At 28.3% G+C, this 43117-nt stretch carries 40 protein-coding genes, 2 pseudogenes and 2 riboswitches (1 of these 44 cut by a window edge); of the genes and pseudogenes, 11 read left to right on the forward strand and 31 right to left on the reverse strand.

Annotated elements, in window-relative coordinates; genetic code table 11:
* Both Q5O29_RS06895 and Q5O29_RS06900 read right to left on the reverse strand, forming a co-directional pair.
* Positions 1-884, reverse strand: the 5' portion of a protein-coding gene (locus tag Q5O29_RS06895; RefSeq protein ID WP_022212233.1) for a CPBP family intramembrane glutamic endopeptidase. It extends 37 nt beyond the left edge of the window; 884 of the gene's 921 nt are visible here — the first part of the coding sequence; the start codon lies at positions 882-884; its stop codon lies beyond the left edge, outside the window.
* Positions 885-1085: 201 nt separating this feature from the next.
* Entirely contained in the window at positions 1086-2024 is a 939-nt protein-coding gene (locus Q5O29_RS06900; RefSeq protein ID WP_022212234.1) for a type I phosphomannose isomerase catalytic subunit, read from the reverse strand.
* Positions 2025-2161: 137 nt separating this feature from the next.
* On the opposite strand from Q5O29_RS06900, the gene Q5O29_RS06905 reads away from it, so the two are divergent.
* Both Q5O29_RS06905 and Q5O29_RS06910 read left to right on the forward strand, forming a co-directional pair.
* Positions 2162-2371: a hypothetical protein gene (locus Q5O29_RS06905; RefSeq protein ID WP_022212235.1), complete on the forward strand. Its 210-nt coding sequence runs from the start codon at positions 2162-2164 to the stop codon at positions 2369-2371.
* Positions 2372-2394: 23 nt separating this feature from the next.
* The gene (locus Q5O29_RS06910) at positions 2395-2559 is read left to right on the forward strand and encodes a hypothetical protein (RefSeq protein WP_022212236.1); all 165 of its coding nucleotides are present in this window, start codon (positions 2395-2397) and stop codon (positions 2557-2559) included.
* Between the two features lie 168 nt (positions 2560-2727).
* Here Q5O29_RS06910 and Q5O29_RS06915 read toward each other — a convergent pair.
* Positions 2728-3483 (reverse strand): annotated as a pseudogene (locus Q5O29_RS06915) (hypothetical protein).
* A gap of 260 nt (positions 3484-3743) precedes the next feature.
* Between Q5O29_RS06915 and Q5O29_RS06920 the strand changes: the two are divergent.
* Positions 3744-4172: a prepilin-type N-terminal cleavage/methylation domain-containing protein gene (locus Q5O29_RS06920; protein WP_022212238.1), complete on the forward strand. Its 429-nt coding sequence runs from the start codon at positions 3744-3746 to the stop codon at positions 4170-4172.
* 53 nt (positions 4173-4225) lie between these two features.
* Here the strand turns inward: Q5O29_RS06920 and Q5O29_RS06925 are convergent, their stop codons facing one another.
* Positions 4226-5521: a M18 family aminopeptidase gene (locus Q5O29_RS06925; RefSeq protein WP_022212239.1), complete on the reverse strand. Its 1296-nt coding sequence runs from the start codon at positions 5519-5521 to the stop codon at positions 4226-4228.
* 163 nt (positions 5522-5684) lie between these two features.
* On the opposite strand from Q5O29_RS06925, the gene Q5O29_RS06930 reads away from it, so the two are divergent.
* Positions 5685-6863, forward strand: coding sequence for a cation diffusion facilitator family transporter (locus Q5O29_RS06930; protein ID WP_022212240.1), 1179 nt, complete (start codon positions 5685-5687; stop codon positions 6861-6863).
* Positions 6864-6978: 115 nt separating this feature from the next.
* On the opposite strand, the pseudogene Q5O29_RS06935 reads toward Q5O29_RS06930, so the two are convergent.
* The 5 genes and pseudogenes from Q5O29_RS06935 to Q5O29_RS06955 all read right to left on the reverse strand — a co-directional run.
* Positions 6979-7382 (reverse strand): annotated as a pseudogene (locus Q5O29_RS06935) (Fic family protein); the annotation flags it as partial.
* The gene (locus tag Q5O29_RS06940) at positions 7375-9981 is read right to left on the reverse strand and encodes a tetratricopeptide repeat protein (protein WP_022212241.1); all 2607 of its coding nucleotides are present in this window, start codon (positions 9979-9981) and stop codon (positions 7375-7377) included. The gene Q5O29_RS06940 and the pseudogene Q5O29_RS06935, both read right to left, overlap by 8 nt.
* Before the next feature lie 118 nt (positions 9982-10099).
* On the reverse strand, positions 10100-10822 hold the full coding sequence (locus Q5O29_RS06945; protein WP_022212242.1) for an amino acid ABC transporter ATP-binding protein: 723 nt from the start codon (positions 10820-10822) through the stop codon (positions 10100-10102).
* Entirely contained in the window at positions 10809-11489 is a 681-nt protein-coding gene (locus Q5O29_RS06950) for an amino acid ABC transporter permease (RefSeq protein WP_022212243.1), read from the reverse strand. Before Q5O29_RS06950 ends, Q5O29_RS06945 begins: the two co-directional genes overlap by 14 nt.
* Positions 11490-11505: 16 nt before the next feature.
* Positions 11506-12339, reverse strand: a complete 834-nt coding sequence (locus Q5O29_RS06955) for a transporter substrate-binding domain-containing protein (RefSeq protein ID WP_022168690.1) — start codon at positions 12337-12339, stop codon at positions 11506-11508.
* A gap of 183 nt (positions 12340-12522) precedes the next feature.
* Here Q5O29_RS06955 and Q5O29_RS06960 point away from each other — a divergent pair, with 183 nt between their 5' ends.
* Together Q5O29_RS06960 and Q5O29_RS06965 are read left to right on the forward strand one after the other, a co-directional pair.
* A complete protein-coding gene (locus Q5O29_RS06960) occupies positions 12523-13608 on the forward strand; it encodes a PRK06851 family protein (protein WP_022212244.1) in 1086 nt (361 codons plus the stop codon).
* Positions 13609-13693: 85 nt separating this feature from the next.
* Entirely contained in the window at positions 13694-13846 is a 153-nt protein-coding gene (locus Q5O29_RS06965) for a hypothetical protein (RefSeq protein ID WP_022168688.1), read from the forward strand.
* 129 nt (positions 13847-13975) lie between these two features.
* Here Q5O29_RS06965 and Q5O29_RS06970 read toward each other — a convergent pair whose 3' ends face one another.
* The 7 genes from Q5O29_RS06970 to Q5O29_RS07000 all read right to left on the reverse strand — a co-directional run bounded on the left by Q5O29_RS06970 (position 13976) and on the right by Q5O29_RS07000 (position 18951).
* Positions 13976-14779 carry an ABC transporter permease gene (locus Q5O29_RS06970; RefSeq protein ID WP_022212245.1) on the reverse strand — a complete coding sequence of 268 codons (804 nt, stop codon included), beginning with the start codon at positions 14777-14779 and terminating at the stop codon, positions 13976-13978.
* Between the two features lie 16 nt (positions 14780-14795).
* On the reverse strand, positions 14796-15548 hold the full coding sequence (locus tag Q5O29_RS06975) for an ABC transporter permease subunit (protein WP_022212246.1): 753 nt from the start codon (positions 15546-15548) through the stop codon (positions 14796-14798).
* A complete protein-coding gene (locus Q5O29_RS06980) occupies positions 15541-16272 on the reverse strand; it encodes an ABC transporter ATP-binding protein (protein ID WP_022212247.1) in 732 nt (243 codons plus the stop codon). Before Q5O29_RS06980 ends, Q5O29_RS06975 begins: the two co-directional genes overlap by 8 nt.
* A 191-nt stretch (positions 16273-16463) precedes the next feature.
* Positions 16464-17636 carry a metalloprotease gene (locus Q5O29_RS06985; protein ID WP_022212248.1) on the reverse strand — a complete coding sequence of 391 codons (1173 nt, stop codon included), beginning with the start codon at positions 17634-17636 and terminating at the stop codon, positions 16464-16466.
* A 14-nt stretch (positions 17637-17650) separates the two neighbouring features.
* Positions 17651-18523 (reverse strand): radical SAM protein, encoded by an 873-nt coding sequence (locus Q5O29_RS06990; protein ID WP_022212249.1) that lies wholly within the window; start codon positions 18521-18523, stop codon positions 17651-17653.
* A 14-nt stretch (positions 18524-18537) separates the two neighbouring features.
* Positions 18538-18717: a hypothetical protein gene (locus Q5O29_RS06995; protein ID WP_022212250.1), complete on the reverse strand. Its 180-nt coding sequence runs from the start codon at positions 18715-18717 to the stop codon at positions 18538-18540.
* A gap of 81 nt (positions 18718-18798) precedes the next feature.
* Positions 18799-18951, reverse strand: coding sequence for a hypothetical protein (locus Q5O29_RS07000; RefSeq protein ID WP_022212251.1), 153 nt, complete (start codon positions 18949-18951; stop codon positions 18799-18801).
* A 232-nt stretch (positions 18952-19183) separates the two neighbouring features.
* Between Q5O29_RS07000 and Q5O29_RS07005 the strand changes: the two genes are divergently transcribed.
* Both Q5O29_RS07005 and Q5O29_RS07010 read left to right on the forward strand, forming a co-directional pair.
* The gene (locus tag Q5O29_RS07005) at positions 19184-19897 is read left to right on the forward strand and encodes a LytTR family DNA-binding domain-containing protein (protein WP_022212252.1); all 714 of its coding nucleotides are present in this window, start codon (positions 19184-19186) and stop codon (positions 19895-19897) included.
* The gene (locus Q5O29_RS07010) at positions 19890-21212 is read left to right on the forward strand and encodes a GHKL domain-containing protein (protein WP_022212253.1); all 1323 of its coding nucleotides are present in this window, start codon (positions 19890-19892) and stop codon (positions 21210-21212) included. The genes Q5O29_RS07005 and Q5O29_RS07010 overlap by 8 nt, the downstream gene beginning before the upstream one ends.
* A 58-nt stretch (positions 21213-21270) precedes the next feature.
* Here Q5O29_RS07010 and Q5O29_RS07015 read toward each other — a convergent pair whose 3' ends face one another.
* The 8 genes from Q5O29_RS07015 to Q5O29_RS07050 all read right to left on the reverse strand — a co-directional run bounded on the left by Q5O29_RS07015 (position 21271) and on the right by Q5O29_RS07050 (position 32098).
* The gene (locus Q5O29_RS07015) at positions 21271-22404 is read right to left on the reverse strand and encodes a M20 family metallopeptidase (protein WP_022212254.1); all 1134 of its coding nucleotides are present in this window, start codon (positions 22402-22404) and stop codon (positions 21271-21273) included.
* A gap of 135 nt (positions 22405-22539) precedes the next feature.
* Complete coding sequence (locus Q5O29_RS07020; protein WP_022212255.1) at positions 22540-23982, reverse strand: YfcC family protein; 1443 nt, start codon at positions 23980-23982, stop codon at positions 22540-22542.
* A gap of 202 nt (positions 23983-24184) precedes the next feature.
* Positions 24185-24360, reverse strand: a riboswitch (Lysine riboswitch).
* A 159-nt stretch (positions 24361-24519) separates the two neighbouring features.
* Positions 24520-26622: a UvrD-helicase domain-containing protein gene (locus Q5O29_RS07025; protein ID WP_022212256.1), complete on the reverse strand. Its 2103-nt coding sequence runs from the start codon at positions 26620-26622 to the stop codon at positions 24520-24522.
* A 70-nt stretch (positions 26623-26692) separates the two neighbouring features.
* Positions 26693-28633, reverse strand: a complete 1941-nt coding sequence (gene ftsH, locus Q5O29_RS07030; protein ID WP_022212257.1) for an ATP-dependent zinc metalloprotease FtsH — start codon at positions 28631-28633, stop codon at positions 26693-26695.
* A gap of 28 nt (positions 28634-28661) precedes the next feature.
* Positions 28662-29207: a signal peptidase I gene (gene lepB / locus Q5O29_RS07035; protein WP_022212258.1), complete on the reverse strand. Its 546-nt coding sequence runs from the start codon at positions 29205-29207 to the stop codon at positions 28662-28664.
* A complete protein-coding gene (locus Q5O29_RS07040) occupies positions 29204-29431 on the reverse strand; it encodes a DUF3006 domain-containing protein (protein WP_022212259.1) in 228 nt (75 codons plus the stop codon). Before Q5O29_RS07040 ends, lepB begins: the two co-directional genes overlap by 4 nt.
* Before the next feature lie 224 nt (positions 29432-29655).
* Positions 29656-30945 carry a diaminopimelate decarboxylase gene (gene lysA, locus Q5O29_RS07045; RefSeq protein WP_022212260.1) on the reverse strand — a complete coding sequence of 430 codons (1290 nt, stop codon included), beginning with the start codon at positions 30943-30945 and terminating at the stop codon, positions 29656-29658.
* A 133-nt stretch (positions 30946-31078) separates the two neighbouring features.
* A riboswitch (Lysine riboswitch) is annotated at positions 31079-31251 on the reverse strand.
* 172 nt (positions 31252-31423) lie between these two features.
* Complete coding sequence (locus Q5O29_RS07050; RefSeq protein ID WP_022212261.1) at positions 31424-32098, reverse strand: enzyme with TIM-barrel fold; 675 nt, start codon at positions 32096-32098, stop codon at positions 31424-31426.
* 953 nt (positions 32099-33051) lie between these two features.
* On the opposite strand from Q5O29_RS07050, the gene Q5O29_RS07055 reads away from it, so the two are divergent.
* Complete coding sequence (locus Q5O29_RS07055) at positions 33052-34737, forward strand: PTS transporter subunit EIIC (protein WP_022212262.1); 1686 nt, start codon at positions 33052-33054, stop codon at positions 34735-34737.
* Between the two features lie 111 nt (positions 34738-34848).
* Here the strand turns inward: Q5O29_RS07055 and Q5O29_RS07060 are convergent, their stop codons facing one another.
* From Q5O29_RS07060 to Q5O29_RS07085, 6 genes are all read right to left on the reverse strand, one after another.
* A complete protein-coding gene (locus Q5O29_RS07060; protein ID WP_022212263.1) occupies positions 34849-35007 on the reverse strand; it encodes a hypothetical protein in 159 nt (52 codons plus the stop codon).
* 79 nt (positions 35008-35086) lie between these two features.
* Positions 35087-35923: a mechanosensitive ion channel family protein gene (locus tag Q5O29_RS07065; protein ID WP_022212264.1), complete on the reverse strand. Its 837-nt coding sequence runs from the start codon at positions 35921-35923 to the stop codon at positions 35087-35089.
* A 54-nt stretch (positions 35924-35977) separates the two neighbouring features.
* Complete coding sequence (locus tag Q5O29_RS07070; RefSeq protein ID WP_022212265.1) at positions 35978-38596, reverse strand: calcium-translocating P-type ATPase, PMCA-type; 2619 nt, start codon at positions 38594-38596, stop codon at positions 35978-35980.
* Between the two features lie 127 nt (positions 38597-38723).
* A complete protein-coding gene (locus tag Q5O29_RS07075) occupies positions 38724-39044 on the reverse strand; it encodes a hypothetical protein (RefSeq protein ID WP_022212266.1) in 321 nt (106 codons plus the stop codon).
* A gap of 24 nt (positions 39045-39068) precedes the next feature.
* On the reverse strand, positions 39069-39488 hold the full coding sequence (locus Q5O29_RS07080; protein ID WP_022168673.1) for a YbaN family protein: 420 nt from the start codon (positions 39486-39488) through the stop codon (positions 39069-39071).
* A 13-nt stretch (positions 39489-39501) separates the two neighbouring features.
* Positions 39502-39798, reverse strand: a complete 297-nt coding sequence (locus tag Q5O29_RS07085; protein WP_022212267.1) for a nitrous oxide-stimulated promoter family protein — start codon at positions 39796-39798, stop codon at positions 39502-39504.
* Between the two features lie 271 nt (positions 39799-40069).
* Between Q5O29_RS07085 and Q5O29_RS07090 the strand changes: the two genes are divergently transcribed.
* Together Q5O29_RS07090 and Q5O29_RS07095 are read left to right on the forward strand one after the other, a co-directional pair.
* Positions 40070-40471, forward strand: a complete 402-nt coding sequence (locus Q5O29_RS07090) for a YtxH domain-containing protein (RefSeq protein ID WP_022212268.1) — start codon at positions 40070-40072, stop codon at positions 40469-40471.
* 12 nt (positions 40472-40483) lie between these two features.
* Complete coding sequence (locus Q5O29_RS07095) at positions 40484-40819, forward strand: hypothetical protein (protein WP_022168670.1); 336 nt, start codon at positions 40484-40486, stop codon at positions 40817-40819.
* Between the two features lie 308 nt (positions 40820-41127).
* On the opposite strand, the gene Q5O29_RS07100 is transcribed toward Q5O29_RS07095, so the two are convergent.
* Entirely contained in the window at positions 41128-43053 is a 1926-nt protein-coding gene (locus Q5O29_RS07100) for an FUSC family protein (protein ID WP_022212269.1), read from the reverse strand.
* Positions 43054-43117: the final 64 nt, after the last annotated feature.

Raw genomic sequence — 43117 nt, forward strand, 5'->3', positions numbered from 1 at the left:
ATTATAAGATTTATCATCATCCCCATATTTAACCATGTTTCACTTACTACATACCCCTTTTCAATGGTCACTTCACCAGGCAATAATGACATCTTCTTAAAATCTTTAATAAATAAAATTAATCCAGCTATTACAAATACCCATACTACAATACCAAAAATCATTGTAGCAGTATTACTGCTAAGTACTTTTGTGCCTATAACACTTCCCATCATATTTATCATAATATGAAGTCCAATGGAGTATTTAATTGTTCCTGTCTTTAAAGTAACATACGCAAATACTACTCCAAGACCTACTGCATAGAAAAATTGAGAAAAATTCTCATGAAATAAACCAAATAACAAAGCTGTAGTTATTATTGCTATCTTATCTCCATAAGTTCTAAGCTTATTAAGCATTACTCCTCTAAATAAAATTTCTTCAATTATTGGTGATAATATTCCTGCAAAAATTATAGTAGCCCAAATACTACTATTAGAAATAACTCCTTCCAATGGATTTACTACATCTGCTCCTTTTACTTTTCCTACTACCAATATAAATCCCATAGTAAATAAATTTAATAATACCATTACAAAATAGGAAATTAAAAAGAACTTAATGAAACCACCAAAGGTTAAACTTTCTTCTTCTCTTTTGTGTCCATCTGGAATGCGTTTAAGTATCAAACAACATAGAGGAAATCCTATTAAATAAAAGCTTACTGCTATAAGTAAATATCTAAACCAACCATTGCTTTCAAAAGCAGGATTAACGATATTAAATATTGTGATTATTAGCATTTGTACCAAATTAACAACAACCCCCAGCACCGCTGCTGCTAGTCCAACTCTACTAAATACGCTTTTTACATTTACATTTGTCTTTAACTCAGAATTCATTTTATTCACCCCTTATTTCTTTATAAATATATTTCTATTACATTTTAATTATTACCATTTACTGTATACTATACACATTAAAGAATAGCTTTAACTTAAATAAAAAAGTACTACAGATATTTTTCCAAATATCTTTTCAATTAAAGAAATACTAAAAATAATAGTTTCTTTTCTGTAATTATTGCTATTGAAATTTAAATTTTATATAGTAACATAACTTCTTAAAACTGAAATATTGCCCACAATTTCATACTGACCTAAATTTGCTGGAATAAGTATACTATCTCCTATTCTTATTTCTTCTGAAATACTACCTCCACTTATACTACCTTCTCCATCTACGCAAGTAATTATATGAAATCTTTCTTTTTCACTACTGCTAATATATTTATTTTGAATATTAATTTTCTCCATTGCAAAATATTTATTTTTACATAATTTCACTTTATCAAATATTTCAAAATTTTCAATTTTACTATTAGATAAATTTTCTGCTTTTAAATTAAAATCAATTACATCTAATGATTTTTTTACATGAAGCTCCCTCTGTCTTCCATAATCATATACCCTATAAGTAACATCACTATTTTGTTGAATTTCTGCTATAATCAACCCCTCACATATAGCATGTACCATTCCACTATTTATTAAAAATGCATCACCTTTTTTTACATCTATTACATTTAAATAATCCTCTGTTCGATTTTCTTCTATAGCTTTTTCAAACTCTTTCTTAGTGCAATTTTTAGTTCCAACAATTAATTTTGCATTTGGTTTTGCATCTATAACATACCACGCTTCCGTCTTTCCTAACTCATTTTCATTCTTCATAGCATATTCATCTCCTGGATGAACTTGAACAGATAATTTTTCTCTTGAATTAATTAACTTAACTAACAATGGAAACTTTTCAACCCCTACTTTACTTCCCACTAAATCATGTCCATATTCTTCTATTATTTCTTGTAAAGTTTGTCCTTTTAGATATCCATTAATAACAATACTCACACCATGTCTATGACACGCTATATCCCAACTTTCCCCAATATTTCCTTCTGGTAAATTATCTCTTATTGCTTTAAAATCTCTTCCTCCCCATATTTTTTCAAAGTATAGATTTTCAAATCTTATTGGATACATATTTTCACCTCATAATTAACAAAATCTTTTAATTGAGCTTGAAATAAAATTTATTGCAATAAACCCCAGGTATATATTTTTTTAATGCTTCAAATACTATTAATATTATTAAAGAAAAGAAAGGGTGATTAATTTTTATGACAAAAAAAAACAAACCTTATTTACCTAATTTACGAAGTTGGTATGAACCTTCTGAGGAAAGCTTAATAAGTAAATCTCCTGAAGGAATAGACACTATTTTACCTAATCCTGCGGAGGATCCTATCGTAGTAAATAATATTTCATATATGGAATTTGATTATACTAATAGCCCTATGTTAGATGACCCTGATGACGAATTAGAATAAGTAATACTTGAAAGGAGATTATTATGACCAAAACAATAAAAAAACAACATAGAACTGATGGTGTATTTAATTCTAATAATGAAGCTTATGCTGTACCTCAAACCAGCAGAAATACACCCTTAAGTGATTATAAATTTACTGATTTAGAAAAAATAGAAAGAGAATCTAAACAAAATAATAAATATTAAACATTAAATATTATTTTAGCTTCCATAAGAAAAAGGGGCTGTCCCACTAAATAATTAGTGTACAACTCCTTTTTTAAAAGAAAACATTTATTTCATTTTTACCAGGACTTTTTGGGATTATATCATCATCTAATTAAAACGGAATAATCACCAGTAGATTTTATATACTCAATAGTCACATAAGGAAGCCATAGAATCTAAAATTCCTAATGACATAGAATCTTGTAACTGCTCTCTAAAACCATATGCTTCACCACCTAAAATAGTTAGATAGGTTTTATTTTTATAAAAATACTTATTAAAAGGATTTTGGGCATAAATGAAGTTTTCTTCTATATTGGTGCTAATATATTTAGCACTTTTATAGCTATAAACTCCAAGCACCATTGAACTGTAGTAAAATAGAGTCAGTCCTTTACCCTCCAATGATTTGTTCTCAAGAAGCACTTTACATAGCTTTAATTTCTTATCTTTAGGGCAAAACATTGTAAGTTCACCACTAATATTATTTGCAGTATGTTTAAAAATAGAATATCCGAAACCATGCTCAATATCGTATACATCTTCATCTCTAACAGGCTCTGGTGTGATACTGAAATACTTTCTTGCACCATCATCTCTTATATATAAAGCTTAACTCAAAGGATCTACAATCCAATCATTGCTCCAAGAGGTCAACTTGTTTTCTCTGCTGTTTTGACACCAAGTATAAGCTGAACCACTCTCGGAAACATGAAACCCAAAATCCTCGTTGGAAATGACATTAATCCATGGAGATGGAGTTGTAATAAAATCCCTTAGCTTAATTTTATAGCTCATAGAGTAATTATCAAAAACTCCATATCCATTAAAGAAATATAAATCTTCTTTAATAACATCATCTCCTATTAATGTTTTTCCCATTTTATAATTAAAATTATTCATGATATTTAAATTTTTTATACTTTTTTAGATTTCTTTTTAAGAATTGTTCTATTCTACAAATTCTATGGAAAAAAGCCCATCATGTAATGAAATATCATCACCACTAAATTTTTCATCTATTTTCTTATATATTCTTTTAACTATTAAATAAAACTTTGTCGAAAACTTTTATCTTGTCCTCAGGTATAATTTTAAAAATTTACGTAATACTTTGAGATATGTTGTGCAACAAATAAAAATTAAGAAAGGAGTGCATAACGATGATCAATATAAATAAAGACTTGGACTCAAAATTAAATACTATTATTAATAAACAAAAGAAATCTGCTTTTACTTTAATTGAGCTTATAGTTGTTATTGCTATAATTGCCATATTAGCTGCTGCTTTAACACCTTCCTTTACAGGATATATAAATGAATCAAAGAAAGTTGCTGTAATTAATCAAGCAAAAAATGTGGTTACTGCTTATGAAGCAACTAAAGTAAAATCAACTAACAGTTATACCCTTGAGACAACAGTAAATACTTTTGCTTCTGGTTCTGATTTATTAGAAGATAAAGATGTTAATAAACTAAGTAACACAAGTATTGAAAATTGTTATAGTATTGTTAATACTGAAGAAAATGATATTACTTTAAATGATAACGGTACATTTAAAGCAGTTTCTCCTATATCTACTGGTGAATAACTTCATAAAAAAGGAACCCCTAAAAAAACCAAGGGATTCCTTTTTACAAGTTATTATAATGAGAAAAACTCTGTAAATGCTTTTATTGTGTACGTATTGTCTTTTACTGTTGCCAGTTCTCTGATTGAGTGCATTCCAATAAGTGGTGCTCCCATATCTATTACTGGTATTGTTAAGTTTGCTGCTGTAACAGGACCAATGGTAGTTCCTCCTCTTAAGTCTGATCTATTAACAAACTTTTGGAATGGAACATTTGCTGCCTTACATACTTCAGCAAATACAGCTCCATTAAAGCTATCTGTACTATAGCTTCCTGCTGCTGCTATCTTTAAAACTGGACCACCTTCTAATACTGGTCTGTTAGTTGGATCTGCTTTATCACCAAGGTTTGGATGAACAGCATGGGCTAAATCTGCAGAAATCATTATTGAGTTTGATAGTGCTCTATAGTACTCTTCTCTATTCTTACCAAGTCCCATTGTAAGTCTTTCAAGTAAGTTATTTAATAATGTTGAATTAGCTCCTTGAGCACTTAAGCTTCCTATTTCTTCATTATCCACACATATTAATACTTTAGTTGCTGCATTATCTCTGCTATCTAGTAATGCTACTAAACCTGCATATACCATCCATAAATCATCAAGTCTTCCTGAAGAAATCATTTCTTCGTTCATTCCTATTAATGTTCCTTTTTCATATTCATATGGCATAAGCTCAAAATGTAATATATCTTCTTTGTTTACATTTAATTCTGCTGCTAATATATTCATTAAGTAATCTTTGTTTTCTAATTTCTCATTTATTAAACCTAATAAAGGTAAAGTATCAACTTGCTTGTTGTATTTATAACCATCATTTACTTCTCTATTCATATGAATAGCTATATTAGGTATTATCATCATTGGCTTATTTATATTAACTAATCTTGTTTCTGGCTTTAATGGAGATGCTCCTTTTATAGCAACCTTTCCAGCTAAAGCTAGAGGTCTATCATACCAAGTACTGATTATTGGTCCTCCGTACATTTCAGTATTAAGCTTAACGTATTTTCCTTCACAAATCATTTGAGGATTTGGTTTAACTCTAAAACCTGGTGCATCTGTATGTGCTCCTATTAATCTTAAACCTGTTTCTTCTATCTTTTCATCTCCTACTATAAAAGCCATGATAGAAGAATCATTTTTTATTACATAATATTTATCTCTACTTTTTAAATGCCACTTATCACTTTCTTTAATTTCTCTAAATCCATTTTCATCTAAAATCTTTTTAACAGTTTCTACAGCATGAAATGCTGTTGGACTGTTATATATAAAATCCAATAAATCTTTTGCTTGTTTTCTTTCCATATATTTCGAACCCCTTTTTTTATTAACTTGGATATACTCTATAATATAAACTATTTTAATTTATTCCACAATATAGGAAATTATAATAAAGCTTGTACTTTTTAACTATTTAATGTAGTTTATTATTATATTAAATAATAAATATAAAAGTGGAGTGTGATTTATGTTATCAAACTTTCTAATCAAAAAATTTATTAAGAACAATGATGATATTAATGATAACAAAGTTAGAATTGCCTACGGAAACTTAGGTGGAGCAGTAGGAATAATTATAAATACACTACTGTTCCTTATTAAATTATTCGTAGGATTATTTGCAGGATCTATTGCTATAATTGCTGATGCATTTAACAACTTGTCAGATGCAGCTTCATCTATAATAACTATTATAGGATTTAAAATGGCCAATAAACCTGCTGATGCCGAACATCCTTTTGGTCATGGAAGAATTGAGTATATTTCAGCTCTTGTAGTTTCCTTTATGGTTATGCTGGTTGGATTTCAATTTGTTAAAACTTCATTTTCTAAAATATTAAATCCAGAAGCAGTAACCTTTGAAATTATGCCTTTTTTACTTTTATTAATATCCATAGGATTTAAAATTTGGCTTTCAAAATTTAATAAAAATTTAGGCAACAAGATTAATTCATCAGCCCTTAAAGCTGCTGGAACCGATGCTTTAGGTGATGTATTTACTTCTACCACTGTTGTGATTTCCTTCTTTGCATCTAACTTTACTAGCCTCCCAATTGATGGCTATATTGGTGTTTTAGTTGCTCTTGTGATTATTTATTCAGGTTTCAGCTTAATAAAGGAAACTATCAGCCCTCTTCTAGGTGAAGCACCTGATGCTGAGTTAGTTCAGCAAATAAATGATATGGTTTTATCTTATGAACATATTTCCGGTGTCCATGATTTAGTGATTCATAATTATGGTCCTGGAAGGATTATGGCTTCAATTCATGCAGAAATCCCTGCTGACATCAATATTATGACTATCCATAATATTATTGATAGTGCTGAAAGGGAAATTTCTCAAAAGCTTGGTGTATATTTAGTAGTCCATATGGACCCCGTTTCTGTTGATACTGATGAAATATCATCCACAAGAAAATATATTGAAGAGGTTTTAAAATCATATTCAATAGTTAAATCTTATCATGACTTTAGAGTTATTGGTGATGAAAAACATAAAAATATTATCTTTGATGTAGTTGTTGATTCAAATGAATTTACTAATAACTTTCAATCAGAAAACTTAAAGGAATCTATAGAAAGCTCAGTAAAACTAGGTCATCCAACTTATAATTGTATAGTAACTATAGATCTTCAACTTCATTAAAATAATCATACAAAAAAACAGTAGATAGATTTGCATTTTACACAAATCTATCTACTGTTCCTTTTGGCTTTAAGGCCAACTTTCATTTTATGTTCAATAATTAATTTTGAACAATTTAAAACATATTACTATTTTCAGTTATAAAATCATTTTGGCTTTCTATATATTCAACTAAAGCTTTTATATTCTCTTTAGAACACTCACATAAAGCTTTTTTATACTCTTTAGCTGATTCTCCATTCATATATTTTAATGGTAATCTATTATCTAATAACTGCTTCAAGTAAATAAATCTACCTATTCGCCCATTTCCATCTTGGAAAGGGTTAATACGTTCAAATTCAAAATGAAATCTTGCTATATCTTCAATAGTAACATTTGTTGATCCACCACTATATCAAACGTATAAAATGAGTTTACTGTTTCCTGAACATCATCTAACGTATGTGTACCTTGTACTATATTTTTTTCGAATAACAATTGTAATGCATCTGTTGTAAAGGTACTTCCCTCAATTTTCTTTTAAATTATAGAAATATTGCTGCTCCTTTAATTTTAAATAAGCAATATTATCCTTCATATTTCTTTTTTCATACCAATTAATAACTGTTGGCAATGCTAAAACAAAACCACTATTAATCAATTCCTTTAATTTATTTATTAAAGCAATTTCCTCCAATGATATTACATTATTATTGATTACTTCATCTAATTTCTTTTTTAGATAAATATATTTACATTTAGTAACTCCAATCTTTCTACCTATAAGAGATGTTTCAAAGGCCTCTTGATAGGCTGGTTCCTTATATAAATTATTATTATAAAGATAGTATGCTAGGTTGCCATAGCATTCTGAATTACCACAGTCTATTCCATTTAAAAATAACTGCACTATTTCTTGCTGATTATAGTTTATAATCCTTTCACTACCTAATAATCCTTTTAAATTATAGGCAGTACCTTCATCTATTTCTTCTACTTCATTTAATATCTCATAAGCCCTTTTACTATCTTGCTCTATACCAATTCCTTTAAAGCAATAGTAAGCAAGCTTACACTTTCCTCTTAGAGCATCAACATCAATAAGCTTAAACACATAATAAAGAGCTCTTATCTCTTCATCTTTTCCACCAATAGCCTTTTCATAAATCTCTATGAGCTTTTCCAATGATTCTATATCATTTTTTTCAGCGCTCTTCTCATACCATTTAATGGCTAAATCTATATCTTGTTTCACAAAAAAACCCTTTAAATACCATTCTGCAATCTTATTCATAGCCTTTATATATTCACTTTCTGCTGATAAACCGTAATAATAGTACGCCTTTTCATTATCCTTTTTAACAGCTATGCCCTTTTCGTAAATATACCCATACTGAAAAACTGATTCTGTGAGCCCATGTTCTGCACCAAAGTTTATATATTCAAGTAACTTTTGCTCATCTATGACCTTTCCCTCATTAAATTCATTAAGACTAATAAAAGCTAAATATTCTGCTGCATATGGTGATTTTAACTCATATGCACTTAAAAACAGTTCCTTAGCTATTTCTTCTGTTTTTTCCTTAAATTTATTAAGTCTTAAATATGCTACTCCTAAAACATACATAGCATGTGGAGCATTGTTTTTAGCAGCAACTTCCATATACTTAATAGCTTTATTTAAGTCACGACTAACCCCTTCTCCATTATAATAAATCACACCTAACCTTTGAGTACATCTTAAATCGCCAAGTTCATGGCCTTGCTCATAAAAGTATATGGCTTGTTGCACTAAATTCTCTTCTTCATATATCTTTCCAACTTTAAAATATAGTTGAAAACTTCCATAATCAATACTTACGGAATACAGCTCCAATGCCTTCTTCCTGTCCTCTTCCACATATAATCCTTTTAAATACATATCTGCCAATGATTCAATACAATTTAAATCACAAGCTTCATATCCTTTCATCAGATACTTAAAAGCTTTTTCATAATTCATATCATAACATATGCCTTCTAAATATGATTTTCCTACTATATAATACGCATCTTCATAGCCATTTTCCGCTGCCCTCTCAATCCAATAATAAGCTTTAAAATTATCCTTTAGGCATCCTTCACCGTTTTTGTACATAAAGGAAATGGCATATTGCGCTGCCCCTAAATCCATTTCAGCACTCTTCTTATACCAATAAAAAGCCTTCTCATAACTTTTCTCTACACCTAAGCCTAGATAATATATCCTACCAAGCTGGTAAAAAGCTGGTAAATATTCGTTTTCTGCACTTTTTTGAAACCATATCATGGCAGCAGTATTATTCCTTTTAACACCTCTACCATTAATATATAGTAATCCTAAAGCATTTTGCGAAAAAGCATTACCTTTTAATGCAGCTTTATAGTACCAACTAAAAGCTGCTAAAAAATTTCTTTCTACAGAATAGCCCTTTTCATAAAATAATCCTAAATATGCTTCACCATATTCATCACCAAATTCTGCTGCCTTATAAAAATATTGCATAGCCTTTTTATAGTCTTGTGATACATCTTTTCCAAAATAATATTTTTCTCCTTCTTCTACTAAAGCAGCTGCCTTTACCTTTATGTCTTCATCTTCAAAGGTATTCATACTCTTTATTAAACTATCAAAATCATTTTTTTTATTACTAAACTTATCAAATATTTCTTTATATTCATCACTTAAATTTTCTCTTAAAAACTGATAATTTTCCTCTCCATAAGTTAAGACAAGCCAAATTATAAGTTCATATATTTCTCTAAAGTTTTCATCAGCTAATCTTTTTATCTCTATCTCATCATAAAAATAATCTTCTTTAGTGATAATTCTCTCTTCATATAGCTCAACATTTCTTAATGCCCCAAATAGCATTTCTTCTACATATTCGTCTACAAGTCTTGCTTCCTTTAAAAGCCTTACATTATCATAAAAGCTTAAGTTCTTTTCATAATAAACTTCATTATTAAAATAGATATAGTACACTATATCCTTTAGTAATTTTCTTTGATTGTTAAATATCTTCCTGGGTTCATTATCTTCAATAAAAATTTTCATATCATCATATAATCTTCTAAATTCTAACTCTAAAAAATTATATACAGTTTTCTTCGACATATTACCCTGCCTGCCATTAATCCTACTATTATTCTATTATAAAACGTATAAAAAAGAACACTTATAAAATATAAGTGTCCCTTTTATTACCACTATATACTCCCTCCCCATAGAAAGTTTATAGTACCTTTGATAGAAATTCTTTTGTTCTTTCATTTTTTGGATTTTCAAAAAACTCCTGTGGCTTTTCGCTTTCTAGTATATTTCCTCCATCCATGAATACAATTCTATCACCAACTTCTTTAGCAAAGCCCATTTCATGAGTTACTACCACCATTGTCATTCCTTCACTAGCCAGATTCTTCATTACATTTAAAACTTCCCCAACCATTTCCGGATCTAGTGCTGATGTTGGTTCATCAAATAACATCACATCTGGTTCCATAGCTAACGCTCTTGCTATAGCAATTCTTTGTTTTTGTCCACCTGAAAGTTGTGCTGGATATGCATCCTTTTTATTTTCAAGCCCTACCTTTTCTAATAACCTTATTGCTTTTGCTTCTGCATCACTTTTCTTCATTTTTTTCACCTTAATTGGTGCTATAGTTATATTTTCTAACACTGTTTTATGTGGAAATAAATTAAATTGCTGAAAAACCATCCCCATTTTTTCCCTTAATTTATTTATATTCACTTTCTTATCAGTTATGTTTTTACCTTCAAAAATTATTTCTCCACCTGTAGGTTCCTCCAGTAAATTTAAACATCTTAAAAATGTACTTTTTCCTGAACCAGATGGCCCTATTACCACTACAACTTCACCTTTTTTTATATGCTCATTAACACCTTTAAGGACCTTATTTTTGCCAAAGCTCTTTTCAAGATTATTAACGTATATCACTTACCTTCATCCTCCTTTCAATTAAAGAAATAACCCTACCTAAAGTAAAAGTTAATATAAAATAAAATCCAGCTGCTACTATTAATGGTTCTAAAGATCTATATGTAGAGCCTTGAACTATTTTTGCTGCATACATAAGCTCTCCAACACCAACAACTGAAGCCATTGATGATTCTTTAATTACTGTTACAAATTCATTTCCTATAGCAGGAAGTATATTTCTTATGGCTTGAGGTACTACAATAAGTATCATTGCTGTGCTCTTTTTCATTCCTAAACTTCTTGCAGCTTCCATCTGCCCCTTATCTACTGCATCAATACCAGCCCTTACAATTTCAGAAACATAAGCTGCCGAATTTAGTGCTATAGCTATAAATGCTGATTGTAATGCAGTTAAATCAATGCCTAAAAATGGTTCTGCTCCTGCATAAACAATAAATATTTGTAATATCATAGGTGTCCCTCTGATAATTTCTATATATGCTACTGCAAGTATCTTTAATGGTTTAATTTTCCATATATGAAAATTAGAGCTTTTCATATAAAATAGTATAGAACCAAAAATAGCACCAAATAATACTGCTACAAAAGAAATTAATAATGTATATTTAATGCCTTTAAAATAATATGGCATATATTCTGCTATAAAGCTAAAATCTAAATTCATATTTTAAACCACCTAACTATTCTTCTACTGCTTCCGATGATAATATAGTAGCTTCTTCTATATATTTATTCATAGTTCCATCTTCAGTAATTCTTGAAATAACTCCATTAACTATTTTAACTAAGTCTTCATTTCCTTTTGCTATAGCTATAGCATTACCACTATCTGTTTCTTCATAAACTGGCTTTCCTACTGCTAACTCAGGATTATTTTTAACAGCCATTTGTGCCACGCCTACTTCCATAACTACTGCATCTACTTTACCTGATTTTAATTCTAGAATTAAATTATTTACATTAGATAATAATTGAAGATTTGCATCTTTAATTAACGTAGATGCTAATTCTGCTTGAGTTGAACCAAGCTGAGCTCCAACTTTTAAACCATCTAAATCCGAGAAATTAGTATATTTATCTGCATCTTCAGCTCTTACTAAAATCCCATGGTTAGCTGTATAGTATATATCTGAAAAATCTACTGCTTTTTTTCTTTTCTCTGTAGGATTCATCCCTGAAATAACCATATCTACTTTTCCAGCTGGTAATGCAGTTATTAAAGCATCAAAATCCATTTCTTTAATTTCTAATTCTACATCAAGTTCATCAGCAATTTCTTTCGCTAAGCTCACATCAAAACCAACTATCTTATCTTGTCCATTTTCAATTATATGAAATTCATATGGTGCATAATCTGCACTTAAACCTACTACAAGCTTACCACTTTCTTTTATTGAGTCTAACACACCAGTGTCTTCTTTTTTCGTCGCACTATTTCCGCATCCTGCAAGGCCTACAGCCATAATTGAAATTAAACCTGTTACAATAACATTTTTAATTATACCTTTTTTCATATTAAATACCCCCATAAACTTATGCATATTTATCTTTTTCACACGCATAATTATACATCAAGTATTAATATTTATGCAATAGTTTTTTTTATATTTTCATAATAATTTTCCAATTGTTACTTTTTTATATATTTTTGAATACACTATAATGTATAACATTAACATTTTTATAGGAGTGATATAATGTCCAAACCTAAAGAAATAAATTTATTCCCAGGTTCAAACACCTCAAAAGGGTTTTATTCATTTTATAGGTATATACTTACTCAAGATAATGCCAATCGCATTCTTTGCTTAAAAGGAGGACCTGGCACTGGAAAATCATCACTTATGAAGAAAGTAGGAAAATATTTTTTTGATAAAGGCTACAATATAGAATATCACCATTGTTCATCTGACTCTAATTCATTGGATGGAATAGTTGTAAAAGAACTAAATGTAGCAATATTAGATGGTACCTCTCCCCATATTGTGGATCCCATAACTCCTGGCGCAGTAGATGAAATAATTAATTTAGGTGATGCATTAGATATAGATAAATTAACACCTCATAAAAAAGAAATCATTGCTCTCAATAGAGAAATAAGCAAAAACTTCAAGAGAGCTTATAGATTTCTAGGTTCTGCAAAATATATACATGATGATTGGAGCAACATCAATTATGAATCTCTTGATTCAACAAAAATATCTAATTTTATACAAAACTTAAAAAATAATATTTTTAAACGAGATAAAAGCGGATATGGAGATGAAAGACATCTATTTTCAACAGCCATAACTCCTAGTGGTATAATTACTTATACAGAAAACATAGTGGAAGATTATAAAACTAAGTATGTCTTAATGGGAGGACCAGGATATGGGAAAACTGAAATATTAAAATATATCGGTTCTTGTGGTCAAAAGAAAGGATATTATATTGAATATATGCATGACCCTTTCATTCCTGAAAGAATCGAACACTTACTTATTCCAGAGCTAAATACCTGCATATTAACCAATAATGAAATAAGTAAATGTAACTTTTCACAAATAGATTATAACTTATCAGATTACTCTAAATATGCCATAACTGGCGATAAATTAAGTGAAATAGAATATAACTCCAAACTATTTTATAACTTGATAGCTAAATCTGTAAAACTCATTGATAAGGCACATACTCTTCATGATGAACTGGAAACTTACTATATATCAGCAATGGATTTTTCAATTGTTGATAACATTTATGACAGTGTAATTAAAAAATTAGAAAAATATTACGTATAGTAAAATATTTGTAATCATTTACATCTACCCTTAATATATTATTATATAAGAAAATAAATTAAAGTTAATGAAGGGAAGCTTGTTTATGAAAAGCAAATATGCTTATGAAGCAAAAGATAAAAACATAACACCAGCTTCTTGGTTTATGTTTTTAGGAATATGTAATGACTGCCGCTATACAGCAGAAGAGTGTTCACTTTTAAGGAAAATAGAAAACCTTTTTAATTATTTATACTAATAAATTAGTATAAATAATTAATGATGAATTATGAATGATGAGTGATGAATTAAGGAACTTCCTAGAGAGTTTCTTAATTCATCATTTATTTAAGTATGAATATTTTAATTTTTCACATCTATCTAAAAGTTAGTAATCTACCTTATTTATTACCTTCACTATACCTATTGATAATAAAAGTATATATATTACTGCCATACCTAGACTAATTATCATCGAAATGTTAAATGATGGAATACCTTGTTCAAAAAATGATAGGATTCCTATTGGTGATATATATTTAAACTTTGTTAATGTATCTATGATTCCAAATAATATTATTACTCCAATAGATGCTCCAATAATAACATTTGGTGATAGTTTTGTTAGAGAAATTAAGCTTATTATTAATGAAAATGCCACTGCTGGAATGACAGATATAAAATATAATACTAAAACTTCTAGTAATTCAGCTACTGGTATTGATCCTCCAAATGCAATTTGTCCTAATATTAGTGATAATATAAAGTTTATACTTACTATTATTGTAGAAACTAACATCATAAATAATACTTTCCCTAAATATAGTTGTGTCACTGTTGTGTTTGTTAATAATGCAAATTTTAGATTTCCACTTTTATAATCATTTGAAAATACATTTACAGCTATTATTGAAATAAATATTAGATATATGGAAAAGTACGGTTTATATATAAAATCTAATAGAAACATTTTTGAAAATGTTACTCCATTAAAATTTTGAAGTATTGTTATAAATTCTTGTGAATATGTTTCTCTCCTGGCATCCCCTGTCATTACATTGTTTATCATATCCTTATATGCTATTACTCCTAAAATAACAAGTACAAAAATCACCCCTAACATTATATACAATTTTTTTTCATTTATAAATTTAATTGTTTCATTTTTTAAAACATTTAACATCTTAATCAATTTATTGTATCCTCCTTTATAACACCATATCTTTTTTCTTAAATATTTTTATACTACTTAAAACTAAAAGTAATATATAGGAACAACTTAAAACAACAGCTATTATCATCATCTTATTACTTATATCTCCTAATAATTTATACCCATAACTTATAAGTGATGTAGGTGTTATTCCTAATATTTTTGAATTAATTGAATCTATCATAAGTGATACTATTAATACTGATATGGATATTCCAATAGTTTGATTAAAATTATCTACCATTAATGATATTACTGATGTTACTAGTACAATAGGTAACATACCAAAGGCTGTTATTATATAGGCATTCATTACTTTAATATACTCACCTAAAAATATATTACTGAAGTCACCAGCCAAAATTCCTCCCACTATTGAAAATATAATGAACATAACTAATGTATTAATTAATGTTATAATGATTAAGTATAATATTTTTCCTAAAATCACATCTTTCTTATCTATTTTTGATATTAAGAAAAACTTCATTACTCCACTTGAATAATCATCCGCTATTACAGAAGCAGTTACTATAATTAAAAGTATAGGTGTTAGTATTTTCATAAGTATAAATGTCAAATTGTATTTTAAAAACTGTATTAATCCATCTTCAATTGTTAAATCTAATATATTAATTTTTATAATTACTCCTATAACAGATATTATTAATGTTAGAAAAATTAAATAAGCTAATATTTTTCCTTTAGTTAAACTTTTATATATCTCATTTTTAAAAACATTAAGCATATTTATCCTCCAAACCTAGTACTCGAAGATAATATTCTTCTAAGCATTTACAGTTACTTTTTTTAATAAGATCTTCTGTATTACCCTCTACCAATATTTCACCATTATTTATTATTGATATTCTATTACATAAATTTTGAACCTCACTTAAAATGTGAGAGCAAACTATAAAGGTTACATTCTCTGTCTTTGCAAGATACCTTATAATGTTTCTTATTTCTATTACACCTTGTGGATCTAATCCATTTGTTGGTTCATCTAAAATTACTATTTTAGGATTATTTAAAAATGCCCTTGCAATAGCTAAACGTTGTTTCATTCCTAGAGAATAATTTGATACCTTCTTATTTTTAGCATTGCTTAATCCTACTAACTCTAAAACTTCATTTATTCTATTATCATCTTTTTGATAAAGATTTGCATAAAGCTTTAAATTTTTATATCCTGATAAATATCCATAAAAGCTTGGTGCCTCAACCATAGCCCCTACAAATTCTATTGCATTTTTTCTTTGTGATACTATATCATATTTATTTATTAAAGCTGTCCCTTCAGTTGGTTTAACTAATCCTAAGATCATTTTTATTGTTGTACTCTTTCCAGCTCCATTTGGTCCTAAGAATCCATAAATATCTCCTTCTTTTACTGATATATTAACTTTATTTACAACTTTAGTATCCTTAAATACTTTAGTTAAATCCCTAGTTTCAATTATATTCCTCATATCCAAATTCCTCTTTTCTTTTCTATATCTAAATTTTAAACGTAATTTTAATACTAAAATATTTATTTACTTCAATTACAACTATACCTGCCTAAACGTTAAATTTTTACGATTATTTATATATTTTTTAATTATTATTTCTAAAAAAAAATGAGCATTACTCTCATAACTGCTCATTTTCAATCTCTATTCTATCCTATGATTATAAACCTCTTTATTTTACTTACTACAAATAACAAAATTATAATAATATAAAACTTTATGGCCCATAAAGATTCTATAAAATTATCAGATATCTTTAAATTTGTTATAAATATAGTATATGCGTTAAAAACCTGACTTCCAAATATATATACCATAATTCCTATTGATAAAAGGAAATAAATGAAATATACTGCTTTAAACTTTACTTTTTTTCCCAATACCATATTTTTAAAATCTACAAAAGATTGTTTTCTTAAATTAGGCTTTTTCATTAAAGTTGATAATATAAAATATCCATCTAAAGGTAGTAAAGGAAATAAATTTGATATTATTAATACAAAATTTACATAAAAACTTAGTAAAAATAATTTACTTATTATTTCTGAAGCCCCAAATTGCCCCATAATATTGTATATTATAATACTTAAACTTGCTAAAAATAGATTTGAAACTATTCCCGCTGACCATATTTTTATCCTTGTTTTAGGATTTACAGTATATATTCCAGGTATTTTTAAATATACAATTGGAGTTATACATAAATATAATGATATTACTAACTGCTTTGGTATAAGACCATATTTATAAGCTACTACCCCATGTGATATTTCATGTATAAACATGCTTATTCCCATAATTATAAGCGTTGCAACAAAAATAAAAATATGATTATTACTAAGCTCAAATATATTTAAGTTTTTTATATGTGATAAAATATTTCCATACAATAATGCTATTGCTGACAGTATTATAACTATAACTTTAAATGGATTAACTAATACTTTTAGCCTCTTAAATATATTTTCATATCTCAATAATTCATACTTTACTAAGTTTAAAGAAAGTATGTCAAATTCTCCTCTTTCAACTTTTTTTTCATCTATTTCTTCTAATAATGCTGCTTTTTCAAGTATTTTGACTAATTCTTGAACATTTATTTTACATTTTATCTTTTCTCTAACTAATTGCTCTACTTCATCTATTGTATTTTTTCCATTAAGCTGCTTTATTGTATAAAGAATTGCATCCTTATTACTCTCTTTTACTTCTATATATTTGTCTTTTTCAATATTTCCTATAGAATACACATCATCTTTATCATCATAATGATATAATAAAGAACAACTAATATTATTTAATGCAATTGGCTTATAACTCATACTACCATCTCCCTTTAATTAGCTGAAGCCAATTCTAATATTACTTTTTCTGTAATACTTCTATACATAATGCAATCCTCTTCTTTTGTATCATGTATATTTCCTGTTTTAAAATAATTTGATCCTATGCAACCTGTACATATTTTATTATTAAAGCAATTTTCACACTTAGAGTCTTTAAATTTACTAAATGACTCTAACTTATTTATAATATTTTTATACTGTACTCCATCAAAAACCTCTGAATCATATACATTTCCAATTTTAAATTTTTCAATATCTGTTAACATAAAACAAGGATATATATCTCCTAATACTGAAAATGAATAATTTGATATTCCGGCTTCACATATATATTTATTTGTCTTTCTTAAATTTAAAGCTTGTATTACTCTTGTTATTAATGAGTATGTATAATCCTTATTGTTATTTACTTTTTCTTCAAATATATCTTTAACAGACTCTTTGAATGCATCTGTATTTTTCAACGTAAAATTACTATCTTCATCTCCACTAACAGGTACAAGATGAATATTGTCCACCTTTATATCATCTTTAATATATTTAACTACATCTTTAACTGATAAATTTTCCTCAACATGTGCACTATTATAAGTAACTTCAATTCCTTGTGGCTCATTTGTTTTGGATTGAAGCTTTTTAATATTATTTAATATAGTACTTGTAGTTCCCTTACCGCTTTTAAATATTCTCATCTTATCATTTACTTGCTCGGGCCCATCAAAACTTACTGTAACTTGTATTTTATTATCATTAATTAACTTAATAAATCTATCACTGACATTTGTTCCATTTGTGACAGTTCCGTAAGTTGGTATATAATCAATTTCTTTCTTTTCAAATTTTTCTTTAAAATATTTACACACAAACTCTATTACATCTAAATTAAACGTTGGTTCCCCACCAAAAAATTAAATTTTTCTACTATTTCGCTTTCACTTTTACCTTCTATGATGCTTTCTACTATTTCTTTACTTATATCATTAATCTTATAAAATCTTAAGGAATCAGGAAAAAACATTACTTTTTTATTATCGTCCTCTATAAAATGAATTCTCATACTTCCCCCTCTAAAATATTTTTCTTTTTTATATCACTAATCTTTGCTAATGATATACAAAAGAATTTTTATTGATTCAAATTACCAGCAAACTATTCCCCAGCATCCACTTCCACAAACTATACCAATTCCTGGTGTAACTGTCTCTTCTAATGTTGTAACCTCTTCTAGTAAAATTTCTTTTACTTCTACCTCATTCACATTTAATTCCTTTACATCATTGTTTAATTTCATTTTTTATTCCTCCTAATTTTTACTTTTTTATTTCTGTAATAAACTTACAAACTTAGTATAAATCTTTTTCGCATATTATTACCATTTATTTCCCCATCTATGCTTTTATTATGTTTCTCGTGTTATTTTTTACGTTTGGGAACTAAATTTAAACAAATACTCACTATTTGTATTTTTAATTTATTCCATTTTTTTAAATAAAATGATATAATTCTTAACAAGGAGGTAAATTATGTTAAATATAGTAATTTGTGAAGATGATAATATTCAACGTTCTACCATTGAAAAATTTATTAAAAATTCCATTGCTAAAAATGATTATTCATTTAGAATTAAACTATCTACTGCTAATCCTGAAGATGTATTGAAAAATATAGGAAGTGGTGATATATACTTTTTAGATGTTGATCTTAATAATAAAATTAATGGATTTAAGCTTGCAGAAAAGATTAGAGATATTGACTCTTTAGGATACATAATATTTATAACAACCCATTCTGAACTTACTTATCTTACTTTTAAATATCGAGTAGAAGCAATGGACTTTATATTGAAAGATAATGTTAATGAAATAGACTTTCGTATTAATGAATGTTTATCTCATATACATAAACATATTAATAAGGAAAAATCAGATGTTAAAACTTTAACTCTTACTTTAGATGATAGAATTATAAAAATACTGTTAAAGGATATTGTATTTATTGAAACATCTACTAATTCTCATAAAATAATTATTCATGAGTCTAATAGAAAAACTGAAATATTTACTACCTTAAAGGAGATTTCTAAAAATCTTGATGATAGATTTTATAGATGCCATAGAGCTTATATAGTAAATAAAAATAGAATTAAAGAAATTAATAAAATTAATAGAATAGTCTATATGGATAATGGTGCTGAATGTTTAGCTTCATTTAGGTTAATTAAGGGGTTATATGAATAGCGATGTTATGAGTGAATTAATTAGACAAGCATTGTTTTTCTTCTTTAGTATTATACTTTTAATTTCATATATGATATTTAGAAAGATACATTACAATACTAAAACATTTTTTACTTATTTATTTTTTTCACTAATCATATCATTAGCTTTATTTAGAGTTAGTGGTGGAATATCTATATTGTTATTATTATTTATTTTAATCAAACTTGATATATACTTTAATAAAATTAGCAAGGTTCTTGCAATATTAACTTCAATCTTAGTTTTGATAAATTATTTTATATCTGATGCTATAGTGAACTTATTTTTAAAAGCATTCATAAATACATCATTGAATAGTACATTATTTATTAGTTATATTATTTTATCTAGTATTTTAGCAATGATTTTATCCATTATATTAAGTAAATTATTAAATATAAATTGCTTTAATTATATTTTAAATTATAAAAACTTTAAATTTAATAAACAGATGTTTTTAATATTAACTATATTATTTTCTTTATTTTCCATTGCTATAACATTTATAACTTATAATATCTTAAATATAAATGACATAAGAATATATGCAATAAACTTTATTTTGTTTGTTTCATATTTAACTTGCAATATACTAATGAGCTATTTTTATAATCAGTATTTAATTAAACAAACAGAACTATTTAATAATAAAATGGATATGGAAAGATTGCAGGAATATACAACTAATGTAGAAAATCTTTATAATAACTTACGTACTTTTAAACATGATTATAAAAATATTTTATTAACACTAAATCATTATATAGAAAATAAAGATATTGATTCTCTAGAAAAATATTATAAAGAAAATATTCTTGAGACAGGACTACTTGTTGATACTAAGGACTATAAGGTTAAACTAAAAAATCTTAAAAACATTCCTATTAAATCCTTGGTTCTTGCTAATATTGCAAAAGCTGAAAGTCAAAATATAAATATTGATATTGAGGTTATGGAACCAATTCTTCACTTTAATATTAATACTGTAGATTTAAGTAGATTACTTGGAATATATATTGATAATGCCATTGAAGAGTGCGAATTTACTAAGGAAAAAAAGCTAAGCATAGCCTTTATTTTAAGAGGACTTAGTACAGTTATTGTAATTCAAAATAGCTGTAGAGATAATATTCCTCTATTTAAAATAAATGAAAAAGGTTTTTCTACTAAAGGTGAAAATCGTGGTTTAGGTTTATATAATGCAAAAAAAATCGTCGATAAATATGAAAACTGCTTAGTTAATACTAATATAGAAAATAATATTTTCACTTTAGAACTTTGGATAAGAAATTAAATTAACCGTGGTTTATTTAAAAAGAAAACCACGGTTAATTTATTTTCCACCAATTATTTTATTTTCTTAAGCTTTCATTTCTAACTATTACATCATAACCTGTATATGCCATTGCTAAAGCAGCTATTAATAATCTATCATGTGCTTTTTTTGTTGTAGTAGCCTTTGCCATTTCAACACTATGACCTATCATAGGACAATCTGTTATTCCTATATATGGGTGTATAGTTGGTGCAACATGACTTACATTTCCTATATCACTTGAGCCACCTGTAGCTTTACCTGGATTTATATCTGTAATACCTAATGCTCTTAAGTTCTCATTAAACATCTCTGATAATTTTTCATTAGTCTTTAAATCATCATAAGGTAATTCATATCTTTCCATTTCAAGAGTTGCCCCAGTCATTAAAGCTGCACCTTCTGCAATCTTCTTAACTTTTTCTATAACTTCAGTTACTCTTTCCTTAGTAGAAGCTCTAAAATAAAAATCAGCAACTGCTTCATCTGGAACTATATTAGCTGCAACTCCACCTTTTGTTATTATTCCATGCATTTTAACATCTGGTGTTACATGTTGACGAAGTGCATCTATTCCATTAAATAATTGAATAACGCTATTTAATGCATTGATTCCTTTCTCTGGACAAGATGCTGCATGAGCTGTTTTACCTTTATATATAAATCTTATTGGATATAAAGCACTGCTTGATCCACTTGCTCTAGTTTCTCCATCTGGATGAACTATCATTGCTGCATCTAATTCATCAAATACACCAGCTTCTGCTAAAATAACTTTTCCCCCATTAGTTTCTTCTGCTGGAGTTCCGTATACTATAATCTTTCCACCAATTTCATCTAAAACTTTACTTAAAGCTACTGCTGCACCTGATGATATAGCACCTATCATGTTATGTCCACATCCGTGTCCTATTTTAGGTAATGCATCATATTCACATAAATACCCTATAGTCATTCCTGGTTTTCCACTATCAAAAGTTGCTTTAAATGCTGTATCCATATCTGCTATTGGACACTCTACTTGGAAATTATGCTCTTTTAAAAATGTAGTTAATGCTTCAACTGCCTTGTATTCTTTATTTCCTAATTCCGGATTATTGTATATATAATCACTAATTTTAGCTAATCTTTCTTTAATTAATTGACCTTCGTTATATATTATAGTCTTCATTTCTTTTTTCCTCCTATATTTAAATTAATTGTAAGGCAATTTATTTAAGTAAAAGCTAAAAGTGAAAAGATAAAAGTTACTGAATTTATTCCTTAACTCCTACCCCTTCACTCTTAACCGTTAACTTTTAACTTCTTAAGCCCAACCCATCAACATAGCACAAGTTATAAATATTATAGCTAGTGCAAATAATATAATTTGTAATGGCATTATCCACTTAAACCATTTAGAATATGGTACTCCAGCCATTCCTAAACATGCCATTAATACTCCTGATGTTGGGAAAATAGCATTTGAGAAACCATCTCCTAATTGGAATATTAATACTGTTGTTTGTCTTGATATTTCAAGCAAATCACCTAATGGTGCTAATATTGGCATAGTTAATGCTGCTTGTCCTGACCCTGAAATAACGAAGAAGTTTATAAACATTTGAACTGGTAACATTACACATGCAGCTAGTAATGATGGTAATTTACCTATAAATGATGATAAACCAAATAATATTGTATCTATGATTTGAGAATTTTCTGCTATTATTACTATAGCTCTTGCAAACCCTATTACCATTGCAGCTCCAATCATATCTTTGGCTCCATCTATAAATGCTTCTGCCATTTCATCAGCTTTTAATCCACCAACTATTCCTGCAAATATTCCAGTTATTAAGAATACTGCAGCTATTTCTGGAATCCAGAATCCTTCTTTTAATACTCCCCATATGATAACTGCTAAACAAACACCAATTGAAGCAATTATTATTTTATGTGCAAATGTAAATTTAATTTCTTCATTTTTATTTTCTTTTAATTTTTCACGTTTTTCTTCATCTAATTTATACACTGGGCTAAGCTCAGGATTCTTCTTAATTTTTTTTGCATAAACCATTAAGAATATAACTGCTACTGTTGTAGTTATAACCCATGTAATAGTACGATATACTACTCCTGAGAATAAAGGTATTTCAGCTATAGATTGCGCTATTCCTACTGTAAATGGATTAAGCATAGCTGTTGCAAACCCTATAATACACCCTAAATAACTTATTCCCACTGATAATATACTATCAAACCCTAAAGCAAGCATTAACGGAAGTAATATTGTTATAAATGGTATAGCTTCTTCAGTCATACCAAATGTTGCTCCTCCAAGAGAAAATAAAGTAAATATAATAGGAATTATTAATAACTCATTTCCCTTAAAAATATTAACAACCTTAGCTATAGCTGAGTCTATTGCCTTTGTTCTAGTTATTAAACTAAATGCACCCCCAACTATAAATAAGAATGCTATAATTTCTGCTGATTGTTGAATTCCTTCTACTGGTGCTTGCATCACTTGGAACAACCCTTGTGCTTCATTTTCAACATACTGAAATGAACCATTTAAAACTACAGTTCTAATTTGTCCATTAACTTCAGTAGCTACTCTTTCATATGTACCACCTGGCACTATATATGTTGCTATTGCCATTAAAATTATTATTGAAAAAATAATAACTAATGTATGTGGAACTTTTATTCCACCATTAAATCTTTTCCAGAAACCTTGTCTTTCTTTACCTGATACATTTTGCATTATTTTAAAATCCCCCTATTTATAATATTTTGTCACAATAGTTTGAAAAAAATAATTTTTTAAAAAATTTTAACTAATAAGTAATAGCTATTCACATTTAATTTTAAAATAATAAAAAAGCCTTGAGCTTCTCACTCAAGACTATATAATCACTAAAATACCAAATATTATAATAAAAGTATTATTATCAATAATATAATCGTTAAGTAATAGCTCTTCACAAATTAATTTGTGACAGTTTTATGTATATTTTACATAACCCCAACACTACAGTTTCAAAGCATCAACTATATGTTTCGGCGAAATTTCCTTTCAATTTACATCTTTGTGCTTACCTCCGTAAATCTACTCTTAAATATCGCAACCTCTATCAACTTCATAATATAATTCTCTCTTAACAATATACAACTTTTTTTCTTAAATGTAAAGTATATTTTCTGCATAATTATAAATTTTTCGTGCTTTTATATTATATTTCATCAATATTTTTTTAATTTATACTACTTTTATAATACATAAAACTATATTAAGTATAAATTATTTTTCCCTATAATTTATAATTTTAAGTTGATGTAAAGCTCTAGTTGCCATAATATATTTTACTAAATCATCAGTGTTATCATCAAAATTTACAACTACAACTCCATCAAACTCAAGACCTTTAGCATAATAAGAAGGTACTATAACTTTTCCCCCTCTATAAATTATATCTGCTTTATCAAAAGCCATTATTTTAGTGAACTTTTTAAGTTCTGGTGCTATTATTTGAAGTTCATTTTTATCTTTTGTTATAACAGCTATATTTTCATAGTTTTCATCATCATATTCTTCTAAGGTTTCTAGAATAGTATCAATTAAATCTTCTTTATCATTAATTTCAATTTCTTCCACATCATATTTACCTTTTCTTACAAATGGAACTATAGCATTTTCATCTAATAATTTACTTGCATATTCCATAATTTGTTGTGTTGACCTGTAACTCTTATTTAAATCAAATCTCTTAACAAATTTTCCATAAATATCTTCTAATCTTAACATGGCAGGTACTTCATCAATCTTTACAAGTCTTTGGTTAACATCACCTACAATAGTATAGCTTCTACAACCAGTTAATCCTTGCAGCACTAAGAATTGAAGCATGCTATAATCTTGAGCTTCATCAATAACTATATGTCTGATTTCTGCCTTAGATTTCTTTCCATCAAGCTTAATCATTAAGTATAGTATTGCTGGAAGATCTAAGTATGATAACATATCTATGTTCATAAACTTCTTATAAATATCAACTATACTTTCATTATCTATCCAATTCTCTAGATCTGCTTTTACATTCATCACTTCTCTTACAACATCTCTGATGTCATTACGTCTTTTAAATTCTAAATTATTTTGCTCAATATTCTTTTCATCATCTGACATTACTTCAAGCTTAGCTTTAAATTCAGCATTTATTTCTCTTACCTTTTCATCTCTCTTATCTTTTAATTTTGATATAAGAACTCTCTTAACTTTTTGACTTCTTCTAAATAAAGGCATATATTTATAGTGTTTTTCAAATAATTCTTCTACTTCATTTAATGATACTATTTCTTCATCAAAGGCATTAAGTGCTTGTAGGTTAAAGTATTCATTTTCAAACTCCATACATTTTTTATCAAGGAACTTAATGAATTCTTCACTTGATTTATACCTGATTTCTTTTACTACTTCTTCATTTCCTTTTAATACTTCTTCTAAATAAGCTGTAAAATCAAGGACATTTTCAGTTAAGCCTATTTCTTTCATGGCAAAACCAGCAAAAGTCTCTTCAGTCACATCACTTTCACCTAAAGTAGGAAGTATTTCACTAATATAATCAACAAATATATCATTAGGACCTAAAACTAATACCTTATTACCTAATTGTTGTCTGTAGTTATATAGAAGATACGCAACTCTATGAAGGGCTATGGTAGTTTTTCCTGAACCAGCAACTCCATTTACCACTACAACCTTCATTCTCTCTTCTCTAATGATATCATCTTGTTCTTGTTGGATTGTCATTACTATATCTTTTAACTTTTCTCCTGAGTTAGAAGAAAGAATCATTTGAAGAATTTCATCTTTAACATCAACTTCTGAATCAAAATATCCCTGTAGAGACCCCTTTTTAATAACAAACTGTCTTCTAGCTAATATGTCAGCTGATAGTTCTCCATCTGGTGTCTTATATGTGGCTGGCCCTAATGACCCTTTATAAAATAATGAAGCTATTGGAGCTCTCCAATCTATTATTATACTTTCAAAAGTAGCGTCTTTAGTAAGCCCATATCTTCCTACATATATTTCTTCTTGACAATCATCTTCATCACTGAAAATTACCTTTCCAAAGTATGGAGTTTCCTTAAGCTTAGTAAGCTCCATTAGCTTTTTATCAATTTGCTTATAATATTCTTCCTTAACATATCTTTCATGATCAAAATACTCCATCAAAGCATCTTCATCATCTTTATGTTCCTCTATAAAGTTTTTTCTATAATCTAATATGTAATTAGCTATCTCTTTTCTTTTTTCTATGTAGTTTAAAACTTCCTCATTTAACGTTTGTAAAGTATAATCTAATCTTTCTTCTTCCTTTAGAAATTGATATTTATCCAAAGTAATACCTCCTTACAATAGTAACTTAAGGAGTTAAGATATACTTATCCTAACTCCTTAAATATATATGCTATTCAATTATCATATCAATTGTACTAGCTACTTCATTTTCTTCTTTTTCTAAATCTAATTTATTTTCTTCTTTTTCCTTTTCTTTAATCTTCTTAAGTTCAGGATACTTTTTATAAATAAATTTTTCAAAATCTGTACCAAAAATAGTTTCTTTTTCTAAAAGATATTCTGATATTTCATCTAAAAGATCTCTATTTTCAGTTAATAATTCAATAGCCTTATTATGACATTGTCTTATTATCTTTAAGATTTCTTCATCAACTAAAGTTGAAGTTGCTTCACTACAGTTTCTTACTGCTCTACCATCTAAATATCTATTTTGAATAGATTCTAAAGCCATCATATCAAATCTTTCTGTCATACCATATACAGTTACCATACTTCTTGCTGATTGAGTCGCTCTTTCAATATCATTTGAAGCTCCTGTAGATACCATGTTAAAAACAACTTCTTCTGCAGCTCTTCCACCAAGCATTACAGTAATTTGATTTAACATTTCTTCTTTAGAAACAAGATATTTTTCTTCTTCTGGTAGTTGCATTGTATATCCTAAAGCTCCCATAGTTCTTGGAACTATCGTAATCTTATGCACTGGATCAGTACCTTCTAATAATCCTGCTACAAGAGCATGACCAACTTCATGGAATGCAACAATTTTTCTTTCTTGTTTAGAAAGGATTCTATCTTTCTTTTCTTTACCAGCTATAATTACTTCCACAGCTTCTTCTAAGTCCTCTTGAACTACTTCATCTCTACCATGTTTAACTGCTCTAATGGCTGCTTCATTTATCATATTAGCAAGATCTGCCCCTACTGCACCTGGTGTACCTTTAGCAATTGAATCTAAATCAACATCATCAGCTAATTTAACATCCTTACTATGAACTTTTAAAATAGCTTTTCTACCAATAAGGTCAGGTCTATCTACAATAACTCTTCTATCAAATCGACCAGGTCTAAGTAATGCCTTATCTAGTATTTCAGGTCTATTTGTTGCTCCTAGGATTACTATTCCTTTTGTTGCATCAAATCCATCCATTTCAGTTAATAACTGATTTAAAGTCTGCTCTCTTTCATCGTTAGATTGCATTTGGTTATCTCTACTTTTACCTATTGAGTCTATTTCATCTATGAAAATAATACATGGAGCATTCTTTTCTGCTTCTTTAAATAAATCTCTAACCTTAGCAGCACCCATACCTACAAACATTTCAACAAAATTTGAACCTGACATTGAGAAGAATGGCACCTTTGCTTCTCCAGCAACAGCTTTAGCTATAAGAGTTTTACCTGTACCTGGAGGCCCAACTAATAATGCACCTTTAGGTAATTTAGCACCTATGCTTGCATATTTTTCTGGATTATTTAAGAAATCTATTATTTCTGTTAAACTTTCTTTTGCTTCATCTTGCCCTGCAACATCATCAAAAGTAACTTTTACATCTGTTTCAACATACATCTTTGCATTGCTTTTTCCCATGTTTATTGGGCCAGCACCGAATTTTCCACCCATTTTTTTAAATAATAATTTAAATAGTAAGAATGTTAACAATATTGGTCCTATATAATAAAGTAATAGCTCCATTATCATTGATTGTTGTTCTGTTATTCTTCCATAATATTGAACATTATTATTTTTTAATGTTTCAACTAAAGAAGGGTCATTAACTTCACCTGTATAAAGCATTTTTCCACTTTCTGAGCTTCCTTCTTTAGGTGTTATTACAAGTGAATCACCTTTAGTTCTAACTTCTGAAATTTCACCATTTTCTACAAGTTGCATAAACTTATTATATGATATTTCTTGTGTTGTCAACATATTCTTTGCATAGTTAAAAGAGTATATAAACATAAATGCCACAATTACGTATATAATTAAATATTTTTTATTATTATTCTTTTTTTGTGGTCCATTAAGATTATTTTTGTTTTCTTCCATTTAAATCATCTCCTATCTGTCTATATCCTTATTCAATTAATCCAAAATCACTAAATGGATAAACTTTTATTACTGCTTTTCCTTCTATATCATTTGCATCAACAAAAGGTGTTACAGGCCAATATCTTGAATCTTTAGACCATTTCCTATTATCTCCTAAGAAGAAGTATTTCCCTTCTGGCACGGTATATGTACCATTAAAAGTATCTTCAGCTCCAATATAGTCTTCTTCAAGTACCTCTCCATTAACAGATACTACTCCATTTACTATTTGCACAACATCTCCTGGTAATCCTATAAGCCTCTTTATCATCTTGATTTCTTCGCCTTCTTGATCATAACTAAATACAATAATGTCGCCTCTCTTAAGCTTTTCTGGATTATATACTCTTGTAACAAATAGCCTATCATTAACATTCAATGTTGGAACCATTGATTCTGAAGGTATCTTTACCTTATAAATAACAAATTTATTTATTAAAAAAGCCAATATAATCGCAATTACAATTGGTACTACCCATTCGTAAAAGAATCCTGTCTTTTGATTTTTAACTTCTTTATTACTTTCCTTCAATCTTCCCACATGCCTTTCATCAAATTATCAATTTTAGTCTTTCTCTTATCGGTCTCTTCTCTATTTACAATATATCTGTTCTTACTAATTTTAACTAATATATCTCCTTCACTTACCTCATCCTCAACATTTGTCTTATCTATTATTATTATTTCTGCATTACGATTTTGTAATACTAACGACCTACCTTCTATTCTATCGACTATAAAATGACTTTCCTTCATAACTTAATGTTTTTAGCAAAATTTTGCCAGAACTTCCTCCCTCTCAATCTACTTGAAACATAAGTATATCATATTTCTATTATTTAATCTAATTTTACCATTACATTATACTACAGCAATATGTCAATTTTATTACAATATATAAAACATTCATTAAAAATTTATATATTAAAAGGCGAGAAGAATTTATGATAATTCATCTCACCTTAATTTTTACCATTATTCTATATTTCTAACCCTAGTAAATCTTTATAGTCTTGTCTTTTAGATACTACTTTCTCCTTACCATCACCAACAAATACCACTGCCGGTCTTACATTTTTGTTATAATTACTAAACATTGAGAAGCCATATGCACCAGTGGTAAAGACAGCTAATATATCTCCTCTTTCAGGTTTTTGAATGTATATATCCTTCATTAATATATCACCTGATTCACAGCATTTGCCTGCTATAGTTACTTTTTCATCAGATGGCTCATTTAATTTATCAACTATAGACATATCATATTTTGCTTCATATAAAGCTGGTCTTATATTATCAGTCATTCCACCATCTACAGAAACATATTTCCTTACATTTTTTATTTCTTTTATAGCTCCAATGGTGTATAAAGTGGTACCTGCATTCCCCACAATAGATCTACCTGGTTCAATGGTAAGTATTGGCTTAACTAATCCTAATCTTTCACAAATTTCATTAACCTTATTCAAGATAGCACTACAATATTCTTCTATACTTCTTGGTTTATCAGTTTCTGTATAATATACACCAAAGCCACCACCTAAATCTAACTCTCTAATTTCATGACCTGTTTCTCTTTTAATTTTATCAATATAATTTAACATAATTTCAGCTGCATCTTCATATGGCTTTATCTCAAATATTTGTGAACCTATATGACAATGAAGTCCTGTTAATCTTAAATTATCTAAAGATAAAGCATGTTTTACCGCTTCCATTATAGTATTTCCCACAGGAGCAAATCCAAATTTTGAATCTATTTGACCTGTCTGTATATACTGGTGAGTATGAGCTTCAATCCCTGGCGTAAGCCTTAAATAAATATCTTGTATCACTCCATACTTTGCTGCTATTTCATTTATCATTTCCATTTCTTCTAGATTATCAACAATAAATCTACCAACTCTTTTTTCTACTCCTAACTTAATTTCATCTAATGTTTTATTATTTCCATGAAAATATACCTTTTCCATTGGAAAACCTGCCATATAAGCTGTATATAGTTCTCCGCCTGAAACTACATCCAAATTAAGCCCCTCTTCATGAATAAGCCTACACATTTCTAAGGTTAAGAATGCTTTTCCTGCAAAGGCTACCCTATTATCTTCATTACATTTAAAACATTTATAATAATTTCTGCATATATCTCTTAATAGCTGCTCATCCATAACATATAACGGTGATTTATATTTTTTTACTAGATTTGTAGTGCTAACTCCACCTATAAATAATTCATTTTCCCTTATTTCCATTGTTCCAAATAACTTCATATCCCCAACTCCTAATATCCTCTAATAAATTATAAAAAAACCATCATAGAAATTCTATGATGGTAGTTCACTTTTTTAAGATTATATATGATATATGAAATTTTCTTTTAAAACTTATTTCATAATTTCATTTAAACCCTGTAGCGCTCCACTACTGTGACAGTTATGCATATATTTTATGCATACCCAGAAATAAGTCTTTGCGTCCCTTATTCCTTCGGCTATCATACCTTTCAGAAAAAATCCATGCCATGCAAAAAAAGCTCCCTTTTCTTACTTATTATAAACAGCACCTCTACCAGGTAATATTTTATTCAATTTAGCTTTATTTTATTCTTAATTTATTTTTTTATATAAATTAATATATTACAACTTTTAATAAATGATACCATTATACCAATATTTTGTAAATAAGGATGTTAGGAATGAAATTTAATGTTGAAACTCCTATGGAGTTCTATCCACAATTTTTCATTTTTTATTTATCTCTATATCTGTCCATAAGTGCACTCATTATTTCTCCATTGTATGGTGGTGTATAAGTTATAGCATTTGCTCCTGCTTCTATGGTTGCCCTTATTGTCTCTTCTGTAGGCCCACCTGTTGCTAATACAGGAAAAGCTGGATATTCAGATTTAATCTTTCTTACAATATCTGCCGTATCCTTACCACCAGAAACATTTAATATAGTTGCTCCTGATTCAATTCTAGCCTTTATGTCCTCATCTTTTGACACCACTGTAACTATTATTGGTATATCTATAGTCTCTCTAAGGTTTTCAACTATTTCATTACTTGTTGGGGCATTAACTACAACTCCCATTGCACCTTTAAACTCTGCATCTAATCCAAGATTAACTACTCTCTTACCTTGAGTAATTCCACCTCCAACTCCACAAAATATAGGTACATCTGCAGCCATTACTAACGCTTCTGTTATTAAAGGCTGTGGAGTAAACGGATATACTGCTATTATTGCATCAGCATTAGTATTTCTTATCAAGGCTACATCTGTTGTGAATAAAAATGACTTTAATCTCTTACCAAATATCTTTATTCCAGAGCAATCTCTAATACATGATGGTACTTCAATAACATTACTTCTTAATATACCTTTTATTTCTGGTACATTCTTCTTTCTTTTAATTTCCATAAGCATACTCCTATTATAAATTTATATATATATATTCTTATAAAAAATCTTTGCTATAAAAATATTATTACATTTATTATTAAGTAAAAATTATATCATAAAGAAAATAAATTTCTATAGTATTATTTCAACTTCTTGATTAATTTCAATACTTTCTTCTGTAACTAGACAATTATAAATTTAACATTTGAATAAAATCTATTGGGCCTATTAATAAATTGTGCTTTTACTATTCTTTTCTCATATATCATTTTTTTATCCTCTTTTCTTTTATTCTATATTTTATAATTCATATCTTAACTTTTTTTATACTATTTCAAAAGTTATCCACAGTATATATTTGTTTCAGCTCATTTTCACTTAAATAATTCACATTTTTCACAGTTATCCACAGAATTTATCCACAGGCATGTTAATTTTGTTGATAACTTTGTTATTAACTATTTTTGGGATTTTTTTACTGGATAAATTATTTACTTTTTTATCCAACCCCCATTATATTGTTTAATCTATTTTGCAACACCTAATATATTGTGTCAACTTTTTTTCTTTACACTTATAATCCAATTTAACTTATCCACATTCTGTGGATAAGTTAAATTGTTATTTTTTACTTTTTCATATTATTATATACAACTAATATTGTCACAATTTTTAAAATATAAAAATTTTTCTATAATTTTAAAAACAAAACTTTACATGTAAACATTTTTATGATACTATTTAAAAGTAAATTAAATACTTTAGCGTGTTACTGGTTATGCAGGCAAGGCTTAAATATGTGTGAATTGTAATAATTCCTTTACCTTGGTGGAATTATATAATTTATAGATATTTAAGCCTTTTTTGTTTAACTTTCTTTATGAAAGCTGGCCAGCTTCAGAGAAATTTTACGCTATGTAAATATAACTTATAACTTAAGAATTAAAAATAGGTTTAGGAGGATTAATATTATGCTACAATTTTTACAAAGAATTGGTAAGGCTGTAATGCTTCCAATAGCTGCTCTTCCAATTGCAGGTATATTACTTGGTGTTGGTGGTGCATTATTAGGAATTGCAGGGTTAGAAAACGCTCCTGCTATTTATCAGCCATTACTTACTTTTATATCTATTCCTGCTGTTAATGCTGTATTAACAGTAATGAATGATATTGGAAATATTATTTTTGGTAACTTACCAATACTATTTGCAGTTGGAGTTGCTGTAGGTCTTGCAAAAAAAGATAAAGGTACTGCTGCTTTAGCTGCTGTATTTGGATTCCTAGTAATGAATCAAACAATTTCTTCATTACTTGCTTTAGGTGTTACTCAACTTGGAGTATTAACACCTGATAACGTTAGAGAATATGGTACTTATATCACAACTAACTTAGGAATATTCACATTAAATATGTCAGTGTTTGGTGGTATTATTACTGGTTTGGTTACAGCTGCATTACACAATAGATTCCATACAATTCAAATGCCTCCAGTACTTGGGTTCTTCTCTGGATCTAGATTTGTTCCAATCATAACATCTTTAGTTATGGCACTTGTAGGAGCAGTACTTGCCTTTGCTTGGCCTTTAGTACAAGACGGTATTGGAGTAATTGCTAACTTAGTTAGAACATCTGGTTCTATCGGAGTATTCTTCTATGGATTAATTGAAAGAGCTTTAATTCCATTTGGATTACACCACGTATTCTATACACCATTCTGGTATAGTTCATTTGTTGAAGGTCAAGTTCTTCTAAATGGTTCTGTTGGAACATTTACTACAATTGCTGGTGCTAACACTGCATACTTTGTACAATTATCTAATATGGGAGCATTAGTTGGAGCTTCTGCATCAACTATGGGTACTATCGTAAACAGTACAACTGCTTTCATGGCTGGTAAATTCCCATTCATGATGTTTGGTTTACCTGCTGCTGCATTTGCAATGTATAGAGCTGCTGCTCCAAGCAAAAAGAAGATTGTAGGTTCATTATTAGTTTCAGCTGCTGTTACTTCATTCTTAACTGGTATAACTGAACCATTAGAATTTACATTCTTATTCGTAGCACCTGCTTTATATGCAGTTCACTGTGTACTTGCTGGTTTATCTTATATGATTATGGGAATGCTTAAAGTATTCATTGGTATGACATTCTCTGGTGGTGTAATTGACTTTGCTTTATTTGGTTTATTACCTGCTGGTGCTGGTGTTAAAACTAACTGGTTATTCGTTATATTAGTAGGTTTAGCTTATGCAGTAGTTTACTACTTCTTATTCTACTTCTTAATTACTAAGTTTAACTTAAAGACACCAGGTAGAGATGAAAATGAAGGTGAAACTAAGTTATTCACAAAGGCTGATTTCCAAGCTAAAAATGGAAATGCCAATGAACAACCTGCTGCCACTTCTGGAAAAGGTGAAATAACTGAAAAAGCACCTGCTGTATTAGCTGCTTTAGGTGGAGCTGAAAACATAGTAAGTGTTGATGCTTGTATCACTAGATTAAGAGTAGAAGTAAAAGATAAAGCTAAAGTTCAAAAAGATGAACTTAAAACATTAGGTGCTGCTGGCGTTGTAGAAGTAGGGAACGGAATTCAAGCTATTTTCGGAGCAAAAGCAGACGGATACAAGAACGAAATAAACTCAATCCTTGGAGAGTAATCCAAGATATTTTACCAAAACAAAATTGTCAACAACTCATGTAAATAACAAACTCACTCAACAATATAAGGCTGTCATTTAATGTGACAGCCTCTTTTTTATACCTTTTATTTATACCATATATTCATCTTTAAATTTATTGATTATTTCTTTACATATATCTGGTCTCTTTTTTAACTTCTCAATATCGTATTTAGTTCCTAAGTAGTCTAATATTTTAACAGCTTTTTTCACCAATAGTACACTACGAATATTAATTCCCTTATCCATATTAAATCACCTTATATCCTTTCCTATATTATTAATTTATTCTCAGTTACTTAGGAAAGTTACTTAAGGCTCATACATATTAATCTATAATTATATTTTTCTTTACATGCAGATCCATTTGAGGATATGGTATTGATATTCCCTCTTCATCAAACTTAATTTTTACTGTTTCAAGAAGATCATAATATACAGTCCAATAATCTTCTGTTTTACACCATGCTTTAACAATAAAGTTTATAGCACTATCACCATGCATTGATATTCCAACAAAAAATTCTGGTTCTTCCAGTACTAATTCATTATTTTTCAATATATTTATAAGTACATTTTTTACTCTAATTACATCTTCTTCATAAGATACACTAAAAGTAAGATCTACTCTTCTTATTTCTTTTGAAGAATAGTTTACTATACTACTATCTGTTAAAATTCCATTAGGAATTAATATTTGCTTATTATCAAAGGTAACTAAATATGTATAAAATATGCTTATTTTTTCAACAACACCTGAATGCTCTGTTGTCTCTATAAAATCTCCTACATTAAAAGGTCTAGCTACAAGAATAATAACTCCTCCAGCCAAATTTGCTAAACTTCCTTTTAAAGCAAGACTGAGAGCTACTCCTGCTGATGCTACTATAGTAGTAAGCCCAGTTAAGTTCACTCCAATGTATTGAAGTATTATTATAATAAGCACTGTTTTTAAGGTAACATTCATTACATTATCAAGGAATCTAGTAATTGTTGGATCTGCATTTTTACTTTCCAGTATCCTTCTAATTCTTTTTAATGTTTTATTAATAACCTTCCATCCTATGGAGAGAAATATAACTCCAAAAAACACATTTACCCCTCTAGTAATTACCCATTCATATAGTTTTTCTAACATCCTTTCTAACGATACAATATCTTTCATTTTTGCCCTCCATCCTTATTCTATAAGACATTTTATATTATATCATCTTAAATATTATTTTTTAAATATTTTTACCAACTCCATCAATACTGTTGATATTAAAGCAAGTAATATACATATAGCAAATTCCATAACCCCAAAGTAATTTGGTATTGAAAATATTGCTCTTAATCCTGGAAGCAGTACTATTAAATATAATAAAAGACATATACCTATTGCTCCTAAAACATATTTATTCTTTGCTACACCAATATTAAAAACAGAAATATTATCTGATCTTGCTGGTAAAGTTTGAAATATTCTACTTAATGTAATAGTTGAAAATGCCATAGCTGCACCTAGTATAGGTGAAGTTTTATTACCTAAGTATTGTGCAATAATAACAACAATACTTATTATTATTCCTCTTATTAAAATAACACTACTAGTACCTCCTTGTAATATCCCTTCATTAATATCTCTAGGTGGTTTATTCATAGTATTAGGCTCAGCAACTTCAAAAGCTAAAGCAATAGCAGGTAAAGAGTCATTAATAAGATTAATGAATAGCAACTGTAAAGTAGTAAAAGGATTTTCCCAATTTATCACTACTGCAAATACTATTGCTATAATAGCTGCAAGGTTTCCTGCTAAAAGATAAGTAATAGATTTTTTTATATTGCTATATACTGTCCTTCCTATTTCTATAGCATTGACTATAGTTGCAAAATTATCATCAGTTAAAACCATTGCTGCTGCATCCTTAGCAACATCAGTTCCACTCCCCATACCAATGCCTATATTAGCTTGCTTAAGTGCTGGAGCATCATTAACTCCATCACCAGTCATGGCTGTAACTTTTCCTTTTTCTTGCCATGCTTTTACTATTCTTATTTTATTTTCTGGCGAAACTCTCGCATAAACAGTGATATGTTCCAATTGTTCGCTTAATTCTCCCTCACTTAATGCATCTAATTCTTTACCAGTTAATGCCTTATCATCTTTAGACATTATTCCAAGCTCTTTGGCAATGGCTGCTGCTGTAGTCTTATGGTCACCTGTTATCATAATTGTTTTTATACCAGCACTAATGGCTTCTTTAACTGCTCCAAACACTTCCTTTCTTGGTGGATCAATCATTGCCATAAGCCCTACAAAGGTAAGATCAACTTCGTCTTCTATAGCTGGCACAAAGTTCTCATCAGGAACATCTTTAATGGAAAATGCCAACACCCTAAGTGCTCTATCAGAAAACTCTTCATTGATTTGCTTATATTTATTTAATATTTCTTCTGTCATAGGTACTTCATCACCATCATTTAGTGCCTTTATTGATCTTTGTAATACTATATCTGGTGCTCCTTTAACAAACATAATTGCATTGCCACCAATAGAATTTACAGTAGACATCAATTTTCTATCAGAATCAAAAGGAATTTCATTTAACCTATCATATTTATCTCTTATTTCCTTATAATCAAGACCTCGTTTTTCTGCATATCTTAAAAAAGCTACTTCTGTTGGATCTCCTATTTCTACTCCACCTTCAGCAATTTCTGAATCATTACATAATGTTGAACTTAAATTCATTGCTCCATCTTGGCTTTCTAAAGTTGTATCTTTATCTATCTGCTCCTTCTTTACGCCATACATAAAGAAATCTACCACCGTCATTTTATTTTGTGTAAGGGTTCCTGTCTTATCAGTACATATAATACTTGTAGAACCTAAAGTTTCCACAGCTGGAAGCTTTCTTATGATAGCTTGCTTTTGTGCCATTTCCTTTGTTCCTACAGAAAGAACTATGGTTACTATTGATGATAAAGCCTCTGGAATAGCTGCCACTGCCACTGCAATTGCAAACATAAATGAACTAAATATTAAGTCTTTTAAGTTTCCACCAGCTCTATACCCTCTAAAAACCTCTACACCAAAAATAATAGCAGCAATTATCATTATAATAAGCCCTAGCTTTTTACCGAAACTATCTAATTTAACCTGTAAAGGCGTTTGCTTAGTACCTGCACTTTCAAGAAGTGTTGCAACCTTACCAACTTCCGTATTCATCCCTGTGGCTGTCACTGCCATTATTCCTCTACCATAAACTACAGTTGCACCACTAAAAACTGAATTTCTTCTATCTCCTACAACAACTTCATCTTCAATTCTCTCTGTATGCTTAAGCACTGGTTCTGATTCACCTGTAAGCATTCCTTCCACAACCTTAAGACTCTCAGCTTCAATAAGCCTACCATCTGCTGGTACATAATCACCAGCTTCTAAAAGAACTATATCTCCTGCCACAAGTTCTCTTACCTGAATAGTAACCTTTTTACCATCTCTTATGACCTTAGCATTAGGAGCTGATAACTTCTTTAAACTATCCAATGAGCTTTCTGCTTTTCTAGATTGAGTTACTCCTAAAATTGCATTTAAAATAACAACAATCAATATTATTATTGATTCTACTAATTCACCTAAAAAGATTTGTACCACTGCTGCCACTATAAGAATTATCACTAGTGGATCTGCCAAATTTTCAAAAAACATCTTCCACAAAGGTGTCTTTTTACCTTCAGTAAGTTCATTATATCCATCAGCCTTTAGCCTTGAAGCTGCATCACTGCTACTAAGTCCATTCTTGCTAGTGTCCAACTCCTTAAAAACCTGTTCTATTTCTTTTCTATAAGCCATAAAAAAATCTCCTTCCTTAATTTTTCATGACTTTAGTATTTGTATTTTTTCAAATATTATAAAAAGACTGCAAATTTCATAACTTGCAGTCTTTTTATAATATCTATTTCTTTTTTAAATTAATTTATTACATGAATTTAATTGCTAAAGGAAGATATACAAAAAATGAAATAGTAAATACTATATGAAGTACTCTGTACAGTTTATAATTTTTCTTCATAATAGTTCCTGTTATACCTATTGCTATCATTATGCTGGCAAATCCAATGTACTTAATAAAATCAGCCTGTCCAAATTTTAAGACTACTGCTGCTATCATTGCAAGAACTGATATTGCACCTAAAAACATATGAGCTTTAACATAAACTTTTTTCTTAACCTTAAATAATTTTGGTATATAATAAACTAATAATGATAAGCAAAATAATGATGATGATATTCTTTCCATTTTTTATTTCCTCCTTAGCTATATTTAACTAGTAGCTGTTGCTCTTGCAGCATCTCTAGCAGCCTTCTCTTCTGGTGTGATAGTTTTGATTTTAAATATAAAATAGTATAGCTTAAATAATATTAATGCTATTAAGGTTATTCTCATAGGCAATACATCTACAGTTATTAGTGGAATTGCTATCATGGTATCTGCAAATGCTAATAAAATCACCTTTTGCTTTAATGTCATTGCTCTTTCCTTAACAAATGATTCTAAGTGCTTTTTATATACTTTAGTGTTTATAAACCAAGTATTAAATCTTTCTGATCCCTTAGCAAAACAAAATGATGCTAATAATAGAAATGGCGTTGTTGGTAGAATTGGTAAAATTACACCTATTGCACCTAAAGCAAACGCTACCAAACCAATGCATATATAAATACCTTTTTTAACCTTACTCATATCTCAAATCTCCTTATTTATTTAATGCATGTCTTACTACTTCTGAAGGTTTGTATAATAACATTCTTGGTCCTGAAAATTTCATTACCTCTTTTGCTTTTTCTTTCATATCCTTCTTGTAACAGTGAATTGGACATCTTGAACAGGTTGATTTTTCTTCTCCAAATTTGCAAAAACTTAATCTCTTATGAGCATATTCTAAGAACTCCCGACATTCCGCACAAAGTTCACCTTTAGTGCCATGTTTCTTTTTACAATATATTTCTACCATAAGCTTTATGGTTTGTTTTTCTCTTTCTATTCTTGTCATAATTTTCTCCCTTTTAAATGATAATTATTTTCATTTATATATTTTAAGATATCATAGTAATTTTCTATACATTTTAAGTATTTTTAGTTTTTTTTTATTGTATTTTTAGAATTAATCATCAGTAAAATTTTAATTATTTTACTATAAAGAAAATTTATTTTTATACGCCACCACCTTTTATTACTTTTTTATGAAAAAATTACTTTTTTTAACTTGTTATTCTTTATACCGCCCAGTATAATTAATAAAAATAAACTATTGGAGGGAAATTATGAGTATCTATGATTTAATAAATAAAAAGAAGAAAAAACAAAAAGCTAAAATTGTAAAAACAGCTGCTTTAACTGCTGCTCTAGGAGTTACTGCTGGTGCTACTGCAGGAGTGTTATTTGCACCTAAGTCTGGAAAAGAAACTAGAGAAAATATTGCTAATAAATCTTCTGAAACTAAAGATAAGTTAGTTGAAAAAACTAAAGCAACTAAAGCTGCTATAAGCAAAAAAGTTAGTGAAGGTAAAAAAGATGTTTCTACTGCTAAAGAAAAAATTTCTGAATACTTAGCTTCTAAAAAAGGTCAAAAGCAAGAAGCTTGTGATGTAGTTGAAGAATTAGCTTTAGCTGATACAGAAGTTGATGAAGAAATAACAGAAGAAGAATTAACTGAAGAAGTTTAATAGGAGATTAATATGTACATAAGCTTATCGCTATTATTAAATGTCATCTTAGGTTCATTAGGAATAGCTGCACTTATATTATTTATTATACTTATATTAAAAGTTTTAAAGCTTGTTAATAATATAAACTCATTAATTGATAGCAATAAAAATAATATAACTAAGGCTTGTAGTAATCTTCCTACTATTTCTAAAAATGCAATTGATATAACTGATAATGTAAAGGGAATTACAGATGTAGCTACAGAAGCAACTGCTGAGGCTATTGTTGCTAAGGATAACTTTCTTTCAAACTATGAAACTATAAAGGACATTATAAATATAATTGCATCTATATTCATAAAATAGTAAAAGGAATCCAAAATTATTGTTTTGGATTCCTCTACTTTTTTCTTATTTATAAAGCTGCTATTTCAAATAAATATAATCCACTTATTACTGCCTCTGGTGCAATAATTGCTATCTTAGCCATTTCAGATACTATATCTTGTCCATCTAATAATTTATACAAAATAGAGGCTATTATCTCTTCATTAAAAATCCCCCTTCATATATTATCTTTTCCCTATAATATATGAAGGAGGCTTTCTTTATGTTACATAGTTTTAATACTGACAATAAATAAACTCTGTAATGATTTCATAATTAATTCATAATTATGAAACGTATTTGTTTATTTTGTATATTTCTTTATAAACTTCTCTTATATTTTCAAGCATCATCTTATTGTAGATGTTGTCTGATTTCTTAATATGGTCTTCTATTTTGTCTAATAGCTCCTTGATATTTTGATCTGTAAATGAAGTAATCATCTTCATATCTTCCACTATATATTTTGAATCTATATTTTTAAATTTATCATTACTAAATAAAATATATAATTCATGAATATTTAATATTAAAAGCCTGTTTTGACTGATAGACTTTATTGCTCTCTTATTAAGAAACTCTTTATTATTCTCCAATCTACTTTCAATTAATGATGTAATAATAAATAAATTATTCATACCATGCATATTGTTTTCTGTTGGTGATAAATATACCTTCTTAAGCATTGCTTTTACTGCCTCTAAATACATACCTTCTAACTCTCTGGTATAGTCTTCAATTTTTCTTGGTAAGATAAATCTATTTATAATTATTGCTAATACAACACCAATGGCAACAAATATTATTCTTCTTAAAGTTAAAACAGTAGTATTTCCTAATAAAGCTGCAGAACCTATAGCCGACACTGTAGTACATATGGTCTTATGCTTATATTCTTTTAAATATGAATTTACATAACCAGCACCAATAAGAATCATACTTCTTATACCAACACTTTTAAAAATACTAAACAGTATCACTATTATAACTGCTCCTATTATGGTAGCTATAAATCTATCCTTAGCCTTCTTTATGGAAGCCTCATATATAGGAACTACCAATGAAACCATAGTAAATATAATCCATCTTCCTTCTGATAAATTAAAGTAATCACTAACAAAAGCTGCTAAAGAAATTCCAATAGCTGATCTTATTGCAAAAGAAAGTTTTACTGAATTCATAATAAATCTCTTCTTATTTATTGATTGCAATTGAGTAGGATAATCAGTTTCTGTAAATTTAATATTATTATAATTTTCTTTACCTAACACTCTCAATTCTGTAAGAGCAACCTTTAGTATTTCTAAAGAATTTAAAATTTGTATAGCATGTATTCTACTAGCTTGTATATCTTTATGATTATCAATAACACTATCTATATAATCTTCTAATTCTTTTATATTATTATCTTCACCTAGTACTACATTAAGCCTTTTCATACATTGTCTTAAACCCATTAATATACTTTTAAGTTCTTCAACATTATAATCTTTATTTAAATTTATAGATATCTTTTCAAGCGTTGATAAAATATTTATCTTAATTCTTGCTTCTTCTGTTATATAAAAATTTTCTTTTCTATTATCATAAACAATAGCTCTAAATTCATCTATATACTTTCTAATATCTTTATCTATATAAGAATTATTTTTTTCAACATTATCTTCATCTAATATAATATCTATTTTTTCTATTATTTTACTACAAATATTTTCAATAATTCTATTACCCTTTTTAAAGATTTTTTGTCTATTAAAAAGCATTTGAAAACTCATTATTGCTATAGGTGCAACTAATAATGAAGCCAATCTAATTGGCATTTCCTTTAATGTTACAGGTATTGATAAAATAAAAGCATATTGCAACGTGAATGGAAGATATAACGATTCCTTTAAATTAAAATATAACTTATAACTGATTATAAATATTATTATAAAATTTATAGGAATACCTATCCATGGATTTAATAATGAAATATATGCTCCAACGCCAGTTATTACATTTAAAAGTATAAGTTTCATTAAATTCTCCATAGGTGACATAGTTAAATCTACATTTATAAACATCAACATAGCTGTAATGGTGCTTACTCCTATTAAAGTATTTTGGTCACCAAAAATACTTTTAAAGCTCATAATAAAAGCTACTATAAAAACAAACATAAAGGTTTGTTTTTTTATATTTTCTTTATTAACTACTTTTTCATATTTCATTAACACTTCCCCCTTTTAATTTTGTTAGTGTAAAGTTTTTTACACTATTTTTATTTTAAAATCT

Origin of the sequence: Clostridium sp. CAG:265 (assembly GCF_000436575.1) — a bacterium.
GTDB lineage: Bacteria > Bacillota > Clostridia > Clostridiales > Clostridiaceae > Clostridium > Clostridium lentum.

Bases quoted from the DNA above. Each gene is read 5' to 3' on its own strand.
- Q5O29_RS06995 (WP_022212250.1), bottom strand. From the start codon at position 18,717: ATGAGAATTCATTTTATAGAGGACGATAATAAAAAAGTAATGTTTTTT.
- Q5O29_RS07090 (WP_022212268.1), top strand. From the start codon at position 40,070: ATGAGTATCTATGATTTAATAAATAAAAAGAAGAAAAAACAAAAAGCT.
- Q5O29_RS07095 (WP_022168670.1), top strand. From the start codon at position 40,484: ATGTACATAAGCTTATCGCTATTATTAAATGTCATCTTAGGTTCATTA.
- Q5O29_RS07060 (WP_022212263.1), bottom strand. From the start codon at position 35,007: ATGGATAAGGGAATTAATATTCGTAGTGTACTATTGGTGAAAAAAGCT.
- Q5O29_RS07040 (WP_022212259.1), bottom strand. From the start codon at position 29,431: ATGAAGGAAAGTCATTTTATAGTCGATAGAATAGAAGGTAGGTCGTTA.
- Q5O29_RS06940 (WP_022212241.1), bottom strand. From the start codon at position 9,981: ATGTCGAAGAAAACTGTATATAATTTTTTAGAGTTAGAATTTAGAAGA.
- Q5O29_RS06975 (WP_022212246.1), bottom strand. From the start codon at position 15,548: ATGCTTAATGTTTTTAAAAATGAGATATATAAAAGTTTAACTAAAGGA.
- Q5O29_RS06920 (WP_022212238.1), top strand. From the start codon at position 3,744: ATGATCAATATAAATAAAGACTTGGACTCAAAATTAAATACTATTATT.
- Q5O29_RS07015 (WP_022212254.1), bottom strand. From the start codon at position 22,404: ATGAAGACTATAATATATAACGAAGGTCAATTAATTAAAGAAAGATTA.
- Q5O29_RS06980 (WP_022212247.1), bottom strand. From the start codon at position 16,272: ATGAGGAATATAATTGAAACTAGGGATTTAACTAAAGTATTTAAGGAT.
- ftsH (WP_022212257.1), bottom strand. From the start codon at position 28,633: ATGGAAGAAAACAAAAATAATCTTAATGGACCACAAAAAAAGAATAAT.
- Q5O29_RS06985 (WP_022212248.1), bottom strand. From the start codon at position 17,636: ATGAGTTATAAGCCAATTGCATTAAATAATATTAGTTGTTCTTTATTA.
- Q5O29_RS06965 (WP_022168688.1), top strand. From the start codon at position 13,694: ATGAAAAGCAAATATGCTTATGAAGCAAAAGATAAAAACATAACACCA.
- Q5O29_RS06925 (WP_022212239.1), bottom strand. From the start codon at position 5,521: ATGGAAAGAAAACAAGCAAAAGATTTATTGGATTTTATATATAACAGT.
- Q5O29_RS06900 (WP_022212234.1), bottom strand. From the start codon at position 2,024: ATGTATCCAATAAGATTTGAAAATCTATACTTTGAAAAAATATGGGGA.
- Q5O29_RS06955 (WP_022168690.1), bottom strand. From the start codon at position 12,339: ATGAAAAAAGGTATAATTAAAAATGTTATTGTAACAGGTTTAATTTCA.
- Q5O29_RS06910 (WP_022212236.1), top strand. From the start codon at position 2,395: ATGACCAAAACAATAAAAAAACAACATAGAACTGATGGTGTATTTAAT.
- Q5O29_RS07000 (WP_022212251.1), bottom strand. From the start codon at position 18,951: ATGAAATTAAACAATGATGTAAAGGAATTAAATGTGAATGAGGTAGAA.
- lysA (WP_022212260.1), bottom strand. From the start codon at position 30,945: ATGAAGTTATTTGGAACAATGGAAATAAGGGAAAATGAATTATTTATA.
- Q5O29_RS07065 (WP_022212264.1), bottom strand. From the start codon at position 35,923: ATGAAAGATATTGTATCGTTAGAAAGGATGTTAGAAAAACTATATGAA.
- Q5O29_RS06960 (WP_022212244.1), top strand. From the start codon at position 12,523: ATGTCCAAACCTAAAGAAATAAATTTATTCCCAGGTTCAAACACCTCA.
- Q5O29_RS06905 (WP_022212235.1), top strand. From the start codon at position 2,162: ATGACAAAAAAAAACAAACCTTATTTACCTAATTTACGAAGTTGGTAT.
- Q5O29_RS06950 (WP_022212243.1), bottom strand. From the start codon at position 11,489: ATGAATTTAGATTTTAGCTTTATAGCAGAATATATGCCATATTATTTT.
- Q5O29_RS07080 (WP_022168673.1), bottom strand. From the start codon at position 39,488: ATGAGTAAGGTTAAAAAAGGTATTTATATATGCATTGGTTTGGTAGCG.
- Q5O29_RS07085 (WP_022212267.1), bottom strand. From the start codon at position 39,798: ATGACAAGAATAGAAAGAGAAAAACAAACCATAAAGCTTATGGTAGAA.
- Q5O29_RS07020 (WP_022212255.1), bottom strand. From the start codon at position 23,982: ATGCAAAATGTATCAGGTAAAGAAAGACAAGGTTTCTGGAAAAGATTT.
- Q5O29_RS06930 (WP_022212240.1), top strand. From the start codon at position 5,685: ATGTTATCAAACTTTCTAATCAAAAAATTTATTAAGAACAATGATGAT.
- Q5O29_RS07010 (WP_022212253.1), top strand. From the start codon at position 19,890: ATGAATAGCGATGTTATGAGTGAATTAATTAGACAAGCATTGTTTTTC.
- Q5O29_RS07100 (WP_022212269.1), bottom strand. From the start codon at position 43,053: ATGAAATATGAAAAAGTAGTTAATAAAGAAAATATAAAAAAACAAACC.
- Q5O29_RS07050 (WP_022212261.1), bottom strand. From the start codon at position 32,098: ATGGAAATTAAAAGAAAGAAGAATGTACCAGAAATAAAAGGTATATTA.
- Q5O29_RS07070 (WP_022212265.1), bottom strand. From the start codon at position 38,596: ATGGCTTATAGAAAAGAAATAGAACAGGTTTTTAAGGAGTTGGACACT.
- Q5O29_RS07055 (WP_022212262.1), top strand. From the start codon at position 33,052: ATGCTACAATTTTTACAAAGAATTGGTAAGGCTGTAATGCTTCCAATA.
- Q5O29_RS07075 (WP_022212266.1), bottom strand. From the start codon at position 39,044: ATGGAAAGAATATCATCATCATTATTTTGCTTATCATTATTAGTTTAT.
- Q5O29_RS07005 (WP_022212252.1), top strand. From the start codon at position 19,184: ATGTTAAATATAGTAATTTGTGAAGATGATAATATTCAACGTTCTACC.